At 60.3% G+C, this 54,584-nt stretch carries 53 protein-coding genes and 1 pseudogene; 22 read left to right on the top strand and 32 right to left on the bottom strand.

The annotated features are described in order from the left end of the window. The 3 genes from A9G06_RS18710 to A9G06_RS18700 form a co-directional block, all read right to left on the bottom strand. On the bottom strand, positions 1-1,407 hold a 1,407-nt coding region (locus A9G06_RS18710), incomplete at its 3' end, for a retention module-containing protein (protein ID WP_139126292.1). 231 nt (positions 1,408-1,638) lie between these two features. Continuing rightward, complete coding sequence (locus A9G06_RS18705) at positions 1,639-3,300, bottom strand: putative transporter (RefSeq protein WP_064339525.1); 1,662 nt, start codon at positions 3,298-3,300, stop codon at positions 1,639-1,641. A 127-nt stretch (positions 3,301-3,427) separates the two neighbouring features. After that, positions 3,428-4,063 (bottom strand): hemolysin III family protein, encoded by a 636-nt coding sequence (locus A9G06_RS18700; protein ID WP_005335337.1) that lies wholly within the window; start codon positions 4,061-4,063, stop codon positions 3,428-3,430. 175 nt (positions 4,064-4,238) lie between these two features. On the opposite strand from A9G06_RS18700, the gene A9G06_RS18695 reads away from it, so the two are divergent. From A9G06_RS18695 to A9G06_RS18685, 3 genes are all read left to right on the top strand, one after another. Beyond that, a complete protein-coding gene (locus A9G06_RS18695; RefSeq protein ID WP_069556201.1) occupies positions 4,239-5,762 on the top strand; it encodes an aminotransferase class V-fold PLP-dependent enzyme in 1,524 nt (507 codons plus the stop codon). Positions 5,763-5,852: 90 nt separating this feature from the next. Next, positions 5,853-6,404: a septation protein A gene (locus A9G06_RS18690; protein WP_069556200.1), complete on the top strand. Its 552-nt coding sequence runs from the start codon at positions 5,853-5,855 to the stop codon at positions 6,402-6,404. A gap of 24 nt (positions 6,405-6,428) precedes the next feature. Beyond that, positions 6,429-6,725 carry a YciI family protein gene (locus A9G06_RS18685; protein ID WP_069556199.1) on the top strand — a complete coding sequence of 99 codons (297 nt, stop codon included), beginning with the start codon at positions 6,429-6,431 and terminating at the stop codon, positions 6,723-6,725. An 80-nt stretch (positions 6,726-6,805) separates the two neighbouring features. On the opposite strand, the gene cysQ is transcribed toward A9G06_RS18685, so the two are convergent. Both cysQ and A9G06_RS18675 read right to left on the bottom strand, forming a co-directional pair. Beyond that, on the bottom strand, positions 6,806-7,561 hold the full coding sequence (cysQ, locus tag A9G06_RS18680) for a 3'(2'),5'-bisphosphate nucleotidase CysQ (RefSeq protein WP_069556198.1): 756 nt from the start codon (positions 7,559-7,561) through the stop codon (positions 6,806-6,808). A gap of 47 nt (positions 7,562-7,608) precedes the next feature. Further along, positions 7,609-8,469, bottom strand: a complete 861-nt coding sequence (locus A9G06_RS18675; RefSeq protein WP_069556197.1) for a DeoR family transcriptional regulator — start codon at positions 8,467-8,469, stop codon at positions 7,609-7,611. Positions 8,470-8,743: 274 nt separating this feature from the next. Between A9G06_RS18675 and kbaZ the strand changes: the two genes are divergently transcribed. The 8 genes from kbaZ to A9G06_RS18635 are packed head-to-tail and all read left to right on the top strand — an operon-like array spanning position 8,744 to position 15,902. Beyond that, positions 8,744-10,057: a tagatose-bisphosphate aldolase subunit KbaZ gene (kbaZ, locus tag A9G06_RS18670; RefSeq protein ID WP_069556196.1), complete on the top strand. Its 1,314-nt coding sequence runs from the start codon at positions 8,744-8,746 to the stop codon at positions 10,055-10,057. A 12-nt stretch (positions 10,058-10,069) separates the two neighbouring features. Beyond that, positions 10,070-11,239, top strand: a complete 1,170-nt coding sequence (locus A9G06_RS18665; RefSeq protein WP_069556195.1) for an SIS domain-containing protein — start codon at positions 10,070-10,072, stop codon at positions 11,237-11,239. Then, positions 11,239-11,712: a PTS N-acetylgalactosamine transporter subunit IIB gene (gene agaV, locus A9G06_RS18660; RefSeq protein WP_005335358.1), complete on the top strand. Its 474-nt coding sequence runs from the start codon at positions 11,239-11,241 to the stop codon at positions 11,710-11,712. Before A9G06_RS18665 ends, agaV begins: the two co-directional genes overlap by 1 nt. A gap of 15 nt (positions 11,713-11,727) precedes the next feature. Further along, entirely contained in the window at positions 11,728-12,501 is a 774-nt protein-coding gene (agaW, locus tag A9G06_RS18655; RefSeq protein WP_069556194.1) for a PTS N-acetylgalactosamine transporter subunit IIC, read from the top strand. Beyond that, on the top strand, positions 12,491-13,369 hold the full coding sequence (gene agaE / locus A9G06_RS18650) for a PTS N-acetylgalactosamine transporter subunit IID (protein ID WP_005354370.1): 879 nt from the start codon (positions 12,491-12,493) through the stop codon (positions 13,367-13,369). The genes agaW and agaE overlap by 11 nt, the downstream gene beginning before the upstream one ends. Before the next feature lie 48 nt (positions 13,370-13,417). Continuing rightward, positions 13,418-13,858 (top strand): PTS galactosamine/N-acetylgalactosamine transporter subunit IIA, encoded by a 441-nt coding sequence (gene agaF, locus A9G06_RS18645; RefSeq protein ID WP_069556193.1) that lies wholly within the window; start codon positions 13,418-13,420, stop codon positions 13,856-13,858. Continuing rightward, positions 13,858-15,057 (top strand): N-acetylglucosamine-6-phosphate deacetylase, encoded by a 1,200-nt coding sequence (gene nagA, locus A9G06_RS18640; protein WP_069556192.1) that lies wholly within the window; start codon positions 13,858-13,860, stop codon positions 15,055-15,057. Before agaF ends, nagA begins: the two co-directional genes overlap by 1 nt. Continuing rightward, positions 15,048-15,902, top strand: coding sequence for a tagatose bisphosphate family class II aldolase (locus tag A9G06_RS18635; protein ID WP_069556191.1), 855 nt, complete (start codon positions 15,048-15,050; stop codon positions 15,900-15,902). The genes nagA and A9G06_RS18635 overlap by 10 nt, the downstream gene beginning before the upstream one ends. Before the next feature lie 120 nt (positions 15,903-16,022). Here the strand turns inward: A9G06_RS18635 and pdxJ are convergent, their stop codons facing one another. From pdxJ to rpoE, 10 genes are all read right to left on the bottom strand, one after another. Next, a complete protein-coding gene (gene pdxJ / locus A9G06_RS18630; protein WP_069556190.1) occupies positions 16,023-16,760 on the bottom strand; it encodes a pyridoxine 5'-phosphate synthase in 738 nt (245 codons plus the stop codon). Positions 16,761-16,844: 84 nt separating this feature from the next. Beyond that, entirely contained in the window at positions 16,845-17,555 is a 711-nt protein-coding gene (gene recO, locus A9G06_RS18625; protein ID WP_069556189.1) for a DNA repair protein RecO, read from the bottom strand. Next, on the bottom strand, positions 17,556-18,455 hold the full coding sequence (gene era / locus A9G06_RS18620; RefSeq protein WP_042053921.1) for a GTPase Era: 900 nt from the start codon (positions 18,453-18,455) through the stop codon (positions 17,556-17,558). After that, positions 18,452-19,123 (bottom strand): ribonuclease III, encoded by a 672-nt coding sequence (rnc, locus tag A9G06_RS18615; protein WP_005335394.1) that lies wholly within the window; start codon positions 19,121-19,123, stop codon positions 18,452-18,454. Before rnc ends, era begins: the two co-directional genes overlap by 4 nt. After that, on the bottom strand, positions 19,124-20,047 hold the full coding sequence (gene lepB / locus A9G06_RS18610) for a signal peptidase I (protein WP_005335395.1): 924 nt from the start codon (positions 20,045-20,047) through the stop codon (positions 19,124-19,126). A gap of 3 nt (positions 20,048-20,050) precedes the next feature. Continuing rightward, positions 20,051-21,844: a translation elongation factor 4 gene (lepA, locus tag A9G06_RS18605; RefSeq protein ID WP_005335396.1), complete on the bottom strand. Its 1,794-nt coding sequence runs from the start codon at positions 21,842-21,844 to the stop codon at positions 20,051-20,053. Between the two features lie 116 nt (positions 21,845-21,960). Continuing rightward, positions 21,961-22,422 (bottom strand): SoxR reducing system RseC family protein, encoded by a 462-nt coding sequence (locus A9G06_RS18600; protein ID WP_069556188.1) that lies wholly within the window; start codon positions 22,420-22,422, stop codon positions 21,961-21,963. A 100-nt stretch (positions 22,423-22,522) separates the two neighbouring features. Beyond that, the gene (locus tag A9G06_RS18595; RefSeq protein WP_005335407.1) at positions 22,523-23,503 is read right to left on the bottom strand and encodes a MucB/RseB C-terminal domain-containing protein; all 981 of its coding nucleotides are present in this window, start codon (positions 23,501-23,503) and stop codon (positions 22,523-22,525) included. A gap of 21 nt (positions 23,504-23,524) precedes the next feature. Then, the gene (locus A9G06_RS18590) at positions 23,525-24,127 is read right to left on the bottom strand and encodes an RseA family anti-sigma factor (protein WP_005335409.1); all 603 of its coding nucleotides are present in this window, start codon (positions 24,125-24,127) and stop codon (positions 23,525-23,527) included. Positions 24,128-24,149: 22 nt separating this feature from the next. Continuing rightward, on the bottom strand, positions 24,150-24,731 hold the full coding sequence (gene rpoE / locus A9G06_RS18585; RefSeq protein ID WP_005335411.1) for an RNA polymerase sigma factor RpoE: 582 nt from the start codon (positions 24,729-24,731) through the stop codon (positions 24,150-24,152). Positions 24,732-24,913: 182 nt separating this feature from the next. Between rpoE and nadB the strand changes: the two genes are divergently transcribed. Continuing rightward, the gene (gene nadB, locus A9G06_RS18580) at positions 24,914-26,521 is read left to right on the top strand and encodes an L-aspartate oxidase (RefSeq protein WP_005354382.1); all 1,608 of its coding nucleotides are present in this window, start codon (positions 24,914-24,916) and stop codon (positions 26,519-26,521) included. Positions 26,522-26,675: 154 nt separating this feature from the next. On the opposite strand, the gene A9G06_RS18575 is transcribed toward nadB, so the two are convergent. Continuing rightward, the gene (locus A9G06_RS18575; RefSeq protein WP_069556202.1) at positions 26,676-27,068 is read right to left on the bottom strand and encodes a protein YgfX; all 393 of its coding nucleotides are present in this window, start codon (positions 27,066-27,068) and stop codon (positions 26,676-26,678) included. Positions 27,069-27,087: 19 nt separating this feature from the next. Beyond that, the gene (locus tag A9G06_RS18570; RefSeq protein WP_005335417.1) at positions 27,088-27,357 is read right to left on the bottom strand and encodes a succinate dehydrogenase assembly factor 2; all 270 of its coding nucleotides are present in this window, start codon (positions 27,355-27,357) and stop codon (positions 27,088-27,090) included. Positions 27,358-27,468: 111 nt separating this feature from the next. Here A9G06_RS18570 and ygfZ point away from each other — a divergent pair, with 111 nt between their 5' ends. Next, on the top strand, positions 27,469-28,377 hold the full coding sequence (gene ygfZ / locus A9G06_RS18565) for a tRNA-modifying protein YgfZ (RefSeq protein ID WP_069556187.1): 909 nt from the start codon (positions 27,469-27,471) through the stop codon (positions 28,375-28,377). Between the two features lie 6 nt (positions 28,378-28,383). Here the strand turns inward: ygfZ and A9G06_RS18560 are convergent, their stop codons facing one another. Continuing rightward, on the bottom strand, positions 28,384-29,265 hold the full coding sequence (locus A9G06_RS18560; RefSeq protein ID WP_058053237.1) for a LysR family transcriptional regulator: 882 nt from the start codon (positions 29,263-29,265) through the stop codon (positions 28,384-28,386). Positions 29,266-29,390: 125 nt separating this feature from the next. Between A9G06_RS18560 and A9G06_RS18555 the strand changes: the two genes are divergently transcribed. Then, positions 29,391-29,837, top strand: coding sequence for a PACE efflux transporter (locus tag A9G06_RS18555; protein WP_005335423.1), 447 nt, complete (start codon positions 29,391-29,393; stop codon positions 29,835-29,837). A 162-nt stretch (positions 29,838-29,999) separates the two neighbouring features. Here the strand turns inward: A9G06_RS18555 and A9G06_RS18550 are convergent, their stop codons facing one another. Beyond that, positions 30,000-30,356: a hypothetical protein gene (locus A9G06_RS18550; RefSeq protein ID WP_069556186.1), complete on the bottom strand. Its 357-nt coding sequence runs from the start codon at positions 30,354-30,356 to the stop codon at positions 30,000-30,002. 244 nt (positions 30,357-30,600) lie between these two features. Here A9G06_RS18550 and cutA point away from each other — a divergent pair, with 244 nt between their 5' ends. The 4 genes and pseudogenes from cutA (at position 30,601) to A9G06_RS18530 (ending at position 33,680) form a co-directional block, all read left to right on the top strand. Next, entirely contained in the window at positions 30,601-30,918 is a 318-nt protein-coding gene (cutA, locus tag A9G06_RS18545) for a divalent-cation tolerance protein CutA (protein ID WP_069556185.1), read from the top strand. Next, complete coding sequence (locus tag A9G06_RS18540) at positions 30,915-32,714, top strand: protein-disulfide reductase DsbD (protein WP_069556184.1); 1,800 nt, start codon at positions 30,915-30,917, stop codon at positions 32,712-32,714. The genes cutA and A9G06_RS18540 overlap by 4 nt, the downstream gene beginning before the upstream one ends. After that, positions 32,704-33,196 (top strand): annotated as a pseudogene (locus tag A9G06_RS18535) (GNAT family N-acetyltransferase). The gene A9G06_RS18540 and the pseudogene A9G06_RS18535 overlap by 11 nt, the downstream one beginning before the upstream one ends. A gap of 70 nt (positions 33,197-33,266) precedes the next feature. Beyond that, positions 33,267-33,680 carry a hypothetical protein gene (locus A9G06_RS18530; protein ID WP_069556183.1) on the top strand — a complete coding sequence of 138 codons (414 nt, stop codon included), beginning with the start codon at positions 33,267-33,269 and terminating at the stop codon, positions 33,678-33,680. Between the two features lie 54 nt (positions 33,681-33,734). Here A9G06_RS18530 and A9G06_RS18525 read toward each other — a convergent pair whose 3' ends face one another. From A9G06_RS18525 to A9G06_RS18475, 11 genes are all read right to left on the bottom strand, one after another. Continuing rightward, positions 33,735-34,322 (bottom strand): hypothetical protein, encoded by a 588-nt coding sequence (locus tag A9G06_RS18525; protein ID WP_069556182.1) that lies wholly within the window; start codon positions 34,320-34,322, stop codon positions 33,735-33,737. A 237-nt stretch (positions 34,323-34,559) separates the two neighbouring features. Further along, positions 34,560-35,864 (bottom strand): FAD-binding oxidoreductase, encoded by a 1,305-nt coding sequence (locus A9G06_RS18520; RefSeq protein WP_139126291.1) that lies wholly within the window; start codon positions 35,862-35,864, stop codon positions 34,560-34,562. 159 nt (positions 35,865-36,023) lie between these two features. Further along, positions 36,024-37,103 (bottom strand): class II fructose-bisphosphate aldolase, encoded by a 1,080-nt coding sequence (gene fbaA / locus A9G06_RS18515; RefSeq protein WP_005340963.1) that lies wholly within the window; start codon positions 37,101-37,103, stop codon positions 36,024-36,026. A gap of 115 nt (positions 37,104-37,218) precedes the next feature. Beyond that, complete coding sequence (locus tag A9G06_RS18510) at positions 37,219-38,382, bottom strand: phosphoglycerate kinase (protein WP_005340965.1); 1,164 nt, start codon at positions 38,380-38,382, stop codon at positions 37,219-37,221. Between the two features lie 61 nt (positions 38,383-38,443). Continuing rightward, complete coding sequence (epd, locus tag A9G06_RS18505; RefSeq protein WP_069556180.1) at positions 38,444-39,454, bottom strand: erythrose-4-phosphate dehydrogenase; 1,011 nt, start codon at positions 39,452-39,454, stop codon at positions 38,444-38,446. An 80-nt stretch (positions 39,455-39,534) separates the two neighbouring features. Next, entirely contained in the window at positions 39,535-40,464 is a 930-nt protein-coding gene (locus tag A9G06_RS18500) for an ROK family protein (RefSeq protein WP_069556179.1), read from the bottom strand. Between the two features lie 112 nt (positions 40,465-40,576). Further along, the gene (gene hemE / locus A9G06_RS18495) at positions 40,577-41,644 is read right to left on the bottom strand and encodes a uroporphyrinogen decarboxylase (RefSeq protein WP_005335440.1); all 1,068 of its coding nucleotides are present in this window, start codon (positions 41,642-41,644) and stop codon (positions 40,577-40,579) included. Between the two features lie 180 nt (positions 41,645-41,824). After that, positions 41,825-42,604, bottom strand: coding sequence for an NAD(+) diphosphatase (gene nudC, locus A9G06_RS18490; RefSeq protein WP_069556178.1), 780 nt, complete (start codon positions 42,602-42,604; stop codon positions 41,825-41,827). 221 nt (positions 42,605-42,825) lie between these two features. Next, positions 42,826-45,990: a bifunctional proline dehydrogenase/L-glutamate gamma-semialdehyde dehydrogenase PutA gene (gene putA, locus A9G06_RS18485; protein WP_069556177.1), complete on the bottom strand. Its 3,165-nt coding sequence runs from the start codon at positions 45,988-45,990 to the stop codon at positions 42,826-42,828. A gap of 316 nt (positions 45,991-46,306) precedes the next feature. Continuing rightward, the gene (locus A9G06_RS18480) at positions 46,307-46,912 is read right to left on the bottom strand and encodes a TIGR04211 family SH3 domain-containing protein (RefSeq protein WP_069556176.1); all 606 of its coding nucleotides are present in this window, start codon (positions 46,910-46,912) and stop codon (positions 46,307-46,309) included. Positions 46,913-47,064: 152 nt separating this feature from the next. After that, the gene (locus A9G06_RS18475) at positions 47,065-47,814 is read right to left on the bottom strand and encodes a potassium channel family protein (protein WP_253182353.1); all 750 of its coding nucleotides are present in this window, start codon (positions 47,812-47,814) and stop codon (positions 47,065-47,067) included. A 101-nt stretch (positions 47,815-47,915) separates the two neighbouring features. Between A9G06_RS18475 and A9G06_RS18470 the strand changes: the two genes are divergently transcribed. Further along, the gene (locus A9G06_RS18470) at positions 47,916-49,166 is read left to right on the top strand and encodes a methyl-accepting chemotaxis protein (protein WP_005362726.1); all 1,251 of its coding nucleotides are present in this window, start codon (positions 47,916-47,918) and stop codon (positions 49,164-49,166) included. Between the two features lie 144 nt (positions 49,167-49,310). On the opposite strand, the gene gltX is transcribed toward A9G06_RS18470, so the two are convergent. After that, positions 49,311-50,726 (bottom strand): glutamate--tRNA ligase, encoded by a 1,416-nt coding sequence (gltX, locus tag A9G06_RS18465; RefSeq protein ID WP_069556174.1) that lies wholly within the window; start codon positions 50,724-50,726, stop codon positions 49,311-49,313. 273 nt (positions 50,727-50,999) lie between these two features. Here gltX and A9G06_RS18460 point away from each other — a divergent pair, with 273 nt between their 5' ends. From A9G06_RS18460 to A9G06_RS18450, 3 genes are all read left to right on the top strand, one after another. Next, positions 51,000-53,102: a methyl-accepting chemotaxis protein gene (locus tag A9G06_RS18460; protein WP_069556173.1), complete on the top strand. Its 2,103-nt coding sequence runs from the start codon at positions 51,000-51,002 to the stop codon at positions 53,100-53,102. A gap of 99 nt (positions 53,103-53,201) precedes the next feature. Continuing rightward, positions 53,202-53,870 (top strand): LysM-like peptidoglycan-binding domain-containing protein, encoded by a 669-nt coding sequence (locus A9G06_RS18455; RefSeq protein ID WP_069556172.1) that lies wholly within the window; start codon positions 53,202-53,204, stop codon positions 53,868-53,870. A gap of 275 nt (positions 53,871-54,145) precedes the next feature. Beyond that, a complete protein-coding gene (locus tag A9G06_RS18450; protein ID WP_005338972.1) occupies positions 54,146-54,355 on the top strand; it encodes a cold-shock protein in 210 nt (69 codons plus the stop codon). Between the two features lie 15 nt (positions 54,356-54,370). Here A9G06_RS18450 and A9G06_RS22380 read toward each other — a convergent pair. Continuing rightward, the coding region (locus A9G06_RS22380) for a hypothetical protein (protein ID WP_216093225.1) at positions 54,371-54,584 on the bottom strand (214 nt) is incomplete at its 5' end.

The raw sequence follows: 54,584 nt of genomic DNA, 5'->3' as shown, positions 1-54,584 counted from the left end.
GGCAGTATCCAAGCTGTAGCCTTCGCTGTCGGTCGCAGTGGCACTGTTGCCCGCCGCATCGGTGGTGGTGACGCTGGCGTTGATGGTACGGTCGCCATCAGCGGCCAGGTCGCTGCCAGCCACCAGGATGGTGAAGCGGCCATTGGCGTCCACCGGACCGGTGTATGCGGTGTTATTGACGGTCAGGGTAACGATGTCGCCTACCTTGAACTCGCCGCTCACGGTGCCGCTGACCGGGATCTGCTGACCCGCCTCGGCGGCGTTGATGACGTCGTCGTCGGTGATATTGGCATCAAGCGTGATGGCCAGGTCAGGGGCCTTGCTATCAACACTGCCATCATCGGTCGCGGTGCCGGTGTTGCCAGCCGGATCGGTAACGCTGGCCGTTACTTGATAGCTGCCTTCCGCCAGCGGGGTGGTCACATCTACGCTATAGCTGCCACCCGGTTGCACGGTGGAGGTCAAGGTCTGCTGGTTGCCGTTGGCATCGGTCACCACCACGGTGACTGTGCTGCCAGGGGCTGCATTGGTTGTACCCGTGATGGTTGGAGTGGTGTCAGTGGTGTTGTCCGGCGCATCGACAGTGATAGTCGGGGCGGTCACATCCACGCTGCCGTCATCGGTCGCCGTTCCGGTATTACCCGCAGGATCGGTCACTGTGGCTGTGACGGTATAAGAGCCTTCAGCCAAAGGGGTCACCACATCCACGGTGAAGGTACCGCTGGGTGTGACAATCGCGGTCAGGGTTTGTTGATTACCGTTTGCATCGGTGACCAGCAAGGTCACAGTGCTGCCAGCAGGAGCATCCGTGGTTCCGATCAGGGTCGGAGTGGTGTCATTGGTGTTATCTGGCGCAACTACGGAAATGGTGGGCGGAGTCAGGTCAAATGCTTCATCCTCGCCAGCAGCACCCAACGGTGGCTCACCGTTGGCGTTATAGGTGGTATCGAAGGTGGCTTCAGCAATGGTTGCGGAACCGGTACGATCGATGGTGACAAAACCGCCGTTGCCACTGGCACCGGCGACGCCCCCAATACCGCCACCACCGGCGGCAGGAGCACCACCTGCTGCAGAAGCTTCAAAGGCCTGGGTCGGGTCAGCGCCACCCAAAATGGCCTGTTGCAGGGCATTGATATCATCAGGAGTGCCAGCGGCACCATTTTGCGCCAGCTGGGGAGCATCCCCCTCTTCGGCAGGCTCACTCTGCTCGCTGGCTGGTTGCACATTGAACGACAGTCCGCCACCCATGAAACTGGCGCCATCCGGCGACATGATCACCGCCCCTTTCGGCAGCACATCACCTTCAGCCAACAGCTTCCGGCTGCCATCAGCGGCAACCAGATAAATTTGTCCTTTGAGTTGGGTTACGGTTACGCCCTGTTCCAAGGTAACGGCATTGGTGATCATGTTCTCTCCTGAATCCTGATTTGAATGCAATAAGCCACAGCCTACTTTGCAGACTAAGGGAAAAAATAACCAGCTCGAAAATTCGAAAGGATAGACCGATTTGAGGCTGAACTGTTCAGCCAGACAGAAGTGTGTAAAACGAGGTTGCGAGAATGGCAAAAACCTAAATTATCAATAGATTACAGAGTAATGACGGGAGCATGACAAGGCATGCTCCCGTCAGGATTAACCCTAGGCTCCCGCCCAGAGGATGATAGCCAGCAGCTGTGGCGAGATGATCCGCAGGAACATCACCAGCGGGTAGACAGTGGCGTATGAGAGCGCACTGGCGCCACTGGTCGGGTGCATGGCGTTGGCAAAGGCCAGCGCGGGAGGGTCTGTCATGGAGCCGGCCAGCAAGCCGCACAGGGTCAGATAGTTCATCTTGCCGTAGAGGCGCGCCAGCACACCGACCACCAGCAGCGGGATCAGGGTGATCGCCATGCCGTAGAGCATCCAGGCCGGGCCATCACCGTTGATCAGGGTGTCGACGAAGCCAGCACCGGACTTGAATCCGACCACCGCCAGAAAAAGTACGATGCCGATCTCCCGCAACGCCAGGTTGGCACTGGGGGGCATGAACCAGTAGAGCTTGCCGATGCTGCCAATCCGCGACAGGATCAGCGCCACCACCAACGGCCCGCCCGCCAGACCCAGCTTGAGGGCGGCCGGGAAACCGGGCAGATAGAAGGGGATGGAGCCGAGCAATACGCCAAGGCCAATCCCGATAAATACCGGCAACATCTGCACCTGCTGCAGCTTTTGCTGCACGTTGCCGACCACATTGGTCACGGCCTCGATGGCGTCGAGACGGCCAACCAAGTTGAGGATGTCACCAAACTGCAGGCTGGTCTGGCTGGTCGGCACCAGTTCGATACCGGCACGGTTGAGACGGGAGATCACCACGTCATAGCGCTGTTTGATATCCAGATCGCGGATCTTCTTGCCAAGAACCTGCTCGTTGGTCACCACCACCCGCTCGACGCGCAGGTCGGTACCACGAGTCGAGAGCGAGGTCTCCACCTCCTCCCCCAACACCAGTAACACCTTGTGCAGCGCGTGACGCTCACCGACCAGATGCAGCAAGTCACCCAGTTCGATACGGGATTCCGGCCGTGGCACCATCAGCTCGTCGCCACGCTTGAGCCGTGAACAGATGACATCAGACTCGTCGAGACTCGGGATCTCGCTCAGCATCAGGCCGTGCATATTGGGGTTGCGCACCGCGATGTTGATGGTCTGCAAGCTCTCTTTGGTTTTACCGGTTTGCAGCTCGAACTGGGCGGCTTCATCGTCGATTTTGATGCGAAAGAAGACCCTGACCAGCCACATGGTGAGCAAAATGCCACAGATGCCAAACGGATAGGCAACCGCATATCCCATCCCCATCAGGCCGGTAGAACCGGGCGCGGCGCCCAGCTCGGCCAGGATCTGCTGGCCCGCACCGAGGGATGGCGTATTGGTGACGGCTCCGGAGAAGACCCCCAGAATGACCGGCAACGGCACATCGAAAAATTGATGCAAGCCAGCAGCCACCACACAGCCAAGGATGACCAGCAAAGCGGCAAAGGCGTTGAGTTTGAGACCCGAACTGCGCAATGACGAGAAGAAACCGGGCCCGACCTGGATACCGATGGTATAGACAAACAGGATCAGGCCAAATTCTTGAATAAAATGGAGTGTTTGCTCATCAAGCGCCAGATTTGACACTCCGGCAAAGTGACCCACTATGATGCCGCCGAACAGCACCCCACCGATCCCTAACCCAACGCCATAGACTCGCCAGTTTCCCAGCCAGAGCCCTAGCACTGCCACCAGCGACAACATGCTGATGGAAAGCGCGATTTCACTCATTTCGTGCATCCTTTGCGAATTGAACTGGCCCTAGCTTGTCAGCAAACGCTGATGCCAACTGTGTGATACCGCACGAATTTATCCTTTTACGCGCTAAAAATACCAATTAAGGGCTAGTTGCAAGACGTTAGGCGACGTAGCCGTAAATGGCCATAAAGTGACAAACGCTGCCACCCAGCACAAAGAGATGCCAGATGGCGTGGTTATAGGGGATCTGCTTGGCCACATAGAAGATGACCCCGAGACTGTAGATAAGGCCGCCAAGCCCGAGCAGCAGCAACCCCTCACCGGCCAGATGGATGTAGAGCTGATAGATGACCACCAGCGACAGCCAACCCAGCATCAGGTAGGTAAAGAGCGACAACTTCTTGAAACGGTTGATAAACACCAGCTTGAACACCACGCCAGCCAGCGCCAGGGCCCAGATCACCACCATCAACCCCTTCGCCAGCGGCGTGTCGAGTGCAACCAGCAGGAAGGGGGTATAGGTGCCGGCAATCAGCAGATAGATGGCGCAGTGATCAAACACCTTGCACCAGCGTCTGGCCCGTCCTTCCGCCATGCTGTGGTAAAGGGTCGAGGCGAGATAGAGCAGCACCAGACTGCCGCCATAAAGGCTGTAACTCACCAGCGCCTGCGTGCCCTGCCCCCATCCCTTGATGAGCAACAACACCAGCCCGACAATCCCCAGCAACAATCCCGCACCGTGACTCAGCCGGTTTGCCAGCTCCTCCCGGGGGGAGTAATCCATCACACCACTCATAACATCGACTCCACAATAACTGTGGCTCACTCTACCCAGCGCCATTTCGGAGTACAAGTGTTCGCTTAAAAAATGGGGTGGCTGTCACCCGCCCCCCTTTGGTGTATGCTCTGCCGCCGATGCCCGAGACAAGGGGCATAGACACCTACCCCGGTGACCTGGTCTGGAGAACCTGATGAAGTTGACTGAGCTGTTTACACAAGCGGATCCCGCCTTTGGCGAGGCGATGAACACCTTGCTGGAGAGCTTCCACCACTCCGACGACAGTCAGGCCCCCTATCAGCGCGACCTGTTCACCCACCAGCTCGATCAATCCCGCATGCCTGCAGTCGGCCAACCTATCGAGGAGTATCTGGCGCGGCTGGCTACTCTGGTACCCGGCGCCTCGCACCTCACCTCGCCACGCTACATGGGCCATATGACGGCGCCACTGCCGGCCTATACCGCCGAGCTGTCGCGCCTGCTGGTGATGCTGAACCAGAATCCGATGAAGATGGAGTCCTCCCGCCTACTCAGTTTTCTGGAGCGGGAGGTGCTGGCCAAGCTGCACCGCCTCATCTATGGCAGGGACGACGCCTTCTACGGCGAGCAGATGCATGCCAAGGATGCCGCCCTCGGCGTCATGACCAGCGGCGGTACCATCGCCAACGTCACCGCGCTGTGGCTGGCCCGCAACCGCGCCTGCGGCGACAACCTGTTCGCCCTCTATGAGCAGGGCTATCGGGGCGCCGTCATTCTGGGTTCCCGGCTGATGCACTACTCCTTCGACAAGGGGATGGATCTGCTGGGACTGGGCGCCCGCAACGTCTGGCGCCTCGAGACCGACGAGCAGAACCGGCTCAGTCTGGCTGCGCTGGAGCAGGCGCTGAGCCAGTGTAAAGAACAGAAATTGAAGGTACTGGCGCTGGTCGGCGTAGCGGGCAGTACCGACTTTGGCTCCATCGACCCCCTGCCGGAGCTGGCCGCCATCGCCGAGCGCGAGCAGATCCATTTCCACGTGGATGCTGCCTGGGGCGGCCCGACCCTCTTCTCCCCCCGCTATCAAGGTCTGCTGGCCGGCATTGAGCGAGCCGACACCGTCACCCTCGATGGCCACAAGCAACTGCTGGTGCCGCTTGGTACAGGCATGCTGCTCTGCCGCCAGCCCGACCTGATGATGGCGGTCAAGCGAGAGGCGCCCTACGCCATTCGCACCACCTCGTTCGATCAGGGCCGCTTTACGCTGGAGGGCACCCGCCCGGCCAATGCCCTCTATCTGGATGCCGCCTTCCAGCTGTTTGGCCAACAGGGTTACGCCCATCTCATCGAGGCCAACTACGACCGCGCCCGGCTGATGGCAGAGCTCATCGAAAGCGACCCAGCCTTCGAGCTGATGTCGGCGCCGGTGATGAACCTGCTCTCCTACCGCTGCATTCCGCCCCACCTGCAGGGCAAGGTACTGGACGAAGCAGCCAACGCGCAGATCAACGACTTCAACGTGGCGCTGCAAAAAGCCCAGCGGGCCGAGGGGCACAGCTTTGTCTCCCGCACCCAGCGCGCCGTGGTGCGCTACGGCGCCCAGCCGCTCACCCTGCTGCGCGCCGTGCTGCTCAACCCGCTTATCGAAGAGCGTCATATCCGTGAACTGCTGGCCGATCAGCAGCGACTGGGGATCTCCATTGCACGCCAACTGTTTGGCGACAGCGCGGAACCGGCGTAAAAATGAGCGGTCTTATTCATTTGCCGTTGTCCGCCATGCAGGTAGACTGGGCGAAATTTGCAGGCCATCTTTGAGGACTAGGCGCCAACAATGAAGCAATTTATTGAATTTATTCCACTTATCGTTTTCTTCGCGATCTACAAGTTCTACGACATCTACATGGCTACCGGCGCACTGGTAGTGGTCACAGGTCTGCAGCTCGCCTATAGCTGGATCCGCTATCGCAGAGTCGAGAAGATGCAGCTCTTTACCTTCCTGCTGGTCGGCTTCTTTGGCGGCCTCACCGTCTTCTTCCACGATGACACCTTCATCAAGTGGAAAGTGACTGTCATCAACGTACTGTTCGCACTGGGTCTGCTCATCAGCCGCTACGGCTTTGGCAAGAATCTGATCAAACAGATGCTGGCCAAGGAGCTGCAAGCACCCGATAAGATCTGGGACACAGTCAATCTCGGCTGGGTCGGCTTCTTTACCGTCTGTGGCCTGCTCAACCTCTACGTGGCGTTCAACCTGCCGCAGGAGATGTGGGTCAACTTCAAGGTGTTCGGCCTGCTGGGGATGACGCTGGTCTTTACCCTGCTCAGCGGTGTCTACCTCTACCGTCACATTCCGGCTGATCAAAAAGAACAGCTGAAAAAATAACCACCGCCAGAAAAGGATTGTCTTATGTGGTATCTCATCTACTCCGAAGATGTTCAGGGCAGCCTGCCGCTGCGCAAGCAGGTTCGCCCCGCCCATCTGGCTCGCCTGCAAGCCCTGCAGGATGAGGGGCGGCTGCTGACTGCCGGCCCCAACCCGGCCATCGATGCCGAGGATCCGGCCGATGCCGGCTTTACCGGCAGCACCGTCATCGCCGAGTTTGCCTCGCTGGCTGACGCCAAAGCCTGGGCCGATGCCGATCCCTATGTGGCAGCTGGCGTCTATGCCAAAGTGACCATCAAGCCGTTCAAAAAGGTCTTCTGACCGCAAAGCGAATAGCGAAATAAAAAAGGCCGGACTGGAAGTTCATTCCAGTCCGGCCTTTTTGCATCCCGATATCTCGTTTATGCCTTGGCGACAAACCAGGGATTGAGGATATCGGGCTTGTTGTAGGCAAGGGGTGAGCCATCGAGCTGGGTGACGCTGCCCCCCGCCCCCTCCAGCACCGCCTGTGCAGCGCCGGTATCCCACTCGCAAGTAGGAGCAAGGCGCGGATAGAGCTCGGCGCCCCCCTCGGCAATGATGCAGAACTTGAGCGAACTGCCCATGGAAACCAGCTCGATCTCGCCAAAAGGAGCCAAGAAATCGAGGGTCTCCTGCGACAGGTGGTTGCGACTGCCCACCACCCGCCACGCCTCACCTTCACGATGAGGCCGGGTCTGGATAGGCCCGCGCTTGCCATCGGCGATGCGCCAGGCACCGAGACCCTTGCCGCCATACCAGAGCTTGTCCAGCACAGGCGCATAGACCAGCCCCCAACGCGGCGCCCCCTCTTCGATCAAGGCGATATTGACGGTGAACTCGCCGTTGCGGGAGACAAACTCCTTGGTGCCGTCGAGGGGATCCACCAGCCAGTAGCGGGACCAGCCGTGGCGCGCCGCCATCACCTCGGGCCCCGACTCCTCCGACAGCACAGGGATATCCGGAGTCAGCCGTGCCAACGCCTGAACGATCACCTCATGAGCCCCCTTGTCGGCCGCCGTGAGCGGGCTCTCGTCGCTCTTGTACTCCACCGCGAAGGGCTGGCTGTAGATGGCCATGATGGCCGCTCCCGCCGCGCGGGCGACAGGTTCAAGTTCGGTGATATCGGGGTGGTACATAACAGGCTCGATCAGTGAGTGAGAAACCCAGTCTATCGCGTTTGTCATCAACCGCTTATAGCTGATTGTACTGGATTATATTGTCCCTGCTTCTCCTGCCCCTTGCTGCCATCGGCCGGTACCAGCAGCACTTCGATACCGGCATTGCGCAGGCCGGAAAGGATATCGGCAGGCACGGCATCGTCGGTGATCAGGGTGTCAATACGCAGGGTATCGATGATCTTGTGCAGGCTGCGCCGGCCAAACTTGGTGGAGTCGGTGACCACCACAATCCGCTCGGCCACCTGACACATGCAGCGGTTAAGGCGCGCCTCGTCCTCATGATGGGTGCTGACGCCGCGATCCAGATCGATGCCATCCACCCCGAGAAACAGCATGTCAAAGTGGTAGTTTTGCAGGGACTGCTCCGCTTGCGCACCGTAGAAGGAGAGCGACTTGCGGCGCAGATGTCCGCCCGTCATCAGCAGCTCTACCCCTTCTGCTTCGAGCAGTTCATTCGCCACATTCATGCCGTTGGTCATTACCAGGATCTCCTGATGTCCCTTCAGATGGCGCGCCACCTCCAGTGTTGTCGTTCCCGAATCGAGGATAAGGCGACAGCCGGAGGGCACCAGGGTCGCCGCCAGCGCACCGATCCGCTGTTTCACCGGAGTATTGAGCACACTCTTGTCAGCAATGGTGCGCTCCGGCACCGTCTGGCCCGGCTCGCACAACAGGGCGCCGCCGTAAGCGCGCACGGCTACCCCCTGCTTCTCCAGAAAGGCCAGATCGTTGCGGATGGTCACGGCAGAGACCTGATAGTGACTCGCCAACTCGTTGACCTGAACGCTGCCATTGCTGCGCAGCTGCTGAATAATCCGCTCCCGCCGCTCGCTGGTTCCGAGCGCACCTTTTTCGCTTGTTTGCATAGTTCTTCTGCCGGAATGCTGTAGTGAAAGATCGCTTTCACTTCGTTACGTTTGCATATTAACGCTCAGCGAAGGTGCCAAATCAAGCCTTCATTACGCTTTACCACCACTCTTATCATCTTTCCCCACCATTCAAGGCCTTTCGATACCTTTCTTTTTGTGATCCCTTTCAAGATCTGACGACTCTTTTGTTTCGTTTTCTTTTCCTCCCTACTACCGTAAAGAAAAGAAATCGAAAGAACCTTTCCATCCGCAGCAACCAAGGAACATCAAAATGAAATCCATGCTGGCACTGGTCGAAAGACATAAACAGGGAGAACAGACCGGGATCTACGCCGTCTGCTCCGCTCACCCGCTGGTGCTGGAGGCCGCGCTGCGGCTGGCCGCCGAAGGGGATGAGCTGCTGCTGGTCGAGGCCACCTCCAATCAGGTGGATCAGTTTGGCGGCTATACCGGCATGACCCCCGCAGACTTTCGCGATCGCCTCTACGAGCTGGCGGCACAGTGTCACTTTCCGGCGCAGCGCCTCATTCTGGGGGGCGACCATCTGGGCCCCAACCGCTGGCAGGGGGAACCGGCCGGGCAGGCCATGGCACATGCCGAAGATCTCATCGCCAGCTATGTCGCTGCCGGGTTCAAGAAGATCCACCTCGACTGCAGCATGTCCTGTCAGGGCGATCCCGTTCCCCTGACCGATGAGCTGGTCGCTGAAAGGGCGGCACGGCTGGCGCAGATCGCCGAGCAAACCTGTCTGGCCACCTTTGGCGAGAGCGATCTGGTCTATGTGATTGGCACCGAGGTGCCGGTGCCGGGCGGTGCCCATGAAGATCTTGCCGAGCTGGCGGTCACCACGCCGGAGGCAGCGCGCCATACCCTCGAGGCCCATCAAGAGGCCTTCAGCAAGGCGGGGCTGGCCCATATCTGGCCGAGGGTGATCGGTCTGGTGGTGCAACCCGGCGTCGAGTTTGACCATACCCGCGTCATCGATTACCGGCCCGAAAAAGCGGCCCCTCTTAGCCGGATGATCGAAGCCTATCCCCACATGGTATTCGAGGCCCACTCCACCGATTACCAGACTCCCGAGGCCTACCGCCAGCTGGTACGCGACCACTTTGCCATTCTCAAGGTCGGCCCGGCCCTCACCTTCGCCCTGCGCGAAGCGCTGTTTGCCCTTGCCGCCATCGAGGAGGAACTGGTGGTTGCCAAGGCCTGCTCAGGTCTGCGCAAGGTGATGGAAGAGACCATGCTGGAGCGCCCCGACTTCTGGCGCAGCCACTATCAGGGCAGTGCCAACGAGTGCCGGCTGGCCCGTGGCTACAGCTATTCGGATCGCATTCGCTACTACTGGCCCGATAGCCGGGTCGATGAGTGCTACGCCAGATTGCTGACCAATCTGGCGGCGGAGCCCATCCCGCTCCCCCTGCTGAGCCAGCATCTGCCCCTGCAGTATCGCAAGGTGCGTCAGGGCACGCTCTCGGCCAATCCCCATGACCTCATTCTCGATCAGGTGCAGGAGGTGCTGCGGCACTACGCCAGCGCCTGCACTGCGGCCTCTCGCCGCCATTCCCAGCTCGACCCTGTTGTATAAGGAGTTGCAGACATGATTCTTGGTTATTCAGAAGAGACATTGCGCAGTGCCAATGGCCTGGCGACTGCCCGTGAAATTCGCCAGCAACCCGCCACCTGGCGCGAGACCCTCGCCATGGTCGAGGAGTGCCGTCCAGCATTGACCCGTTTTCTGACCCCTCTGCTCGCCCGACAAGAGCTGCGCATCATCCTGACCGGGGCTGGCACATCCGCCTTTGCCGGCCGGGCGCTCGCCCCCTATCTCTCGGCCCACCTGCATGCCCGGGTCGAGGCGATCGCCACCACGGATATCGTCACCGACCCGGCCGAATATCTGGCCGAAGATTGCCCGACCCTGCTTATCTCCTTTGCCCGCTCCGGCAACAGCCCCGAGAGTGTGGCGGCGGTCGAACTGGCCAGTCAGCTGCTCAGCCACTGCCACCATCTGGTACTGACCTGCAACGGTGAAGGGGCGCTCTATCGCCGCTGCCAGCAAGATGCCCACTCTCTGGCCCTGCTGATGCCGCCCCAGACCAATGATCGCAGCTTCGCCATGACCAGCAGCCTGACCAGCATGATGCTGAGCTGTCTGGCTCTCTTTCTGCCAGAGCGGTTCAACCGCCAGCGCTGCGAGCAGCTGGTCACCACCAGTGACGCCATTCTGGAGCAGGTCGTGCAGCGCGTACCGGCCTGGAACGAGCCGTTGCCCGAACGGGTCATCTATCTTGGCAGCGGCAGTCTGCAAGGGGTGGCGCAGGAGGCGGCACTCAAGCTGCTGGAGCTGACCGCCGGCCGTCTGGTCGCCATGTTCGACTCCCCCACCGGCTTTCGCCACGGCCCGAAATCGGTCGTCAACGAACAGACGCTCATCATGCTGCTCATCTCCAACGCCCCTTACACCCGGCAATACGATCTGGATCTGCTGCGCGAGCTGCGAAGCGATGGCAAGGCTGCCCGGGTGGTCGCCATCGCCGACCAGCACCATCCCGTCATTGAGGAGGGGGAGCACATCTATCTGCCCGCTACCCTGCATGGCGACGATGCCCAGCTCGCCTTCTGCTACCTGCTCTATGCCCAGTACTACGCCTTCCATACCTCGCTGGGACTGGGGATCAGCCCGGACAATCCCTGCCCCACCGGTCAGGTCAACCGGGTCGTACAGGGGGTCAATATCTATCCGTTCCACCAAGAAGGAGTGCTGTGATGCCCAATATCGTATTGAGCCGGATCGATGAGCGCCTGATCCACGGTCAGGTCGGCGTCCAGTGGGTCGGCTTTGCCGGTGCCAATCTGGTGCTGGTCGCCAACGACGAGGTGGCAGAGGACCCCATCCAGCAGAACCTGATGGAGATGGTGCTGGCCGAAGGCATTGCGGTGCGGTTCTGGCCGCTCCAGAAGGTGATCGACAACATCCACAAGGCGGCGGATCGCCAGAAGATCCTGCTGGTCTGCAAAAACCCGACCGATTTCAACACCCTGGTTCAGGGAGGTGTCCCCATCTCCCGGATCAACGTCGGCAACATGCATTACGCCGACGGCAAGCGTCAAATCCACAAGACCGTATCCGTGGACGAACAGGACATCACCGCATTTCGCGCCCTGCGGGACGCCCGTGTCGAGTGCTATGTCCAGGGCGTGCCGACCGAACCGGCACAGGACATTTTCAATTTGCTCTGATTAAGGACAATTGTGATGGAAATCAGTTTGTTACAAGGTCTGCTGCTTGGCATCCTGGCGTTTTTCGCCGGACTCGACCTGTTCAACGGTCTGACCCACTTCCACCGTCCAGTGGTGCTTGGACCGCTGGTTGGCCTCATCCTCGGCGACCTGCCTACCGGCATTCTGGTGGGCGGCACCCTGGAGCTGGTCTGGATGGGACTGGCCCCGCTGGCGGGGGCGCAACCGCCCAACGTCATTATCGGCACCATAGTCGGCGCCACCTTCGCCATCACCACCGGAGTCAAACCGGATGTGGCAGTCGGGGTTGCCGTTCCCTTCGCCGTTGCCGTGCAGATGGGGATCACCTTCCTCTTCTCGGTGATGTCGGGGGTGATGTCCCGCTGCGATCGCATGGCCGAAGCGGCTGACGTGCACGGTATCGAGCGGGTCAACTATCTGGCGCTGCTGGCGCTGGGCACCTTCTATTTCCTCTGTGCCTTCCTGCCCACCTACTTCGGGGCCGAACATGCCAAGGCAGCCATCGACGTGCTGCCTGCACGCCTCATCGACGGCCTCGGCGTTGCTGGCGGCATCATGCCCGCCATCGGTTTTGCCGTGCTGCTCAAGATCATGATGAAGAACGTCTATATCCCCTACTTCATCCTCGGTTTCGTCGCTGCCGCTTGGCTCCAGTTACCGGTGCTGGCCATCGCCGCCGCCGCGCTGGCCATGGCCCTGATCGACTTCATGCGCACCACCCCCCCGCAAGCTCGTCCTGTTCAGGAGGAAACCGAAGATGGCATCTAACAACACTGCTGCGCGGATCATCTCCAGCGCCGAACCGCACAATACCCGGCCACAATCCGACGACACCTATGAAGATCAGCAGCTTGGCGCAGAGCTGACCAAGCAGGATATCAACCGCTTTGCCTGGCGCTCCCTGCTGCTGCAGGCCTCCTTCAACTATGAGCGGATGCAGGCCTCCGGCTGGCTCTATGGGTTGCTGCCGGCACTGCAGAAGATCCACACCAATCCGCGGGATCTCTCCCGGGCCATGAAAGGGCACATGGGCTTCTTCAACACCCACCCCTTCCTGGTCACCTTCGTGATGGGGATCGTGCTGGCGATGGAGCGCTCCAAGCAGAACGTCAACAGCATCCAGAGTACCAAGATTGCCGTCGGTGCTCCGCTCGGCGGGATCGGCGATGCCATGTTCTGGCTCACCCTGCTCCCCATCTGCGGCGGCATAGGGGCAGATCTAGCGCTGCAAGGCTCCATCATGGGTGCCGTGGTCTTCTTCCTGCTGTTCAACGTGGTCCACTTCGGCCTGCGTTTTGGTCTGGCGCACTACGCCTACCGCATGGGGGTGGCGGCCATTCCGGTCATCAAGGCCAATACCCGCAAGGTGGGGCATGCTGCCTCCATCGTCGGTATGACGGTGATCGGCGCGCTGGTCGCCACCTATGTGCGTCTTGGCACCACGCTGGAGATCACTGCCGGTGATGCAGTCGTCAAACTGCAGGCGGATGTGCTCGACAAGCTGATGCCCGCCTTCCTGCCGCTGCTCTACACCCTGGCGATGTACGCCCTGATCCGCAAAGGCTGGAGCCCGCTGCGCCTCATCGTCATCACGGTGGTACTCGGTATCGTCGGCAAGTTCGCCGGTTTCCTCTAATCCGGAGCCGGCAGCAAGCCGGCCCCCTTTGCAGTAAAGGAACAGACTATGTTGGGCATCATCATTTGTGGTCATGGCGGTTTCGCCAGCGGTCTGGAGCGCGCCATGCTGCAGATTCTCGGCGAACAGGACGCGATTATCGCCATCGACTTTCCCGAGAGCTCCACCACCGCCCTGCTGCAGGCACAGTGCGAAGCGGCGCTGGCAGAGGTCGACAAGGGGGATGGCGTGGTCTTCCTGACCGACCTGCTCGGCGGCACCCCGTTTCGGGTCGCCTCGACCCTCTCACTGCACCAGACAGAGCGGGAGGTTATTACCGGTACCAACCTGCAACTGTTGCTGGAGATGGCGCTGGAGCGCGATGGCCTCAGCGCCCGTGAATTCCGCCGGCAGGCCCTTGATTGCGGCCACCGTGGCCTCACTTCACTGGCGGATGAGATGAGTAAAGAGCGTCAGACAGATGTCGCTCTCGCCGAGGAGGGAATCTGATGGCCTCACGGATCCGTGCCCGTCGCCTGCTGACCGAACAGGGTTGGCTGGAGCATCAGGAGCTGACCCATGAAGGGGGCATCATCACCGCTATCGGCCCCATCAAGGATGGCGATCCGGCGCGAGATGTCGAGCTGCTGGTACCTGCGCTGATCGACGGTCATGTCCACGGCGGTGCTGGCGTCGATGTCATGGATAGCGATGGCAATGCCTTGGCTACCTTGTCGATGGCCAAGGCGGCAGAAGGGGTCGGCGCTTTTCTTGCCACCACGGTCACCGCCCCACTCCCCGAGATAGAGCAAGCCCTTGCCCGCATTGCCGATGGCGTTGCCCGCGGCATGCCAGGCGCAGAGCTACTCGGCTGCTATCTGGAAGGGCCCTACTTCACTCCGGACAACAAGGGCGCCCACGATCAGGCGCTGTTTCGGGAGCTGGATATTGCCGAACTGAACCATCTGCAACAGCTGGCGTGCGGCAGCCTGAAGGTGGTCGCACTGGCACCGGAAAAACCCAATGCCATCGCAGCCATTCACCATCTTGCCGCAAACGGCGTGCGGGTAATGCTGGGCCACTCGACGGCGGATCACGACACCACCATGGCGGCGCTGGCAGCGGGCGCCTCCGGACTGGTGCACTGCTTCAACGGCATGCGCGGCCTGCACCACCGCGAACCCGGCATGGTCGGTGCAGGTCTTGTCCATCCCGCTGCCTGGCTGGAGCTGATCGCCGATGGCCATCACGTCCACCCGAGCGTGCTCAAGCTCTGTCACTGCTGTGCCGGCCAGCACCTGCTCTTGGTTACCGATGCGATGCGCGCCGCCGGTATGCCCGACGGTCACTATCTGCTTGGCAACTATCGGGTCGAGATGAAAAACGGCGTGGTACGCACCGAGGCCGGTGGCCTGGCAGGCAGCACCCTCACCCTGCTTGGAGCCGTACGCAACATGGTGCAGTTGGCGAATGTACCGCTCGATGAAGCCATCGCAATGGCCTCGCTGGCACCCGCAAAGATGCTCGGCATTGCCGATCGCCTCGGTTCACTGGCAGTTGGCAAACAGGCCAACCTGCTCGCCCTCACCACTGAACTCAATCAACAACACATCTGGGTAGCTGGCCGGGAGATAAACCCGACCCAGCTCTCCTCCCTTTTCTCAGGATTTCGCGTCAATCAGGACGCTCAGGAGTCACTATGTATCTGATCTCTTCCCATGAAATGCTCAAAGATGCCCAGCGCCGCGGCTATGCCGTACCGGCTTTCAACATCCACAACCTGGAAACCGTGCAGGTGGTAGCACGCACCGCCGCTCGCATGCGCTCTCCGGTTATTTTGGCTGGCACCCCGGGTACCTATCGCCATGCCGGGGTCGAGTATCTGGTCTCCATCTGTCAGGCTGCCGCCCATGAATATCGCATCCCACTGGTGCTGCATCTGGATCACCACGAAGACGAGCAGGACATCCACAACAAGGTCGAAGCGGGTATTCGCTCCGCCATGATCGATGCCTCGCACTTTCCGTTTGAAGAGAATATCGAGAAGGTGCGCAGCGTGGTGACCTTCTGCCACCGCATGGGCGCCAGTGTCGAAGCGGAGCTGGGTCAGCTGGGCGGTCAGGAGGATGACCTTATCGTCGATGCCGCTCATGCCAAATTTACCGACCCGCTCAAGGCGGCCGAGTTTGTCCGTCGCACCGGTATCGACTCGCTGGCGGTGGCCATCGGTACCGCTCACGGCCTCTACAAGGAGGAGCCCTGTCTGGACTTCACCCGCCTCGCCGCCATTCGCGAGCAGGTGGATATTCCGCTGGTGCTGCACGGAGCCTCTGGTGTGCCGGAAACCGATGTGCGCCGCTGCATCGAGCTCGGGATCTGCAAGGTCAACGTTGCGACCGAACTGAAGATCGCCTTCGCCGATGCGATGAAAGCCTTCCTTGGCTCTCATCCGGATGCCAGCGACCCGCGCCAGTATCTGGTGCCCGCCATGGCCGCCATGGAGGAAGTCGTCGAGGCGAAAATCCGTATGTGTATGAGCGATGGAAAGCTGTGATCACGAGAGCTGACTCACCATGCCGTGATTGACTTGGTTCAGCGAGAAACAACAAAGGACGCCGCGGCGTCCCTTGTTATCTTTGGCGACCAGTATCAGGCCGCTGACCTATCCAGCGGATCAGAACCCCTGACGGGCTTCCTGCATCAGCAGGCGCATGTCGCTCACGGCCTTGGCCAGACCATCGAAGGCGGCGCGGCCGATGATGGCGTGGCCGATGTTGAGCTCATAGAGCTCGGGGATGGCGGCGATGGCCTTGACGTTGTGGTAGTGCAGGCCGTGGCCAGCATTGACCTTGAGTCCCTTGCCAACGGCATAGGAGGCACCGGCGGCGATGCGCTTGAACTCGGCGTTGCGCTCAACATCTGTGGTGGCATCGGCATAGCGACCGGTGTGGATCTCGATAAAGGGGGCGCCACTCTCGGCAGCCGCATCAATCTGGATGGGATCGGCGTCGATAAAGAGGGATACCTGCGCCCCCACCGCGGAGAGGCGGGCAACGGCATCAGTCACCTTGGCCAGCTGACCGGCCACGTCCAGACCGCCCTCGGTGGTCACCTCGGTGCGCTTCTCCGGCACCAGACAGACGAAGTGAGGCTTGATACGGCAGGCGATGCCGATCATCTCTTCGGTCACCGCCATCTCCAGGTTCATTCTGGTCTGGATAGTCTGGCGCAGGATCTCCACATCGCGGTCGGTGATGTGGCGGCGATCTTCACGCAGATGCACGGTAATGCCATCGGCCCCGGCCTGCTCGGCCACGAATGCGGCCTGTACCGGATCAGGATACTGGGTGCCACGGGCGTTGCGCAGGGTGGCGATATGGTCGATGTTCACACCCAGATAGATTTCACTCATTGAGAACTCCTTGAAAGGCTTCATCTGTTGACTGCGCGGTCAGCGAATCACACCGCGCCAATATCCGTATGTCTGTAATCTGTGTCAGCCTTGCATACTGGCTTTACGTTTTAAAAACAGCTCCCGGCTCTTTAGCTGGCGCTTGCCCAGATAGGGTTGCAGTGCCAATCGGCTGAAACGTTTGGCCGCCTGCAGCAAGGGAGGGGTATCGAAACGTCCCTCGGCAAAGGCGAGCAGGTGGGCACCGAGAAACAGGGTACGGGGATCCGGCGCCCGCTCGCAAGCAACAAAGCCCAATTCACGCTCGAAGCCATAGAGCAAGGTCGGCTCAATGGGCGACTCGTCGTCCGCCGTGTATTCAAAATCCACCGCATAGCCGAGCGCCTGCAACAGCAGGAACTCGAAGCGGCGCAGCGGCAGCTCCGGCGTCTCGCCATCGGCCAGCGCCATGATGGCACGGGCATAGGCATCGAACACTTCGGGGAACGGGGTGTCCGCTTCCAGCAGGTAGTAGACCAGCTCGTTGAGATAGAGGCCGTAGAAGAGGCGATCGCCGCCGAGACGCAGAGAGTGATCCGGGCATTCGACCTGGGTGAGGTTCTTGAGATCCCCCTTGCCGCGCCAGGCAATGGTGAGCAGGGTGAAGGGCTGCAACAGCCCCTTGAGAGGGGAGCGTGGCCCGCGAGAACCGCGAGCCACCAGAGTAAATCGGCCACTATCCTGGGTGAAGACCTCGACCAGCTGGCTGGTCTCCCGATAGGGCCGACTGTGGATGACGAAAGCCGGGGTCAGCAATCAGTCGTCGCCATACCCGAGGCTGCGCAGGGCGCGCTCATCATCAGCCCAGCCCGACTTGACCTTGACCCACAGCTCGAGGTGCACCTTGTTCTGGAACAGCCGTTCCATGTCGAGGCGCGCTTCGGTGCCGATGGTCTTGATCTTCTCGCCCTTGTTGCCGATGACCATCTTCTTCTGGCCATCGCGCTCGACCAGAATGAGGCCGTGGATGTGGTAGAGGCCGTTCTCTTCCACCTTGAAGCGCTCGATCTCCACCGTCACCGAGTAGGGCAGCTCCTCACCGGTAAAGCGCATCAGCTTCTCGCGGATGATTTCGGAGGCCATAAAGCGGGAGGAGCGGTCAGTCACGTAATCTTCCGGGAAGAAATGGACGTTTTCCGGCAGCAGATCCTTGGCCCACTCGCGGATCTTCTCCACGTTGGTGCCCTTTTCGGCACTGATGGGCAGAATATGGGCGAAGTTCATCTGTTGGCCCAGCCACTCGAGGTGGGGCAGCAGATCTTCTTTCTCTTTGACGTTGTCGATCTTGTTGACCGCCAGCACCACCGGGCACTTGAGATTGCGCAGCTTGCCCAGCACCATCTCGTCGTCTTTGGTCCAGTGGGTACCGTCAACCATGAACACCACCATGGCCACATCACCCAGCGAACTGGTGGCGGCACGGTTCATCAGGCGGTTGATAGCCCGTTTCTCTTCAATGTGCAGACCCGGGGTATCCACATAGATGGTCTGGTAGTTCTCCTCGGTATCGATCCCCAAAATCCGGTGACGGGTGGTCTGGGGCTTCTTCGAGGTGATGCTGACCTTCTGGCCAAGCAGCTTATTGAGCAGGGTGGACTTGCCCACATTCGGGCGGCCCACGATGGCAACAAAGCCGCAGTAGGTGGTATCTGTCATGACAGTTTTTCCAATGCTTGCTGCGCCGCGGCCTGTTCGGCCTTGCGACGGCTGGTGCCGACCCCGACGAGGGGACCATCCAGACCTTCAACGTCACACTGGACGGTGAACTCCTGGTTGTGGGCCTCGCCCTTGACGTTGGTCACAGTGTAGGTCGGCAGGGATTTGCGGCTTCCCTGCAAAATTTCTTGCAGACGGGTCTTGGGATCTTTCTGCTCGATGCCAGGCTTGATCTCTTCCAGGCGGCTGGCATACCAGCTCAGCAGCAGGGTCCGCACCGTCTCAAGATTGGTATCCAGATAGACGGCACCGATCACCGCCTCGACCGTGTCGGCCAGAATGGATTCGCGGCGAAAACCGCCGCTCTTGAGTTCGCCGGGGCCCAGGATCAGGTGATCACCAAGGTCAAACTCCCGGCCCAGTTCGGCCAGGGTCTTCTCGCGCACCAGGGTGGCGCGCATCCGGCTGAGATCCCCTTCCGCCGCTTGCGGGAAGCGGTGGAACAGATCGTCGGCAATCACCAGACTCAAAATCGAGTCACCCAGAAATTCCAGTCGTTCATTGTGACGGGAACCGGCGCTGCGGTGAGTCAGCGCCCGGGTCAGCAGTTCCAGATCCGCAAAGACATGCCCGAGACGGGACTGCAGTCTGTTCATCTTGATATTCATTTACTTGATTCCGCCAATGCGGTTGAAGCGCACACCTGTCGGTACCCAACTTGGCAGCAGGGAGCCTTCTTCGCGCTCGAATTCAAAACTTATCCAGATAGCGACCGCCTTGCCGACCAGATTCTGCTCGGGCACAAAGCCCCAGAAGCGGCTGTCGGTGCTGTTGTCGCGGTTGTCGCCCATCACGAAATACTGGCCTTCCGGTACCACCCACTCGTCGGGGTAGGTGCCGGGCTGGCGATAGTAACGGCCAACCATGTCGGGCATCAGCGGATTGCGCAGGGTCTCGTGGGAGACATCACCCAACTGCTCGGTATAGCGGTCAAGGGGGATCCCCATCTGGGTAAATTCGCCTCTTTGTTCAAACTTGACGTCGAGCTTCTTGAAGCCCGGGCACGTTTTCCCTTCCTGCTCTTCGCACTTGGGCCGGATCATCAGCTCCTTGTTGCGATAGATGACCCGATCACCCGGCATGCCGACCACCCGCTTGATGTAGTCAACGCGCGGTTCAAGGGGATACTTGAATACCACCACGTCACCGCGCTTGGGCTCGCCAGTCTCGAGGAACTTGGTGTTGGTCACCGGATCCCGCAGACCATAGGCAAACTTTTCCACCAGGATGAAGTCGCCCACCAGCAGGGTGGGCATCATGGAACCTGACGGGATCTGGAACGGTTCAAAAATGAACGAACGCAGGATCAGCACAAAAGTGATGACCGGGAAGACCCCGGCGGTCTGCTCAATCCAGACCGGCACGGGGGCCACCTTGGCCAGGGTCTTCTCATCCAGGTGGGCACCGCCATGGGCACGAGCCACGGCAATCTTGGCGGCGCGCTGCTTGGACCAAATCATCTTGTCCAGACACCAGATAACACCGGTGATCGCGCAGACCACCACCAGGATCAGGGAAAACGTGCTTGCCATCTATTAATCCTTTCCGACGTGGAGAATCGCGAGGAAGGCTTCCTGCGGCACGTCGACACGGCCGAGGGACTTCATCCGCTTCTTACCTTCTTTCTGCTTGTTCAGCAGTTTCTTCTTACGACTCACGTCACCACCGTAGCACTTGGCGGTTACGTCTTTACGCAGTGCCTTGACGGTGCTGCGTGCGATGATCTGGTTGCCGATGGCCGCCTGAATGGCGATATCGAACATCTGGCGCGGGATCAGCTCGCGCATCTTCTCCACCACCTGACGACCGCGATACTGGGCGTTGTCCTTGTGGGTGATGATGGCCAGGGCATCGACCCGCTCACCGTTGATCATGATATCCAGACGGACCATGTCGGAGGTTTCGAAACGCTTGAAGCCATAGTCCAGCGAGGCGTAACCGCGACTGGTGGATTTCAGACGGTCGAAGAAGTCGAGCACCACTTCTGCCATCGGGATTTCATAGGTCAGCGCCACCTGCTTGCCGTGGTAGACCATGTTGGTCTGTACGCCACGCTTCTCGATACAGAGGGTGATCACGTTGCCCATGTACTCCTGCGGCAGCAGGATATGACACTCGGCGATCGGCTCGCGCATCTCCTTGATGCTGGTGATGGCGGGCATCTGGGCCGGGCTGTCGATGTGGATGGTAGAACCGTCGGTCAGCTCGATCTCGTACACTACGGTCGGCGCCGTGGTGATCAGATCCAGATCGTATTCACGCTCCAGACGCTCCTGAATGATCTCCATGTGCAGCATGCCGAGGAAGCCGCAACGGAAGCCGAAGCCCAGCGCAGTGGAGCTTTCCGGCTCGAAGAACAGGGAGGCATCGTTCAGGGAGAGCTTGTCGAGGGCGTCACGGAACGACTCGTAGTCATCGCTGGAGATGGGGAACAGACCCGCATAAACCTGCGGCTTCACCTTCTTGAAGCCAGCCAGCGCCTTGTCGGCACCGTTCTTGGCCTGAGTCAGGGTATCGCCCACCGGCGCGCCGTGGATGTCCTTGATACCGCAGACAACCCAACCTACCTCGCCGCAACCCAGACCCTGGGTATCCACCTGCTTGGGTGTGAAGATACCGATACGATCGACACCCCACACCTGACCGGTGCTCATCACCTTGATCTTGTCGTTCTTCTTCAGGGAACCGTTCTTGATCCGCACCAGAGAGACAACGCCCAGATAGGAGTCGAACCAGGAGTCGATGATCAGCGCCTGCAGCGGGGCATCCGGGTCACCTTCCGGTGCCGGGATCTTGGCAACGATCTCTTCCAGCACAAGATCAACACCCAGGCCGGTCTTGGCGGAGCAGCGCACCGCATCGACCGCGTCGATACCGACGATGTCTTCGATCTCCTCGGCAACCCGCTCCGGCTCTGCGGCCGGCAGGTCAATCTTGTTCAGCACCGGCACCACTTCCAGATCCATTTCCATGGCGGTGTAGCAGTTGGCCAGAGTCTGTGCCTCAACCCCCTGGCCGGCATCCACCACCAGCAGCGCCCCTTCACAGGCCGCCAAAGAGCGGGAGACCTCGTAGGAGAAATCCACGTGGCCCGGGGTGTCGATAAAGTTCAGCTGGTAGGTGTTACCGTCTTGTGCCTGGTAGTTCAGGGTCACACTCTGTGCTTTGATGGTAATGCCGCGCTCGCGCTCCAGATCCATGGAGTCAAGCACCTGAGCCTGCATCTCGCGGTCGGACAAGCCACCGCAAGTCTGGATCAGACGGTCCGACAGGGTCGATTTACCGTGGTCGATGTGCGCAATAATCGAAAAGTTACGAATGTGTTTCATCGAGCAAGAGTCACTCAAAATTAGTTAAGGTCAGTTATGGAGGCGCGATTTTACTGGATAACCCGGCTGACGGCCATTCTTTAGTCGCCAGCGCCAGTGAAATTGCGCCTGTTCAGTCAGGGGAGGATGCGGACAGGGACGACCACGCCGAGCATCTGCGGGCCGTAGCGCCCCTGATCCAGGCGGTTGGAAAAGTAACGAACCAGTAAAAAGCCCAGCACGCCCCCCAGCAGGCAGCAGAGAATGGTAATTCCCTCCCCTCCCGAGAGCAGCGGTGCCAGCCAGAGCTGCCCCAGCAAGGCGCCGGCCAACAGACAGAAAAGCGGCAGCACATAGACCAACGCCGCCCCGCGCAGCAAACTCTCTTGCGGGATACCGAGCCTTACTTGCTGGCCAACCCGCACCTCGGCGGTCAGCCTGACCCGCAAGCGGGGAGCTTTCAGGGGAAACGCCTTGGCCACAGTGCCGGTACCGCAGTCGGATTGCTGCTGGCAGCCACTACAGGCAGAACGCCGTTCGCACTCCACCCAGGCATGGTCTCCTTCAATGGCCACCACGGTCGCCAGCTCTTCACTCATCTCGTTCACGGCAACACCTCGTGCTCATGCAATGGCAGGATCTGAACACGACTTGCAGTCTGCGGCAAGCTGGGCACCACAGTCAGCCCAGAGCATGGACTCACTGCACGGCCTCGTTGCGGGCCAGCGGCTGGACCGACTCGGCGATGCGCTTGGCAGTTTCGGCAGGCACTTCCCCGACCACGGTGATCTCAACCCCCACCTCGTTGACATAGCTCACCAGCGAGGTCGCCCCCTGGCGGATCAGCTGCTGGCGCACCGCCTGCTTAGGATCGACCCGGGAGACGTAGACCGAGAGATCCACCAGCCCATCGGAGAGCATCATGTAATCCACCGGCATACTGGTGGTCACCAGCTGGTGCCGATCTTGCGACAGCACCTTGAAGCCATCGGGCAGCCAGGTGATCTGCCAGTTCAACTGCTGTTGCGGCGCCGGGTAGGCATCCTCCAGCGCCAGCGCCGGTGGCTGCTTGCTGTTGGCCAGCTTCACCAGCCAGGGGGCCGGTTTGCTCTGCAGATCCAGCTCGACACCGAGCACCTGCTCCACCAGATTGCCTTCCCGCTCGACCATGTCGATCCGCAGCAGCAAGTGGCTCTGCTCGTCAATCCAGAGCACGAAACCATATTTATCGGCCTCTTTAGGCACCAGCCTCACCACCTGTGCCACCACACCGGCAACCCGGCTGCGACCGGCCAGCACTGGATCATAGCTCTCCAGCACCTGCGCCAGCGGCATCTTCACCAACGTCGACCAGATGCCGGGGAAGCGGGCATCCTTCAGGGTGTAGGGATCGTGGCTGTTTTCAAAAAAGGTGTATTCATTCTGGCGCTGGAGATACTCGATCGCCTTGCCGTCGAGGTAACTGAGGTGGGCCACTTCCTTGCCGTTGATCACGGCATGGCTGATCCGGATCGGTTCAAGACGCCCCTGACGGGCCTTGACCATGGACAACTCGAAATTTTGTTGCTGCACGGCACTCTGCATCTGCTGCAACAAGGCCTCGGCCGACTTATCGTCGGCCGAGGCCTTGGCACTAATCAGCAGGAGAGAGGCCAGCAAAATACGGCTGGACTGGCGCACGTTTGTATCCCTGACAATTCGTTATTGTTGGATCTGTCTGTCTTGCAACAGGCGCTGCTGCAACTGGTGGTCACGCAGGAAGGCATTAATCCGCTCCCGCTGCTCCTGCATCTGCTGTTCGGTCAGCCCTTGCTGACGGGCACGGGCGCCATCCTGTTGCGGATAGTGAACACTCACCGGCGCCGCACTGCCACCGATTGGAATGGTATTGAGCACCGGATTGGCCGGAACGCCATCCTGTCCCTGATACTGCTGCACCCCGAAGATAACGGCAGCGGCCACAGATGCCGCAATGGCATATTGACCTAGCTGCTGACCGACCCGGCGGAACAGCGGAACCACATTGGAATCTGTCTTGACCGGCGCAACGGCAGGTTGCAGCACGGGAGCCGTCTCGACCGGCTTGGGTGCCAGTATGGTGGGCTCATCCTCCAGCGCAGCCATGATGCTGTCACTGAGATCCAGTTGCAGATTGACCGGCAGGTCACCCCGCATGGCATCGCCGATCAGGTGGTAACGACCCCAGGTATCTTGCAAGTCGGAGTCCATCTCCAGCTCGTTTAGTACCTCTGCGTCACTCAGGTCACCATCCATCAGGGCAGAGATTTGCTCTTTATTTGCCATAAGTTAACCCGTCTTTCCCCAGTTAATTCTCGATCAGAGGTTGCAGCTTTTTATCGATTGCTTCCCTCGCCCGGAAGATACGGGATCTGACCGTACCCACTGGGCAATCCATGATTTCGGCAATCTCTTCGTAGCTCAGCCCTTCCAGTTCGCGAAGGGTGATAGCTGTCCTCAGGTCTTCCGGCAATGCCTCTATGGCTGAAAACACGGTGCGTTTGATCTCGTCAGTCAGCGCCAGGTTTTCGGGGGTTGAGACCTCTTGCAAGGCTTCACCGCCGCCATAAGACTCCGCTTCGTCAGCCTCCACATCACTGCTCGGGGGCCTGCGCCCCTGGGAGGTGAGATAATTCTTCGCCGTGTTCACGGCAATTCGGTACAACCAGGTGTAAAAAGCACTTTCGCCACGGAATGTCGGCAATGCACGGTAGGCTTTTATAAAGGCCTCTTGCGCCACATCGGGCACATCACCGGGATTGTTGACATACCTGGCAACCAGGTTGACCACCTTATGCTGGTATTTTTTTACCAACAGGTTGAAAGCTGCTTTATCGCCGCGCTGGACCCGTTCAACCAGCTGTTCGTCCAGTAGATTCTGGTCGCTCATCAGAGCCGTAAAACCCCCATCAGGTTATCGTTCTTCTTTTCCGGCCCTTCCTAAGCGCACAAGTTCAGACAGGGAGAATCAGAGAAAGTTCGCTTCAATTGAAAAAAATGTGATGCAGGCTGCATCCTCGCCCTCGCTTGGGCTACCATGGTGCCAGTTCTTAATCCAGGCCAATGATACTTATGAAAGCAAGTGTTGAATACCTTTGCGATGTACTGATCATTGGCAGCGGTGCCGCTGGTTTGTCCCTCGCGTTGCGATTGGCAGACCACGCCAAAGTCCTGGTTCTGAGCAAGGGGCCCATCAGTGAAGGGGCCACTTTCTATGCGCAAGGAGGCATCGCTGCCGTTTTCGACGAAACCGACAGCATCGAATCCCACGTGAGCGACACGCTCAACGCGGGCGCCGGGTTGTGTGACCCGGCCGTGGTGGAGTTCACCGCCCGCCACGCCCGCGAGTCCATCCAGTGGCTCATTCAGCAAGGGGTCCCCTTCGATCAGGAGGAGAACGCCGACGGTGAATCCCAGTACCACCTCACCCGGGAAGGGGGCCACAGCCATCGCCGCATCTTCCACGCGGCGGATGCCACCGGCAAGGCGGTGCAGCTCACCCTGATCGATCAGGTTCGTGCCCACCCCAATATCCAGTTGATGGAGCGCTTCAACGCGGTCGACCTCATCACCACCCGCAAGCTCAACCTGCCAGGCAACAAGGTGCTGGGGGCCTACGTCTGGAACCGCAACGCCGAGCAGGTCGAGGTGATCCGTGCCCGTTTCGTGGCGCTGGCCACCGGTGGCGCCTCCAAGGTCTACCAGTACACCTCCAACCCGGATGTGAGCTCTGGCGATGGCATCGCGATGGCATGGCGGGCCGGCTGCCGGGTGGCGAACCTGGAGTTCAACCAGTTCCACCCCACCAGCCTGTTCCACCCGGACGACCCCAACTTCCTGCTGACCGAAGCGCTGCGTGGCGAGGGGGCCTATCTGCGCCGCCCGGACGGCAGCCGCTTTATGCCGGAGTTTGACGAGCGGGCCGAGCTGGCGCCACGCGATATCGTCGCCCGCGCCATCGACCACGAGATGAAGCGGCTCGGGGCGGATTGCATGTATCTGGATATCAGCCACAAACCGGCCGACTTCATCATCAAGCACTTCCCAACCATTTATGAGCGCTGCCTCGCGGTCGGCATCGACATCACCAAGGAGCCGATGCCCATCGTGCCGGCCGCCCACTACACCTGTGGTGGAGTGATGATCGACAACAACGGCCAGACCGATATTCCCGGCCTCTACGCCATAGGTGAAGTGACCTACACCGGTCTGCACGGCGCCAACCGCATGGCCTCCAACTCCCTGCTGGAATGCGTGGTCTATGCCCATCAGGCGGGGGCCGACATTCTGGCCAAGCTGCCGATGAGTGTGGAGCCGCCGCGCCTGCCGGTGTGGGACGAGAGCAAGGTGGAAGATTCCGACGAACTGGTAGTGATCCAGCACAACTGGCACGAACTGCGGTTGATGATGTGGGACTACGTGGGGATAGTGCGCACCAACAAACGCCTGGCCCGCGCCAAGCGCCGCATCGACCTGCTCAAGCAGGAGGTGCAGGAGTACTACGCCAACTTCCGCGTCTCCAACAACCTGCTGGAGCTGCGCAACCTGCTGCAGGTGGCCGAACTTATCGTCAACTGCGCCCTGCAGCGCAAGGAGTCGCGCGGCCTGCACTACAACCTGGATTATCCGGATATGTTGCCGGACTCCAAACCGACCGTGCTGACCCCGGAGCGGGATTAACCCTCTTCCCGCCAAGCATTGCAGCTATCAGTGACCCCGCCCCGGCGGGGTCACTTGTTTTCAACCGCTTTTCAGCCACAAAAAGAGTGTCGCCAGCCACATGGCAACAGCTTATCGCGATAACTCAGCGCATGGTTATCACGGGAAGCAGGTGTCAACGCCGGGACGGCAGAAAGTGGATGGCTCGCGCCAGCAGGCGGTAATGTTCGGGGGGAAGGGCGTCGGAGAAGAGCCACAATTGCCGTGGCGACACAGCTCCACTCTCTTGCGGTTCGGGACAAAGCGCCAGCCTGAGCACACCGGGCAGAATGCGGCTTTTCTTGTCGAGCTGATAGCGGCGACCTTGCCACTGCAACCACTGACCATCCCAGACAAGCTCGAACGGGGGCGCGGCGAGCGCACGCCAGCTCAGCCAGAGCGCCACGAGCCAGACGGGCAGCAACAGTGCCCACTGCCAACCGGCAATCAGGCCAGCCACCGGCCAGAGCAGCAACAAAAAGAGGGCCACCAGCAAACATTGCTGATGGCGGGAGGGGTGAACCGTCATGATCACCCGCTCCACGGTATTACCCCTGGCGGTCGTGGCGCGCCTGATTGCGCTCCAGGATCATCGGGATCATGGCGGCAAATGCGGGATCGGCAGGGACACCATGACCCATGCACCATTTGAACAGATCCGGATCGTCGCTCGCCAGCAGGCGGATAAAGGTCTGCTGATCGGCTTCGCTCAGGGAGTCGAACTCGTGTTCGAAAAAGGGCATAAAGATCACATCCAGCTCGAGCATACCGCGACGGCAGGCCCACTTCAGGCGGGATTTTTCAACTGGGCTCAACATGGCACTCTCCTTACAAAGACCGGGGGATGGTACCAGCTGGATTTTCCGGCTGACAAACATTAGTTACGTCTTTACCATGCAGCTCACATACTTTCTCTCTGGAATACCATCGTGAGCCTGCAACCACCTGTTTTTCCTGCCGAGCCGACCCGCTTCTCCCTGACCAAGCTGGCCATCACCCGTATCAGCGGCCAGGATCGCGTCAAATATCTGCAAGGTCAGGTCACCTGTGATGTCAACGCCCTGCAACCGGGGCAACAGACCCCGGGCGGCCACTGTGATCCCAAAGGCAAGCTGTGGAGCAATTTCCGCCTGCTCTGCCTCGACGACAGCCTGCTGCTGCTGACCAGCCCGTCGGTGCTGGAGCGCCAGCTGCCGGAGCTGAAGAAATTTGCCGTCTTCTCCAAGGTCGAGATCGCCGCCGACGAACGCCACGCCACAGGTCTGGCTGGCAAGGGCACAGATGCGTGGATCGCCGCGCAGTTTGGCCTTGAGCAGAGCGGTCTGATCGACGGCGGCATGGTGGTGAAGATCGAACAGGATCGCTGGCTGCTGGTGAGCACTCAGCAAGCCGACGCCCTCCCGCAAGGTGACGAATCACTCTGGTGGGGGCTCGAGATCAAGGCCGGCCTGCCGCACATGGAGGCGGTGCATCAGGGCGAGTTCATCCCGCAGATGCTCAACCTGCAGGCACTGGACGGCATCAGCTTCAACAAGGGCTGCTACATGGGGCAAGAGACGGTGGCCCGCGCCAAGTATCGCGGCGCCAACAACCGCGCCCTGTTCCTGCTGGCGGGCACCGCTGGCGAGCCGGTCGCCAGCGGCGATACCCTTGAGCTGCAACTGGGTGACAACTGGCGCCGCAGCGGCATGGTGCTCAACGCCTGGCAACAGGCCGGGCAGGTGTGGCTCACCGCCGTACTGCCGAAAGATACCGAGGCTGACGCCCAATTCCGTCTCAAGCAGGACGAAGGCTCCCGCCTAACCCTGCAACCCCTGCCTTACGCCCTGACCGAGTAAGGTCGGCTAGCGAGGCACCCGCGCCAGCAGTGCCTCCTTCAGCCAGCGCCCCGCCTGCCCCAGCGGGCGGGCGCGATGCCACTGCAACTCCAGCGCCAGCGCGTGGCTGGCGATAAAGTCCGGCTCCAGCACCACCACTTCGCCGCGAGCCAACGGCTGATGCAGCAGAAATTCCGGGATGGCGGACCAGCCAAGGCCCCGCTTGACCAGCTCCAGCACCCCGAGATCCCCCTCGACCCACCACACCTGAGCCGAGATACGAAAGCGCTGACGCTCGCTCCCTTCCCGTCTGCCAGTCACCATCAGCTGGCGTGCCCCCTGCAGATCGACCTCCCGCAGCGGCTGCTTGCGAGCCAGCGGATGATCCGGTGATACCACCAGCGGCATGGTCACCTCCCCCAGCGAACGGGCGACGATCTCCCGCTGGGGATGCACCTTCTGATAGCTGATACCGAGCTGGGCCCGGCCAGTCACCAGCATCTCGGTCACATCCTCCATCAGCGGGAAGAGCAGCTCCAGCTCCACGGTCGGATAGCGGGTGGCGAACTCCTCCAGCAGGGTGCCGAGCCAGGGAAGGTGGGAGTCATCATCGATGGCCAGGGTGAGGCGCGTCTCCACCCCGGCCGCCAGCTCCCCGGCAATGGATTGCAACCGTTCACTCTGCGCCAGCAGGATCCCCGCCTCCTGCACCATGCGGGCCCCCGCCTCCGTCAGCTGCGGATAGCGACCGCTGCGGTCAAACAGGGTGAGCGCCAGATCGATCTCCAGATTGGCGATGGCGCTGCTCACCACCGACTGCGCCTTGCCCAGCTTGCGGGCGGCAGCGGAAAACGAGCCGGTTTCGGCGGCCGCCAGCAAGATCCTCAGTTGTTCCAGTGATGGCGTCATCTTATGGCCCTCCGGCAAGCTCTCTCATCCATCTATTTTAGCGATGGATACCAACATGAATCTATCGCTAAAGATCTATAGATTAACCAGCAATCCGTGAATAAATCTGATTGAGAGAGTGACTTATGCGTACCCGTAACGATCGCCTGCGCCATGCCATTGGCTTTGAATTCATTGGCCTGCTGATTGCCGCCCCGCTGGCCAGCTGGGTTACCGGGGTCGGGCTCAACCATATGGGCCCGCTGGCACTGTTCTTCTCGGTGCTGGCCACCGTCTGGAACTACATCTACAACATCGGGGTCGACAAGCTGCTGCTGAAATATCAGGGCCATACCCACAAGACCCTGTGGCAACGGGTGCTGCATACCTTCGGCTTTGAGGGCGGTCTGCTGATCGTCGCGCTGCCGGTCATGTCCTGGTGGCTGAGCGTCAGCATGCTGGAGGCGCTGGTGCTGGATCTGGGCTTCGTCGTCTTCTACCTGATCTATGCCTTCGTCTACAACTGGGGCTATGACAAGGTGTTCCCCATCCCCCGCGAAGTGCCGCACGGCATGCCCCAAGAGGCGCGCTAAGGCACGAATCAGTTGGATTGAAACCGAGAAGTGAAGGTCAACAAGGGAAGGCAACAAAAGAAACGACACGGCCCCACCATGGCAGACATGATGGGGCCGCAACAGGGATCAGCGCTGGCAGGCCGGCTGATTCAGAGGTAAGGATTCAGGCCTGCCCGTCGCTCAGGCCTGGGCCTTGAGCTCTTCGCCGCTCTCGTCGGCAGCGGCAGCCTCTTCAGGCTGGGCCTGAGCTACCTGCAGCGCTTCCAGCTCGCTCTGATAATCGCTCAGGATCTGCTGGGCAACCGCCATATCTCCCTTGTGTTTGCGCTCGAACAGATGGTGCTGCACCACACCGTTGAGATACTCCACCGTGATGGGCTGCTCCAGGGTGGCCATCAGCTCCTCTTTCTCCAGCTCGGCATTGATTTCATCGGCGGTCGTGCGCAGCAGCCCGGCCAATTGAACCAACATGCGGCGCTCACCTTCGCGCAGCAGGCTCAACATGCGGTTTCTCTGCTGCTCATTCTGTTGGGTCATACATTTCCTTACGTCAATTGGGAACAAGCTCGCTCATTCTGCCCTGTCCCCATGACAGCGTCTATCTCATGCCCCCCACAAATTTTTGGCGCTGGCTCACAAATGGCTACAGATGCTATTTGAAGCGCCTCTGGGGTATAGTAGCCGCTGATTTTCGGGCGCTTTTTTCACCTTCATCCGCAGACAGGGATGAGACGGCAAGAGCGCCTGCCCGGTTTACCCCAACGAGGTGAAGATCCGCTTTATGACCGACGCCATTGTGGTGCTCTGCACCTGCCCAGATCAAACCAGTGCCGACCTTCTCTGCGAACAGCTGCTGAACCAGCGGCTGGCCGCCTGCATCAATCAACTGCCGGGCGTCACCTCCGTCTATCGTTGGCAAGGCAAGGTGGAGCGCGCCACCGAGATCCAGCTCATCATCAAATCCCGCCAATCGCGCTTTGCCGAGCTACAGGCATGTATTCAAGCCAATCACCCTTATGAGGTTCCCGAGCTGCTGGCCCTGCCGGTGAGTGCCGGACTACCCGCCTATCTCGACTGGCTCAATGGGGAGACCTCATGACATTCAACCGCTTGCTCTCTCCCCTGCTGCTGCTCTGTGCCCTGCTGATGACAGCGGTGGGCAGCGCCCCAGCCCACGCCAGCGGCACCGATCTCCTCAGCTCGCTGGGCATTGAGGCCAATGCCAAACCCAAATTTTTGCAGGTCGATGAGGCCTTTCAGATCGAGAGCGAACAGCGTGGCGATCAGCTGCTGCTGACCCTCCACATCGCCGACAACTACTACCTCTATCGCCACAGCCTGCGCTTCAAGGGGAACAACCTCACCTTCAGCGAGCCGACCCTGCCAGAAGGCACCGAGCACGAGGATGACTTCTTCGGCAAGACCCGAGTCTACTACCAGCAGGTGAGCATCGCGGTGCCGCTAAAGGAGGTGCGGGAAAATGCCACCCTGCGGCTGCGCTATCAGGGCTGTACCGATGGCCTCTGCTATCCACCGACCGACAAGCTGATCGATGTGGCCCCGCTGGTCACGGCAACCACAGCATCTACTGCTGAAACGGCACAAAGCGTCGCACCGGTTAGCCAGCAGGATCAGCTGGCCGCAGCCCTCGGTAATCAGGGGTTCTGGCTCAGCATCGTCGCCTTCTTCGCGCTGGGGCTGGGGCTCGCCTTCACCCCCTGCGTCTTCCCCATGTACCCCATTCTGACCGGCATCATCGCCGGTGCCGGCCATCGCCTCTCCACCGGTCGCGCCTTCCTGCTCTCTCTGGTCTATGTGCAGGGGATGGCGGTCACCTACACCCTGCTCGGACTGGTGGTCGCCTCGGCAGGGCTGAAGTTCCAGGCCGCACTGCAACACCCCTATGTGCTGATCGGCCTCTCGCTGATGTTCGTGCTGCTGGCCCTCTCCATGTTCGGACTCTATACCCTGCAACTGCCGAGCAGTTTGCAAACTCGGCTCTCCGGTCTCTCTAACCGCCAGCAGGGCGGCTCTGTGGCCGGGGTCGCTATCATGGGAATGATCTCCGGGCTGGTCTGCTCACCCTGCACCACGGCGCCGCTCTCGGGGGCACTGATCTACGTGGCCCAGAGCGGCGATCTCTGGCTCGGCGGGGCGGCGCTCTATGCGCTCTCACTGGGGATGGGCCTGCCGCTGCTGCTGCTCGGCACCTCGGGTGGCAAGCTGCTGCCCAAGGCGGGCGCCTGGATGGATGTGATCAAGCAGCTGTTTGGTTTTGCCCTGCTGGCAGTGCCGATCCTGCTGCTGTCACGGCTCTGGAGCGATCAGATTGCTACCCTTGCCTGGCTCGGCTGGGGGCTGCTGCTGTGTGGCTATCTCTATCATCACAACCAGCACCAGCCCCACTCGGTGGCCAAGAGCCTGCGCGGCTTCGTGCTGCTGCTGGCGATGATCAGCGCCGTAGTGGTGGGCAAGGATCTGCTGCAACCGCCCGCTACCGGCGCTGCCACGACAGGCACCAACCAGAGTGCCCCACAGTTTGTCCGCATCAAGACCCTGGCTGACCTCAAGGTGCAGCTGGCTGCCGCCCGCGGCAAGCCGGTGCTGCTCGACCTCTACGCCGACTGGTGCGTCGCCTGCAAGGAGTTCGAACACAAGACCTTCAGCGATCCCGCGGTGCGGGAGCACTTCGGCCAGATGGTGCTGCTGCAGGCGGATGTTACCGCCAACGACGATGCCGATATCGAGCTGCTCAACGGCCTCAATGTGCTGGGGCTGCCGACCCTGATCTTCTTCGACCGCGAGGGCAAGGAGCTGACAGGGCAGCGGGTCACCGGTTTTATGGGGCCTATCCCCTTTGCCAAACATCTCGAGATGGTAAGTGATGCACACTGAGTTGCGTCGGCTGCAGACAAGCGATGCACCTGCCTTGCAGCGGCTGTTCGAGCAGGCCCCCTCCTATCAGGCGGCGGTGAGCAATGACCCTCTCTCTGCACTGGCAGGAGAAGAGGAACTGGTCGCCTGCCCATCCGGCCTGCCTCTCTCCGACAAACATCTCATCGGCCGCTGGGAGCAGGGAGAACTCACCGCTGTCATTGATCTGCTGCGCGGCTACCCCAATCCAGACACCGCCTATCTGGGTCTGTTACTGGTGGGGGAACCCTGGCAAGGGAGTGGCCGTGGTCAGTCGCTCTATCTTCACGCCTGCACGCTGGCAAGCTCATGGGGGGCTACCCGGCTTCGCCTGTCAGTGATTGCCAGCAATGAGAGTGCTCTATCCTTTCTGGCTGCGCAGAGGCTTCACCGAGTGCTATCGCCGCGAGCTGGCTGGTTATCGGGCCGAGGCCATCGTGCTGGAACGTTCACTGGAACCGTGAGCCGAGGTTTGCCGCCGCGCATTCGCGTGGCACAATCGCCCCTCTCGTTTTGTACTTGTCCGGAGTTTTGATGAAAAAGTGGTTCATCCCCCTGCTAGCCCTCTGGCTTTATGGCTGCAGTGCAGGGCCCGGTGAAGAGGATATCCGGAGCCAAGTTACCGCTAGGTTGCTGGCCGAGACAGACGCCAACCTGTTCGAAATCAGCGACTTCACCATCCTCGGCAAGGAGGAGCGGATGGAGGGGGTCTATCTGGTCAAAGTGAGTTACCAGCTCCACTTCAAGCAGGGACTCGATCAGTTGCAGGTGTTGCACGACGAGGACCTGGTCTACGACCGGGTTGGCCCCTTCCAGCAGGAGATGGGGCTGATGGAGCTCGAGCGCAAATATGGCGAGTTCGAGGCGGGCCAGGTGCTGCCGCAAGAGGCCGAGGTGTGGATGATGAAGAGCGAACAGGGCTGGCGGCTGGCGGAACCGGCCCAATAAAGCGCTTTCCGCCCCTTATGCTCTACAACGACTCTCCTGCCGTTGCCAACCAGCTCAAACCTGGGTATCGACCCGATACCCTTTTCGCTCGGCGGTTTCGCTCGGCAACTTGCTGGCCAACCCTGACAGCACCTCCTTGAGGGTGACCCCGCTCTCTGCCGCACCACTGCTCTCCAGCAGCTTGGTCAGCTGGTTCTGCAAGGGGTTGACCGCTTCACGCTCGGCTCCTTGCTCGCTCTCTTTTTCCTGTCCGCCCTGCTGATCCAGCGTCTCCAGCAGGCGCTCCAGATCCCGCTTGAGCGGGTTTTCGCTGCTGTCGGCGATGGCGAGTTTGCGCTGTTCCTGCTCTTGCCGCTGTTGTTGCTGCAATGCCAACTGTTGCTCCTGCTGCTGTTGCAGGGAGCCCATCATGGTGTTGATGAACGCTTCCAGCGAATCCCTGATTGAAACAGTGCCACCGCCGCTGCTCTCCCCTTGCGGTGACAGCCCCAGCTCATCCAGCACAGCGCCAAGGTCGCGCACCAGGCTGTCACTGCCCGTTGATGGTGAAGTCGCAGCCCGCTCCTGTGCCTGCACGGCGGGAGAACCCTGCCGTTGCGCCAGCGGGCTGAGCCCGCCTGACGCGACCACATTTATCTCCATCTTGGTCCTCCTCCCCCCCGTCTTCGGCCCTTTCTCGGCAAATATTCCGGCAATCTGTCAAATCCTTGTTCCTTGGCAGATAACCGCTCTCACACCTAAAAGATAGCGCCAACGGGACGAGATTGGCGCGAATGCATTTTTTGGCCTATCGGGCGGAACGATAGTGCTAACCCGCTATAAACAAGGGCTGGCAAGGGGGCTTAGTTCAGCCATCACTGCACAGGCTGACAATCGGAGTCAGAAGATATCCTTCATCCGGTGCCACAGCATACCCAGTGCCAGCAGCGGGGAGCGCAGCGCCGGGCCGCCGGGGAAGGTGATATGGGGCACACTGGCAAAGAGATCGAAACCCCGGCTCTCGCCGCGGATCGCCTCGGCCACCAGCTTGCCTGCCATGTGGGTAGCATTGAGGCCGTGACCCGAATAGGCCTGGGCGTAGAGCACGTTGGGGTGTTCCTTGAGGCGGCCAATCTGCGGCAGCCGGTTGGCGCCAATCCCGATCATCCCGCCCCACTGGAACTCGATGGCAGTGCCAGCCAGCTCGGGGAAGACTCGCTGCATCTTGGGCAGCATAAAGGCCTTGATATCGCGGGGATCCCTTCCCGAGTAGTTGCAAGCGCCGCCAAACAGCAGGCGGCCGTCGGCGGAGAGGCGGTAGTAGTCGAGCGCTACGTTCTGATCGCACACCGCCATGTTTTGCGGCAGCAAGCGCTGGCGCAAGCGGCGATCCAGCACTTCGGTGGCGAGGATGTAGGAGCCCGCGGGCAGCACCCGCCCCCCCAGCTCCGGATTGAGGTCGTTGAGATAGGCGTTGCAGCCGATCACCAGATAATCGGCGGTGACCCGGCCATGAGCCGTGGTCACCTCGACCTGCTTGCCGTAATCGATATGGGTCACTCTGGAGTGTTCAAACAGGGAAACCCCGAGGCTGGCAGCGGCTCGCGCCTCGCCGAGCGCCAGATTGAGGGGATGCAGATGCCCTGAGCCCATGTCGATAAGACCGCCGATATAGCGATCAGACCCCACCACACTATGGATATCTTCCCGCGGCACCAGTTTGAGTTCGTGCTCATAGCCCAGACTCGCCAGATGGTCGAGATCCTCCTCGAAGCCGGCCAGATGGCGCTGACGGGTGGCAAGGTCGCAGTAACCCCAGGTGAGATCGCACTCGATATTGAAACGCTCGACCCGCTCTCGTACCAGCTGCACCGCCTCCAGCCCCATCAGGTCGAGCTCACGCACTCCATCCTCACCAATCCAGCGGGCGAACTGGCTGGTATCGTGGCCGATACCGCGAATAAGCTGACCGCCGTTTCGCCCGGAGGCGCCCCAGCCGATGCAGTTTGCCTCCAGCAGCACCACCTTGTAGCCCGCATCCGCCAGATTGATGGCAGTATTGAGACCGGTAAAACCTCCGCCGATGATGCAGACGTCAGCCTTGTGCTCCCCCTCCAGCTCGGGCCACTGTTGCGAGTCGTTGCGGGTGGCCGCGTAGTAGGAGGCGACGTGCTCCTGATATCCGTTGTGCTTTCCTGCCTGCATACTCAGCATCCTGCCTTGATTGCAAATTGTTTAATAAAATAAGCAAAGTTGTTTCGATAATACCCAGTTCCTCCTCCACTCACCAACCGGTGCGGATCACAGAAATGCAAAAGGCGCCCCGAAGGGCGCCTTTTCATGCAATCAAGGTGCTGTAACGAATTACAGTACGTCGATGGCGTTCAGGTCGGAGAATGCTTTCTCCAGACGAGCGATCATGGAAGTCTGACCTTCACGCAGCCATACGCGCGGATCGTAGTACTTCTTGTTCGGCTTGTCGGCGCCTTCCGGGTTGCCCAGCTGGCCTTGCAGGTAAGCTTCGTTCTTCTTGTAGAAGTTCAGCAGACCTTCCCAGGTTGCCCACTGGGTGTCGGTGTCGATGTTCATCTTCACTACGCCGTAGGAGATGGACTCGCGGATCTCTTCCAGAGTGGAACCTGAACCACCGTGGAATACGAAGTCCAGAGACTTGGCTGGAACGCCAAACTTCTCGGAAACGTACTTCTGGGAAGCGTCCAGGATGGACGGGGTCAGCTTGACGTTACCCGGCTTGTATACACCGTGTACGTTGCCGAAGGAGGCAGCGATGGTGAAACGCGGGCTGATCTTGGACAGACGCTCGTAAGCGTAAGCAACATCTTCCGGCTGGGTGTACAGAGCGGACTGATCCATGTGGCTGTTGTCGACGCCGTCTTCTTCGCCACCGGTGCAACCCAGTTCCAGCTCCAGAGTCATGTTCATCTTGGCCATGCGGGTCAGGTACTCGCAGCAGATGTCGATGTTCTCTTCCAGAGACTCTTCGGACAGATCCAGCATGTGGGAGGAGAACAGCGGCTTGCCGGTTTCAGCAAAGTGCTTCTCGCCCGCTTCCAGCAGACCGTCGATCCACGGCAGCAGCTTCTTGGCAGCGTGGTCGGTGTGCAGGATTACCGGCACGCCGTAAGCTTCGGCAACAGCGTGAACGTGCTTGGCACCAGAGATGGCACCCAGGATGGCAGCTTTCTGACCTTCCAGCTTCAGACCCTTACCGGCGGTGAACACGGCACCACCGTTGGAGAACTGAACGATAACCGGCGCTTTAACCTTGGCGGCAGCTTCCAGTACGGCGTTCACGGAGTCGGTACCAACGCAGTTTACGGCCGGCAGAGCAAAGCCGTTCTCTTTAGCGATGGCGAACACTTTCTGAACGTCATCACCAGTGATCACGCCGGGTTTTACGAAGTCGAAAATTTTCTTAGACATGTTTAATCGTCCTGTCTCGTATGCCGTTAATAAAAAATGGGGGGTTCATCATGAACCGGCACAGCGGGCACATGATAAACGAAACGGGAGGCTTTTGCCCCCCGTTCCGGGTCAATTAGGCTTTAGCGCGCTGTTCCAGAATCGCAACAGCCGGCAGTACCTTGCCTTCTACGAACTCCAGGAAGGCGCCGCCGCCAGTGGAGATGTAGGAGACTTTGTCAGCGATGCCGAACTTGTCGATGGCAGCCAGGGTGTCGCCACCGCCAGCGATGGAGAAGGCCGGAGAAGCAGCAATGGCTTCAGCGATAACCTTGGTGCCTTCAGCGAACTGGTCGAACTCGAACACGCCAACCGGACCGTTCCACAGGATGGTCTTGGCGTTCATGATGATGTCAGCCAGGGCCTTGGCAGAATCCGGGCCGATGTCAAAGATCATGTCGCCGTCGGTCACATCGTTAACAGACTTGATGGTGGCCGGAGTGGACTCGGAGAACTCTGCGCCTACAACCACGTCGGTGGTCACAGGAATGTTGGTCTCGGCAGCCAGTTTCTTGGCGGTGTCGATCAGGTCGTGCTCGCACAGGGACTTGCCGACGTTGTGACCGGCAGCAGCGATGAAGGTGTTGGCGATGCCACCACCGACAACCAGCTGGTCAGCGATTTTGGAGAGGGATTCCAGAACGGTCAGCTTGGTGGAGACCTTGGAGCCGCCAACGATGGCAACCATCGGGCGCTCGGGCTTCAGCATGGCTTTGCCCAGGGCTTCCAGTTCACCCGCCAGCAGCGGACCGGCACAGGCGACCGGTGCGAACTGAGCCACACCGTAGGTGGAACCTTCGGCGCGGTGAGCAGTACCGAACGCATCCATTACAAAGACATCACACAGGGCGGCGTATTTTTTGGCCAGCTCTTCGGTGTTCTTCTTCTCGCCTTTGTTGAAGCGGCAGTTTTCCAGCACAACCAGCTCACCGGCAGCGACTTCTACGCCATCCAGGTAATCCTTGGCCAGGCGAACCGGGCAGGACAGAGCGTCTTTCAGATAGTTGACAACCGGAGCCAGGGAGAATTCTTCGTTGTATTCACCCTCGGTCGGACGACCCAGGTGGGAGGTGATCATCAGCTTGGCGCCCTTTTCCAGAGCCAGCTTGATGGTCGGCAGAGTCGCAACGATACGTGCATCGGAGGTGACCTTGCCGTCTTTTACCGGTACGTTCAGGTCAGCACGGATCAGAACGCGTTTACCCGCCAGATCCAGGTCAGTCATCTTGATAACAGACATATTCAGTCCTCTATATTTTCCAGGTAATGTTAAAAACAGTAACCTTTCGCCCGGGGCAGGCTCAGCCTGCGGCCATCATGGCCCGGGTGGTATCCAGCATCCGGTTTGCGAAGCCCCATTCGTTATCGCACCACATCAACATCTTGACGAGGTTGGCATCGCTCACCCGGGTCTGGGTACCATCAATGATGCAGGAGTGTGCATCATGATTGAAGTCTACGGAGACCAGCGGTTCTTCCGTGTAATCCAGAATACCGTGTAATGTACCTCTGGATGCCCGTTGCAGGGCTTGATTTACGTCAGTAACTGTCACTTTTTTACGAACAGTAATACTGAGATCCATCGCTGTTACATTAATGGTCGGCACCCGCACCGCGATCGCCTCGAACTTGCCGGCGAAGTGGGGCAGGATGCGCTCCAGCCCCTTTGCCAGCTTGGTATCCACCGGAATGATGGACTGACTGGCAGCGCGGGTTCGGCGCAAGTCACTGTGGTAGGCATCGATGACTTGCTGATCATGCATGGCCGAATGAATTGTCGTAATAGTACCACAATTTATCTCGAATTCTCGATGCAATGTTTCAATCACCGGTACCACGCAGTTGGTGGTACAGGAGGCGTTGGAGACGATCCGCTCCGCTCCGGTGAGGGTATGATGGTTGACCCCGTAGACCACGGTAGCATCCACATCCGCATCCGCCGGATGGGAGAAGAGTACCTTGCCCGCCCCCGCCGCCACATGCAGCTCGGCATCGGCCCGCGAGCCAAATACCCCGGTGCAATCGAGCACCACATCCACCCCCAGCGCCCGCCACGGCAGCTTTGACGGATCCCGCTCGGCAAACAGGGAGATGAGATCCTCCCCCACCAGCATGCTGTTGCCCGCCAGTTGCACCGGATGGTGGAAGCGACCGTGACTAGTATCGTAACGGGTCAGGTGCACCATGGCCTCGGGGGCCGCCAGCTCGTTGATGGCGACGATCTTGATGGTCTTGTCGCGCCCGCTCTCGTAGAGGGCACGCAGTACATTGCGGCCGATCCGTCCGTAACCGTTGATGGCAATCTTGATCATCTGGCAGCCAGTTCCTTACCACAGATTTGCTAGCGCATGGGCTAGAGAAAAGAGCAGCCGACCGGCTGCCCGGGCCCGGCTCACGACAGCAGGGCATCCTTGAATTCACCGCGGGCCAGCAGTGCGGCCCCGAATACCCCGGCACTGTCACCAAGGGCTGGAGCAATAATGGGGGCACTGAAACGGGGATTAAAGAGGAAGGGCAAAATAGTCTGCCGTCCCACGCTGTAGAGGCTCTGCACATTGCCCACCCCGCCACCGATGACGATCACATCCGGGTCGAGAATGTTGACCACGTTGGCCAGCGCCTGACCAAACAGCAGGTGTAGCCGGTCGATAGTGAGCCTGGCCACATGATCGTGGGCGGTGGCCGCCGCGATTTGAGCGAGCGAGAGGCGACGTTTGGCCTTGGCCTCGTACCAGGCCTCCAGCGCCGGGCCGCTGATCAGGGTCTCGACGCAGCCACGCTTGCCGCAGTAGCACTCGGGGCCATCGGGGGAAAGCACATTGTGGCCCCACTCACCGGCGATGCCGTGGTGGCCGTTGAGGATCTGGCCGTTGATGACGATGCCGGAGCCGACCCCGGTGCCCATGATGATGCCGAACACCACTTTCGCATCGGGATGGTGCTGGCGCACTGCACCGAGATGGGTTTCTGCCAGCGCGAAGCAGTTGGCGTCGTTGGCGATCAGCACCGGCACGCCCAGCTTGCGCTCCAGATCCTCCTTGAACGGCTTGCCGTTGAGCTCGGTGGTGTTGCAGTTCTTCATCAGGCCGGTCTGCGGATCCCGCGCCCCCGGTGTCCCCATGCCGATGACGGCCGGGCGCTGACCAATCTTCTCGGCGCACTCTGCCACCAGCTTGGCGATCTGGCCGATCATGTGCTCATAACCGCCAGCTCGCTCGGTGGGGATGCGGTGGCGCAGCAGCACCTCGTCGCCATCCAGCACCACGCATTCACACTTGGTACCGCCAAGATCGATACCCCAATCCAGTGACTTGCTGCTCATCTTGCCTCCTGCACGGCCGCCACGCGTTCGTCATCGCGGCGCCATTTTTTAATGTAAAACGGGGCCTTGCGGCCCCGGATATCAAACATACTCTTCTTCTCTCGCCCCGGCCTTAGCGGCCGTGATACTGGGCGGAGAGCTCGTGCACCGCGTTGACGAACACACCGGCGTGCTCCGGGTTCACATCCTGATGGATGCCGTGGCCGAGGTTGAATACGTGACCATTGCCGTGACCGAAACCGGCCAGAATGGAGGCGACCTCTTCACGGATTCGAGCCGGAGTGGCGTAGAGCATGGAGGGATCCATGTTGCCCTGCAGCGCCACCTTGTCACCGACCCGGCGCTTGGCATCGGCGATGTCGGTGGTCCAGTCCAGACCCAGCGCATCGCAACCGGTGGCGGCGATCTGCTCCAGCCACTGACCGCCGTTTTTGGTGAACAGGGTGACCGGCACACGGCGACCGTCGTGCTCGCGGATCAGGCCATCGACAATCTTGTGCATGTACTGCAGGGAGAAGTCGCGGTAATCGCGCGGGGTGAGCACGCCGCCCCAGGTGTCGAACACCATGACCGCCTGCGCACCCGCCTTGATCTGGGCGTTGAGGTAAGCAATCACGCTGTCGGCCAGCTTGTCGAGCAGCAGGTGCAGGGTTTGCGGCTCTGCGTACATCATCTGCTTGATCTTGGTGAATGCCTTGGAGCTGCCCCCCTCCACCATGTAGGTGGCCAGGGTCCATGGGCTGCCGGAGAAGCCGATCAGCGGCACTTCGCCCTTCAGCTCGCGGCGGATGGTGCGCACCGCGTTCATCACGTAGCCCAGCTCATCTTCCGGATCCGGAATGGGCAGCGCCTGCACGTCGGCCATGGAGGTGATCGGACGCTCGAAGCGCGGACCTTCACCCTGCTCGAAGTAGAGACCCAGCCCCATGGCATCGGGCACGGTCAGGATGTCGGAGAAGAGGATGGCGGCATCGAGCGGGTAGCGACGCAGCGGCTGCAGGGTGACTTCACAGGCCAGCTCGGCATTGCGGCACAGGGACATGAAATCCCCCGCCTGGGCACGAGTCGCCTTGTATTCCGGCAGATAGCGCCCTGCCTGGCGCATCATCCATACCGGCGTCATGTCTACATCCTGACGCAGCAAGGCGCGCAGGTATCGATCGTTCTTCAGCTCTTTCATCCCAGTTCCTGAATTCATATCACGCATAAAATGGCGGTCATAATACCACTTTGCCCGGTCAAGCGGACTGCCCAAAACGTGGCAAATGGGTGATCGGTTGCAAAGATGTGAAGGGGCGCAAACCAGAGCGCCCCGTTTTTAAAAAGAAGTGCAAAATGGTTGGCGAAAAGATAAGCGCCGTTACCCCTCGCCAGCCAGTGACAACTCGATCAGCCGCCTGGCAATGGTGCCGTGGGGCGGCAAACGCGGCAGCCGGTCGGCGGCAAAGAAAGCGGCGGCCACCAATTCGTCATCCTGCACCTTGATCTCGCCGCTCTCGTAGTCGGCGGTAAAGCCCATCATCAGGCTGTGGGGGAATGGCCAGGGCTGGCTCGCCACATAGCGCACATTGCACACCCGGATGCCGCTCTCCTCGAACACCTCCCGTGCCACGCACTGCTCGAGGTTCTCCCCCGCCTCGACGAAGCCAGCCAACACGGTATACATGGGATCGTCCACCTGATAGTGACGGCGATGGGCCGCCAGCAGGATCTCAGCCCCCTTCCGTACCGCCACGATAATGCAGGGAGAGATGCGCGGATAGGCCGTGTGGCCGTGGTGGCACACCTGCGCCCACTCCCCCGCCTTCGGGGTCATGGGGGCGCCGCACCCGCCGCAGAAACGGTGGGTGCGCCGAAAGGTGGCGAGCTGCCAGGCGCGGCCAGCGAGACGAAAGCCCTCTTCGTCCCCCGCCACCATCAGCTGGCGCATAGGGGCCATCATAGTCGTGTCGGCCTCATCTCCCAAATCAAGCAGATAGCAGGGTAGCCCCTCCCACTCGTCGAAACGCTCGAAATGGGCGTCAGCCAGCGCTGTGGGCAGGCACACTTTACTTCCTTGTGGCACCTCTCCCTGCTGATCGAGCAGTACCAGATGATCGCCCCCCAGCACGAACCAGCGGGCTTGTTCGGTTAATGACATCAGATAAACACTCTCGTTAAAACAAAACCCTGGCTACGGCGGACCCGCCAAGAGACAAACGCCATGCGAATGGCTCCCATCTTACGACCAGCACGGGTCGCTGACGACCCCGCCGTGGCCGATTGTCCTATTCGTAAAAAACGGATGGCGCAAATAAAGAGGCCGCCCGAAGGCGGCCCGCTGTTATCCGGCATCCCGTATCCGGCCTCTATCGGCGGGGATCAGGCATCGCCCATCGCCAGCAGGGAGGCGTTGCCGCCCACTGCCGTGGTGTTGATGGTGCGGGTCTTCTCGGTGACGAAACGGCTCAGGTAGTGGGGGCCGCCCGCCTTGGGACCGGTGCCGGAGAGCCCCTGGCCGCCGAACGGCTGCACCCCGACCATGGCGCCGATCTGGTTGCGGTTGATGTAGACGTTGCCCACGTTGATGCGGCTCGCCAGCTCCTCAGCGTGGGATTCATTGCGGCTGTGGATCCCCAGCGTCAGGCCGTAGCCGGTGCCGTTGATGTCGCTGATCACCTTGTCCAGATCCCGGGTGGCGTAGCGCACCACGTGCAGGATGGGGCCGAACTGCTCCTTGGCCAGCTCGCGGATGGAGCCGATCTCCAGCGCGGTCGGCTGGACGAAGTGTCCCTCCATGGTCGCGGCGGGCATAGGCGCCTGGGCAATCAGGCGAGCACGCGGGATCATCCGGGCCAGATGGGCATCCAACCCCGCCTTGGCATCCGCATCGATCACCGGGCCGACATCGGTGTTGTGCTCGGCCGGGTTGCCCACTTTCAGCTCCTGCATGGCGCCGGTGAGGATCTCCAGCACCCGCTCTGCAATCTCCTCCTGCAGATAGAGCACCCGCAGGGCCGAGCAGCGCTGACCGGCGCTCTGGAAGGCTGCGCTCACCACGTCGCGCACCACCTGCTCCGGCAGGGCGGTGGAGTCGACGATCATGGCGTTCTGGCCACCGGTCTCGGCGATAAGCGGCAAAATTGCACCATCGCGCTGGGCCAGAGTCATGTTGATGAGCTTGGCCGTCTCGGTGGAGCCGGTGAAGCAGACGCCGCCAATGCGCGGATCCGCCGTCAGCTTGGCGCCGACGGTGGCGCCGTCACCGGGCAGCAGCTGCAGCACGTCGCCCGGAATACCGGCCTGATGGGCCAGAGTCACCGCCAGATGGGCGATAAGACCGGTCTGCTCCGCCGGTTTGGCGATGACGGTGTTGCCGGTGGCCAGCGCAGCGGCGATTTGGCCGAGGAAGATCGCCAGCGGGAAGTTCCACGGGCTGATGCAGACAAAGACGCCGCGCCCCTGCAGGAACAGCTCGTTCTGCTCGCCGGTGTAACCGGGCAGCAGGGTCGCCTGCCCCATCAGGCCGCGGGCCTGCACCGCGTAGTAGCGGCAGAAATCGACCGCTTCACGCACCTCGTCGATGCCATCTTGCAGCAGCTTGCCCGCCTCGCGGGTACAGAGGGAGACAAACTGCTCGCGGTTCGCTTCCAGCAGATCCGCCAGCTTCTCCAGCGCGGCAGCACGCTCGCTCACCGGGGTTTCACGCCAGCGCGGGAAGGCGGCGTGGGCAGATGCCAAGGCCTGCTCCACCGCCTGCTCGTCGGCCCAGTGGATCTTGCCGACGGTGAGGCTCACATCCTGCGGGCTCAGCACGGTGCGCGCCTCGCTGCGCTTGAGGGTCTCGCCATCGACGATGGGGCCCGCCAGCCACTGCTTGCTCTCCAGCTCTTTCAAGCGGGCGAAGAAGGGGCGCTGGATGGAGAGGATGTTCATATTGACGCCGCTGGAGTTCTTGCGGTCGGTGAAGAGGTTCACCGGCTGCGGAATCCGGTCGTTGGCAAAGCCGGAGTAGCGCTTGATGGTGCGCAGCGGATGCTCGGCCAGTGAATCCACCGGGGTATTGGGATCCACCAGCTTGTGAACGAAGGAGGTGTTTGCCCCGTTCTCCAGCAGGCGGCGCACCAGATAGGGCAGCAGATCCTTGTGGGCGCCGACCGGCGCATAGATGCGGCAGTGCAGGCCGGGATTGTCGTTCAGCACGGCGTTGTGCAGCTCCTCCCCCATGCCGTGCAGACGCTGGAATTCAAACTGGCGATCACCGGCCATCTCCAGAATGCTGACCACGGTATTGGCATTGTGGGTGGCAAACTGGGGGGCGATAAAGCCGCGAGTCGGCTCGCTCAGCAGGTAGCGGGCGCAGGCGAGGTAGGATATATCGGTGCCCGCCTTGCGGGTAAAGAGCGGGTAGCCGGGCAGGCCCGCCTGCTGGGCATATTTCAGTTCGCTGTCCCAGTAGGCGCCTTTTACCAAGCGCACCGGAATGAGGTCACCCTGCTCGCGGGCCAGTGCGGTGAGCCAGCAGAGTACCGGCAGGGCGCGTTTGGAGTAGGCCTGCACCACCATGCCGAGCTTGCCCCAGCCACGGTTGGCATCAGAGCGGTAGAGCTGCTCGAACAAGTCCAGCGACAGCTCGAGGCGGTCCATCTCTTCGGCATCGATGCTGATGGCCACATCCTTGTCGCGGGCCAGCCGTACCAGCCCCACCAGCCGCTCGCACATCTCGCCAAGCACCCGTTCGCGGTTCGCCACGTCATAGCGCGGATGGAGCGCCGAGAGCTTGATGGAGATGGAGGGGGCCGGGCCGCCGTCGCTGATCCGCTCGTTGCCCACCGCCTCGATGGCGTTGCGGTAATCGGTCAGATACTTGTCGGCATCATGCATGGTCAGCGCCGACTCACCCAGCATGTCGTAGGTGTGGGTGTAACCCAGCTCGCGGGATTTGCGGCTCGCCTTGAGCGCCTCTTTCATGTCGCGCCCCAGCACGAACTGCTTGCCCATGATCTTCATGGCGGCGTACATGGCGGAGCGCACCACCGGCTCGCCCAGCTTGTTGACCATGCGCCCCAGCAGGTTGGCCGGGTTACCGTCGAGCTTCTTGTCGAGCTTGATGATCTTGCCGGTCAGCATCAGCCCCCAGGTGGAGGCGTTGACCAGAGTAGAGTCGCTCTTGCGGAAATGGGACGACCAGTTGGCGCCGGAGAGCTTGTCCTTGATCAGGGCGTCGGCGGTCTCGGCATCGGGAATCCGCAGCAGCGCCTCGGCCAGACACATCAGGATGATCCCCTCCTGGGTATCCAGGCTGTACTCCTGCAGGAAGGCATCGATACCGTCGCCAGAGCCGCTCTCCTTGCGCACCTTGGTCACCAGAGTACGGGCACGCTGGGTCACCTGCTCCAGCGAGGCGCCATCCCCCGGCAGCATGGCCGACAGTTCGGCCAGATAGGCATTTTCATCCACCACGTAGTTCTGGGTGATGGCTTCACGCAGGGCGGCCAGATCAGAGGGGATATAGTCAGCGGCAAGCACTTGAGTAGCTTTAAACATATGGGGTCTTCCTGTACGCCCTAGGGCTGATATCGACAAAGGCGGACGCGCCGCCGAAACGCCGATAATGTATACAATGTTGCACCCTATATGAAATGAATTTGTTGCCACTCTTTAACAAAGATCGCTCATTCCCCCCATGAACACCCTTTTGAAGCCAATACGCCAGCAAGCGTGAGGGTCATCTGACTTCATTTTGTATACGATCTGCCACCGCCGCTCTATCGCAAAGCAGCCACGCATTCCGTCCAATACGCCCCAAAAAAGAAGGGCCGCCACGGCGACCCTTCTTAGCAATTCATTCAGCCAGATGCTGTCAGTTCATCCAGCGATCGCCACGGCTGCGACGACGGGGCAGCATGGGCAGCAGGATACCAAGCAGGATCCCCGCACCCACCATGGCACCACCACGGATAAACCAGTCCATCTGCATGTCGTGCTCTTGGTTGTCGTAGCTCTGGGTCAGGGCATCGTTCTGCTCTTTGAGATTGCTCATCTCCTCACCCTGGCTGGCCAGCTGGGCCTTGAGGGCGGCAATCTCCTTGCTCTGGGCAGCGATCTGGCCATCCTTCTCGGCGAAGCGTTTCTCGTTGTCGCCGTTGAGGTTTTGCAGGCGGGCCTTGAGCTCGTCACGCTCCTTTTCTACCTGCGGCAGCTGCTCGCGCAGGCTGATCTGGCTCTGCAGTTCGCTGCTTTTGATCCATCCATCACGGCCGCGACCATCCACCACCTGAGTGAAACCGGCCTCGCCGTTCACCGCCTTCACCTCCAGCGGTTCACCAGCCTTGACGCTACCGAGGATCCGGTACTGGGTACCCGGACCATTGTGGATAAAGGTAAAGATGTTGTCTGAAACATAACGGGTATCGGCCAGTGCCTGTTGGGCACACAAGCAGATCAAAATCCCGAGAAGGGCGCGCATGGTCGATCGGTTCTCTTTTTCAGGTTTGGACAAGAGGTTGAATGTTAAGCCGCCAGCAGGTTAAAGGACAAGCAAAGAAAAAGCACCTCCCCCACTCAGCCACAACCGATAGCTGGGAGCTGGCTCGCAACTTGCGCTCCCGTGCGACAACCTTACTTCTTCTTGAGTTCGCGTACTTCGTCTCGCAGTACCCGCAACTCGCGTAGCAGCTCCTCTTGCTGGTTGTTGTAGTGATGGCGCCACTTGTCGGTTTCGCTCTCTTTGGCCGGTTGCAAAAAGATACTGGCCATAAAACCGCTGATGGCACCAAACAGGCCGACCCCGAACAGGATCAGCAGGCTGGCGACAAACCGCCCCTCCTCGGTCTTGGGCACCAAATCGCCATAACCGACGGTGGAGAGGGTCACCAGCGTCCACCAGAAGGCATCATAGGGGGTCTCAATCTGGCTGCCGGGCTGGCCCGACTCAATCCAGTACATGACGCCGGAACCCACCCCCAGCAGCAGGAAGAACAGAAACAGGATGCCGGAGAGGGTGGTCTCGTTGCGCTCGCGACGGAACATGGCCCAGAGATCCGGGTGCTCCTTGAACAACTGATAGACCCGCCACAGTTGGAGCAGACGGGCCCAGCGCAGCTGCTCCACCATCGGCAGACTACCCGGCAGATAGATCCAGTTGGTCATGAAAAATGCCTTGCGATCGGGCGCCCGGATCCAGCCATAAGCAAAGTGCGCGAGGAAGAAGTAGCAGATCAGACTGTCGAGGTCATAGAAGAGCTGCAGGGTCTGTGGTGTCAGGCTCTCATGACCCCACCAGCGGGCCGTCACCAGCAAAACCGAGATAATCGACAGAAATGCCATCAGCAGATCCATCGCCCGCAGATGAGTTAAGTGATGTCGCATACATTTTCCAACTTTAAGCACAGTGCAAATTAATAAAAGAGAAGATAATGCCGATAGTCCTGAGGGCAAAGGAAAAAACGGCTTTTAAAAGGAGAATGACAATGCAGCTGAACCTGCTGGAGAAAAGAATGAGCAACATCCGGTTGGTACCCAAAGTGGTGCTGCTGATGGTGTTCAGTACCCTCCTGCTACTGACAAAACTCTGGTTTGACGCCAACAATCTGGAAGCGACCCTGCTTAGCGAAGGGCTCGATCCCGCCAAGGCGGATGCGATCTCCAATCGCCTGCTCTGGACCGGTCTGATGGAGACCGCCATCATGGGGCTGCTGTTCGTGATCCTGCTGCTCACCGGCTCCCGCCTGATGGTCAAGCAGGTGCACTATCTGGTGGGCCTGCTGGAACGCTTCGCCAAGCGGGACCTCAGCCACAAGGTACTGCTCAAGTCTCGTGACGAATTCGGTGACATCGCCAAGGCGGTCTCCCACTCGCAAGAGAATCTCAAAGAGGTGTTTGGCAACCAGCGCGCCGCCTGCAAGGAGCTCAACGACATCGCCTCCCAGGTGACCCTTTGCATGGAAGAGGCCAACGAAGCGATCAACGAAGAGTTCACCCAGATCGAACAACTGGCCAGCGCCATGAGCCAGATGGTCGGCGCCATTCGCGAAGTGGCCGCCCATGCGGATCAGGCCTCTCACGCCACCGCCGAAACCAGCCAGCTGGCGGAAGAGGGGAGCCGCTGCGTCGCCGATACCGTCAGCACCATCGACACCCTCTCCGGCAACATCCAGCGCTCCGCCACCGTGGTCAACGAGGTGGAGCAGGGGGTCGAGCGCATTGGCTCTGTGGTCGACACCATTCGCGGCATCTCGGAGCAGACCAACCTGCTGGCACTTAACGCGGCCATCGAAGCGGCTCGCGCCGGTGAAGCGGGTCGTGGCTTTGCCGTGGTGGCCTCCGAAGTGCGCGAGCTGGCCAACCGGGCTCAGGCCGCCACCGTCGAGATCCAGAAGATGATCGAACAGCTGCAGGGCAATGCCCATCAGGCTGGCGAGCTGATGGCCCAAAGCGTACAGCAGGCCGACAAGGGGGTGGAACAGGTGACCCAGGCCGGTACCCAGCTCGCCACCATAGTGCAGCGGGTGCAGGGTGTCGCCGACATGAACCGCCACATCGCCGCCGCCTCCGAGCAACAAAGCTCGGTCGCCGAAGAGATGCGCGGTAATCTGGAGCAGGTCAAGCAGATCGCCGAAGGCTCCGTCGTGGTGCTGCGCGAGCTGCAAGAGGCCTCCGAGCTGGTCGAGCAGCACAGCAAGGAGCTCGACAGCCAGATCCAGTCCTTCAAGCTCGCATGACAGCTCCCCTTGGTCGGGCATGACCGCCATTGTGCCCCGCCGCCGCTCTGGCCATAAAAAAATCCGAAACCAGTGGTTTCGGATTTTTGCTATTTAGCATGTGGCAGAGCGGGGTTATCCCTTCGCCTGCCACATCGGCAGCACTTACTCGGCAGCCATACGAGCTTCGATGTAAGCCAGCGCACGGTCGATACGAGCAAGTACACGCTCCTTGCCGACCAGCGCCATCACGGCGTCGATGGCAGGGGACTGACCCAGACCGGTGACGGCCACACGCAGCGGCATACCAACCTTGCCCATACCCTGACCCAGCTCGGCGGCGGTCGCTTCAATCAGCTCGTGCAGCGCTTCGGTGGTCCAGCTATCCAGTGAAGCCAGCTTGGTTTTGGCCAGAGCCAGCGGCTCGGCAGCTACACCGCGCAGATGCTTCTTGGCAGCGGCTTCGTCGATCGCCTCAAAATCTTCGAACAGATAGCGGCTCTGGGCAGCCATCTCAACCAGGGTGTTGCAACGCTCGGCCAGCAGAGTGACCACGTCGGCCAGTGCCGGGCCATTGCTGGTGTCGATCTTCTGGTTTTCCATGTGCCATGCCAGATGCTTGGCCACATAGGCCGGATCCAGGCTGCGCATGTAGTGGTTGTTCAACCACAGCAGCTTATCGGTGTTGAAGGCAGAGGCAGACTTGGAGATGGCATCCAGGCTGAACAGCTTGATCATCTCTTCCAGGCTGAAGATCTCCTGATCGCCGTGGGACCAGCCCAGACGCACCAGATAGTTCAGCAGCGCTTCCGGCAGGTAGCCGTCGTCGCGGTACTGCATCACGGAGACTGCACCGTGGCGCTTGGAGAGCTTGGCACCGTCGTCACCCAGGATCATGGATACGTGGGCAAACTCAGGTACCGGCGCGTTCAGCGCCTTGTAGATGTTGATCTGGCGCGGGGTGTTGTTGATGTGGTCTTCGCCACGCACCACGTGGGTGATCTCCATATCCCAGTCATCGACCACGACGCAGAAGTTGTAGGTCGGGGCACCGTCGGTACGGCGGATAATCAGATCGTCCAGCTCGGTGTTGGCGAACTCGATGCGGCCACGGACGTGGTCATCGAACACCACAGAACCTTCGGTCGGGTTGCGGAAGCGGATGACGTGCGGCGCATCGGCCGGGTGATCGTGGGTGTGGTCGCGGCACTTGCCGTCATAGCGGGGCTTCTCGCCGTTGGCCATCTGGCCTTCGCGCAGTGCTTCCAGACGCTCTTTGGAGCAGTAGCACCTGTAGGCGCGGCCGTCAGCCAGCATCTCGTCGATCAGCGCGTTGTAACGATCGAAGCGCTTGGTCTGGTAGTAGGGGCCCTCATCCCAGTTCAGCTCCAGCCATTCCATGCCCTCAATGATGGCGTCGATGGCCTCCTGAGTGGAACGTTCCAGATCGGTATCCTCGATACGCAGCACAAACTCACCGCCCTGGTTCTTTGCAAACAACCAGGAATAGAGTGCGGTACGGGCACCGCCGACATGCAAAAAGCCGGTCGGGCTGGGAGCAAAACGGGTTTTGACTTTCATCTTTAAGCCTTGTGTAGAGGGCCTTGGGCCAATTCGTTAAAAAAACCGTCGCATTTTAGCACCGACAATCACGGATGGGAAAACCATGACGCCATTGCGGGCTAAAGTAGGGGATTAAATCTGTCGCCATTTGCATCTGTAGCCAGATATTTGAAGAGGATCGCAAAACAGAAGCCCCGTTTCCGATTTGCTATGCACAATGCTGGAGAGCTGCCTCCTCCGGTCGATACCCAAATAACGCTCACCACACTTCTCACGAACAAGGAAGAGACGATGCAGTTCCGTTCTATCCAGAATCGCATTCTAGTGATGGCCGGGATCGCCATGACCGCAGCCCTGGTCATCCTGATCCTGCTCAACCAATACTCCGGCAAACAGACCCAACAACTCACCATCAGCTCCAGCCGTGAAGCGCTGCAGCAGGAGGCATGGCAAAAGGTCAGCGCCAATGCCCGCGCCGAGGCGGCCACCATCACCCAGCTGCTGCAAAAAGGGCTCTCTTACACCCAGCAGATGGCCAGCGCCCTCGCCCTGCAACAACAGGGCAAACTGCCGCTGGATCGCCAGCAGACCACCGACCTGCTCAAGGCACAATTGGCGTTGGAGCCCCAGCTCTATGGCGCCTTTGCCGGCTTCGAGCCCAACGGTTTCGACGGTCAGGATGCCAACTTTGCTGGCCAGAGTGCGCTGGGCAGTGATGACAAGGGGCGCTTCGTGCCCTACTTCTATCGCGACAAGGATCAAATCGGTACCGATCTGCTGCTCTCCATCGAAAAAACCGACCCGGACGAATTCGGCAATCCCGCCAACGACTACTACGCCTGCCCGAAGCGGGAAGGACGCTCTTGCCTCATCGATCCCTTCAAGGTGGATATCAACGGTCAGCAGGTGCTGGTGAGCACGATCACCACCCCCATCATGGTGGATGGTCAGTTCAAGGGGATCGCCGCGCTGGATCTGGCGGTGGACTCCATCAGCCGTCAGGCCAAGAGCCTCAACAGCAACATCTATGACGGCAAGGGCGAAACCCTGATCGTCAGCGCCGCCGGTGTCATCACCGGTACCAGCGGCGATGCCAGCCTGCTCGGCAGCAGCGCAGGTAAGGTGCTGGGCAACCAGTGGCAGCAGTACCTGAAACCGGAAGTTCAGCGTCAGGAGCTGGACGAGTCATTCCGTATTTCCGTCCCCATCATGGTGCCGGGAATGAGCCGCAACTGGGCCATCATCGTCACCCTGCCCTACAAGGTGGTACTGGCGGGGGCCGATCAGCTGGAGAGCCAGCTGAGCGACATGAACCAAGCTGCCATGACCCAGCAATTGGTGGGCGCCGTTATCGTGCTGGTACTGGCGCTGGCCACCATGCTGGTGATTGCCCGCAGCATCACTGGCCCCATCCGCCAGATGGTGAGCCTGGTGGATGATATCGCCGATGGCGAGGGGGACCTCACCAAGCGCCTCAACACCCGCTCGGTAGACGAGCTGGGGGATCTGGCCAAGGGGATCAACCGCTTTATCGACAAGCTGCAGGGGCTGCTCGGGGATGTGCTGAAAACGGCCAGCGAAGTGAATCGCCATGCCGGCGATACCGACCGCATCGCCGGCCAGACCGACAACAACCTGCAGCACCATCAGGCGGAGATGGAGCAGATGCTGACCGCGGTACAGGAGATGTCCTACGTCAGTCAGGAGGTAGCCACCCACGCCAACAACACCGCCGACTCGGCCAAACAGGCGCAAAGCGCGGCGGATCAGGGCAAGGAGCGCTTCCAGCAAGTGATCCAGTCGATGCACAAGGTCGCAGCAGAAGCCGGGAAAGGGGCCGAAGTGGTCGAAGGGCTGGCTCACGACAGCGCCCAGATCACCAGTATCCTTACCGTCATTCAGGGGATTGCCGACCAGACCAACCTGCTGGCCCTCAACGCCGCCATCGAGGCTGCCCGGGCTGGCGAACAGGGCCGCGGCTTTGCGGTTGTCGCCGACGAGGTGCGCAAACTGGCGGGCAATACCCAGCAGGCGGTGCAGAACACCCAGGAGCTGATCGAGAAGATCCGCCTGAGCTCCACCAATGCAGTCAACGCCATCACCCAGAGCCAGCAGCTGACCCATCAGGCGGTGGGCGAGGCGGATCTGGCGGAAGAGGCGCTCGGCAGCATCTACCAGGCCATCTCCACCATCAACGACATGACCTATCAGATTGCCTCCGCCGCCGAAGAGCAGAGCTCGGTCTCAGAAACCGTCTCCGGCAACCTGTCAAAAACCAACGCACTGGCCAACGACATTGCTCAGGATGCGACCGAAACGGCCAAAGCCAGTCAGGCATTGCGTCAGGCGGCCGACAAATTGCAGCAATTATTGGGTCAATTTCGTCTCAGCTGATAATTTTCCGCCTCAGGACTCTCCCCCTCGGGGGCGAGTCCGTTTACCATAGGCGGCGAATTTGCCTGATGGCAGGCAATGTAGTGAGAGGTAAATGCCGTGCCCACCCCGGACCGTCGCCCACGAGGCCATAACAGACGAGCCCAGCAGCGTCGCCAAGACGAATCACAAGGATCCCTGCTCCATCGCATCAATGCCGCGACCCTGTCCCTGCGCCAACGTTTTGGCCAAGGGATGAGCAACCTCGGCCAAGGCCGCCAGGATGCCAAAGCAGGCAAATTCAAGCTGTCCAGCCCGCTGCCCCGCAAAAACACCATAGGTCTGCTGATCCTGATCCCGCTTTGGTTGCTGGTGCTGGCCTGGGAGCCGGCGCCATCCACCCCCAAAGCAGCCCCTTCCGGCTCGCTGGAAGTGCCGCTGGCCGTACCTGCTCAAGCTCTAACGGTCGGTAATGGCGCGGCAGGCAGTGCCCCCGCGGCTGCCAAGCCGGTCGAAGAGAAGGTCAACGGCACCTGGCTGCAACACGATGTGCAGGCGGGTGAGACCCTCTACTCCATCTGGCGTAAATTCGAGTTGCCGGGTGCCGAGCTGAGCCGCCTGATCGCCATCGAGGGGCCGGATCGCCCCCTGACCCGCCTGCAATCTGGTCGCTCTATCTTCATCCTGGTGGACGACACCCGCCGCATCCAGCGGGTCGAGATCCGCTCCTACGGTCAGGCGGTCTACCGCTATGACCGGCAGGGCGAAGGGTTCGCCCTCAAGGAATAACAAAAACGGGAGGCGCTGGCCTCCCGTTTTTTTTCAGTCAAATATCTTCAAATAAGCTACTGACTTCACAATATTTTTAGCTTGTTCAAAAAACGAAAGGGGTCAAATTGACAAGGATCGGCGCTAACGTACAATCGTTTGTGCTTTAGACAGGGATTGTTCTACGTGCTACTGGGACAAAGAGACGTGGTCAGTCATGAGCCAACCCCTGCTTGCAAGGCAAATGCAGCCCAGCACGGGCTTAGTTTCATTTTGTTATTGATAGGATTTAGCACATGTCTGACATTCGCACCGGCCAGGTAAAATGGTTCAACGAAACCAAGGGTTTTGGCTTTATTGAACAATCCCAGGGTCCGGACGTATTCGTTCACTTCTCCTCCATCCAGAGCACCGGTTTCAAAACCCTGGCTGAAGGTCAAAAAGTCCAGTTCACTGTGACCCAGGGCAAAAAAGGCCCTCAGGCTGAGAACGTTACTCTGGTCTAAGCCCGCGCCAGTGAATCATGCAGGAGGAGCCAAGGCCCCTCCTCTTTTTTGCCCGCAATTCTTCCTGCCAACCACCTTTCCCTCATACAACCCGCACCATGAGCCCACATCCCCTTCCTGTTTGCAGAAGGCGGCAGAGACACGCTGAGTAAACGCCAGATACGACAAAGCATCGCTGCGCGATGTGAAGGGCAATTCAAAGGGATTATGAAAACTTCGAAGAGAGATT

This window comes from Aeromonas sp. DNP9 (assembly GCF_001728955.1).
Lineage (GTDB): Bacteria > Pseudomonadota > Gammaproteobacteria > Enterobacterales > Aeromonadaceae > Aeromonas > Aeromonas veronii.
This window is presented reverse-complemented; position numbering and strand designations above follow the sequence as displayed.

Bases quoted from the DNA above. Each gene is read 5' to 3' on its own strand.
- A9G06_RS18705 (WP_064339525.1), bottom strand. From the start codon at position 3,300: ATGAGTGAAATCGCGCTTTCCATCAGCATGTTGTCGCTGGTGGCAGTG.
- A9G06_RS18700 (WP_005335337.1), bottom strand. From the start codon at position 4,063: ATGAGTGGTGTGATGGATTACTCCCCCCGGGAGGAGCTGGCAAACCGG.
- A9G06_RS18695 (WP_069556201.1), top strand. From the start codon at position 4,239: ATGAAGTTGACTGAGCTGTTTACACAAGCGGATCCCGCCTTTGGCGAG.
- A9G06_RS18690 (WP_069556200.1), top strand. From the start codon at position 5,853: ATGAAGCAATTTATTGAATTTATTCCACTTATCGTTTTCTTCGCGATC.
- A9G06_RS18685 (WP_069556199.1), top strand. From the start codon at position 6,429: ATGTGGTATCTCATCTACTCCGAAGATGTTCAGGGCAGCCTGCCGCTG.
- cysQ (WP_069556198.1), bottom strand. From the start codon at position 7,561: ATGTACCACCCCGATATCACCGAACTTGAACCTGTCGCCCGCGCGGCG.
- A9G06_RS18675 (WP_069556197.1), bottom strand. From the start codon at position 8,469: ATGCAAACAAGCGAAAAAGGTGCGCTCGGAACCAGCGAGCGGCGGGAG.
- kbaZ (WP_069556196.1), top strand. From the start codon at position 8,744: ATGAAATCCATGCTGGCACTGGTCGAAAGACATAAACAGGGAGAACAG.
- A9G06_RS18665 (WP_069556195.1), top strand. From the start codon at position 10,070: ATGATTCTTGGTTATTCAGAAGAGACATTGCGCAGTGCCAATGGCCTG.
- agaV (WP_005335358.1), top strand. From the start codon at position 11,239: ATGCCCAATATCGTATTGAGCCGGATCGATGAGCGCCTGATCCACGGT.
- agaW (WP_069556194.1), top strand. From the start codon at position 11,728: ATGGAAATCAGTTTGTTACAAGGTCTGCTGCTTGGCATCCTGGCGTTT.
- agaE (WP_005354370.1), top strand. From the start codon at position 12,491: ATGGCATCTAACAACACTGCTGCGCGGATCATCTCCAGCGCCGAACCG.
- agaF (WP_069556193.1), top strand. From the start codon at position 13,418: ATGTTGGGCATCATCATTTGTGGTCATGGCGGTTTCGCCAGCGGTCTG.
- nagA (WP_069556192.1), top strand. From the start codon at position 13,858: ATGGCCTCACGGATCCGTGCCCGTCGCCTGCTGACCGAACAGGGTTGG.
- A9G06_RS18635 (WP_069556191.1), top strand. From the start codon at position 15,048: ATGTATCTGATCTCTTCCCATGAAATGCTCAAAGATGCCCAGCGCCGC.
- pdxJ (WP_069556190.1), bottom strand. From the start codon at position 16,760: ATGAGTGAAATCTATCTGGGTGTGAACATCGACCATATCGCCACCCTG.
- era (WP_042053921.1), bottom strand. From the start codon at position 18,455: ATGACAGATACCACCTACTGCGGCTTTGTTGCCATCGTGGGCCGCCCG.
- rnc (WP_005335394.1), bottom strand. From the start codon at position 19,123: ATGAATATCAAGATGAACAGACTGCAGTCCCGTCTCGGGCATGTCTTT.
- lepB (WP_005335395.1), bottom strand. From the start codon at position 20,047: ATGGCAAGCACGTTTTCCCTGATCCTGGTGGTGGTCTGCGCGATCACC.
- lepA (WP_005335396.1), bottom strand. From the start codon at position 21,844: ATGAAACACATTCGTAACTTTTCGATTATTGCGCACATCGACCACGGT.
- A9G06_RS18600 (WP_069556188.1), bottom strand. From the start codon at position 22,422: ATGAGTGAAGAGCTGGCGACCGTGGTGGCCATTGAAGGAGACCATGCC.
- A9G06_RS18590 (WP_005335409.1), bottom strand. From the start codon at position 24,127: ATGGCAAATAAAGAGCAAATCTCTGCCCTGATGGATGGTGACCTGAGT.
- rpoE (WP_005335411.1), bottom strand. From the start codon at position 24,731: ATGAGCGACCAGAATCTACTGGACGAACAGCTGGTTGAACGGGTCCAG.
- nadB (WP_005354382.1), top strand. From the start codon at position 24,914: ATGAAAGCAAGTGTTGAATACCTTTGCGATGTACTGATCATTGGCAGC.
- A9G06_RS18575 (WP_069556202.1), bottom strand. From the start codon at position 27,068: ATGACGGTTCACCCCTCCCGCCATCAGCAATGTTTGCTGGTGGCCCTC.
- A9G06_RS18570 (WP_005335417.1), bottom strand. From the start codon at position 27,357: ATGTTGAGCCCAGTTGAAAAATCCCGCCTGAAGTGGGCCTGCCGTCGC.
- A9G06_RS18560 (WP_058053237.1), bottom strand. From the start codon at position 29,265: ATGACGCCATCACTGGAACAACTGAGGATCTTGCTGGCGGCCGCCGAA.
- A9G06_RS18555 (WP_005335423.1), top strand. From the start codon at position 29,391: ATGCGTACCCGTAACGATCGCCTGCGCCATGCCATTGGCTTTGAATTC.
- A9G06_RS18550 (WP_069556186.1), bottom strand. From the start codon at position 30,356: ATGACCCAACAGAATGAGCAGCAGAGAAACCGCATGTTGAGCCTGCTG.
- cutA (WP_069556185.1), top strand. From the start codon at position 30,601: ATGACCGACGCCATTGTGGTGCTCTGCACCTGCCCAGATCAAACCAGT.
- A9G06_RS18540 (WP_069556184.1), top strand. From the start codon at position 30,915: ATGACATTCAACCGCTTGCTCTCTCCCCTGCTGCTGCTCTGTGCCCTG.
- A9G06_RS18530 (WP_069556183.1), top strand. From the start codon at position 33,267: ATGAAAAAGTGGTTCATCCCCCTGCTAGCCCTCTGGCTTTATGGCTGC.
- A9G06_RS18525 (WP_069556182.1), bottom strand. From the start codon at position 34,322: ATGGAGATAAATGTGGTCGCGTCAGGCGGGCTCAGCCCGCTGGCGCAA.
- A9G06_RS18520 (WP_139126291.1), bottom strand. From the start codon at position 35,864: ATGCAGGCAGGAAAGCACAACGGATATCAGGAGCACGTCGCCTCCTAC.
- fbaA (WP_005340963.1), bottom strand. From the start codon at position 37,103: ATGTCTAAGAAAATTTTCGACTTCGTAAAACCCGGCGTGATCACTGGT.
- A9G06_RS18510 (WP_005340965.1), bottom strand. From the start codon at position 38,382: ATGTCTGTTATCAAGATGACTGACCTGGATCTGGCGGGTAAACGCGTT.
- epd (WP_069556180.1), bottom strand. From the start codon at position 39,454: ATGATCAAGATTGCCATCAACGGTTACGGACGGATCGGCCGCAATGTA.
- A9G06_RS18500 (WP_069556179.1), bottom strand. From the start codon at position 40,464: ATGAGCAGCAAGTCACTGGATTGGGGTATCGATCTTGGCGGTACCAAG.
- hemE (WP_005335440.1), bottom strand. From the start codon at position 41,644: ATGAAAGAGCTGAAGAACGATCGATACCTGCGCGCCTTGCTGCGTCAG.
- nudC (WP_069556178.1), bottom strand. From the start codon at position 42,604: ATGTCATTAACCGAACAAGCCCGCTGGTTCGTGCTGGGGGGCGATCAT.
- putA (WP_069556177.1), bottom strand. From the start codon at position 45,990: ATGTTTAAAGCTACTCAAGTGCTTGCCGCTGACTATATCCCCTCTGAT.
- A9G06_RS18480 (WP_069556176.1), bottom strand. From the start codon at position 46,912: ATGCGCGCCCTTCTCGGGATTTTGATCTGCTTGTGTGCCCAACAGGCA.
- A9G06_RS18475 (WP_253182353.1), bottom strand. From the start codon at position 47,814: ATGCGACATCACTTAACTCATCTGCGGGCGATGGATCTGCTGATGGCA.
- A9G06_RS18470 (WP_005362726.1), top strand. From the start codon at position 47,916: ATGCAGCTGAACCTGCTGGAGAAAAGAATGAGCAACATCCGGTTGGTA.
- gltX (WP_069556174.1), bottom strand. From the start codon at position 50,726: ATGAAAGTCAAAACCCGTTTTGCTCCCAGCCCGACCGGCTTTTTGCAT.
- A9G06_RS18460 (WP_069556173.1), top strand. From the start codon at position 51,000: ATGCAGTTCCGTTCTATCCAGAATCGCATTCTAGTGATGGCCGGGATC.
- A9G06_RS18450 (WP_005338972.1), top strand. From the start codon at position 54,146: ATGTCTGACATTCGCACCGGCCAGGTAAAATGGTTCAACGAAACCAAG.